This window comes from Methylobacterium sp. CM6244 (assembly GCF_054817885.1).
In genome coordinates this window covers 2073971-2128900 of sequence record NZ_CM139247.1, presented here as the reverse complement: position 1 = coordinate 2128900, position 54930 = coordinate 2073971, and the positions used below count along the sequence as shown (strand labels likewise).

Here is a 54930-nt window from a genome sequence, read left to right as displayed (position 1 = left end):
GACTGCCTTCGTCACGGAGAGACATGGTCTGATCCCGGGATCAACGAATTGACCGAACCGTTCGGTCATTATCGGCATCAGGTTGACCGACGCCGCGAGTTCCCCTTAGGTATGATGACTGAACGGTTCGGTCAATTGGGGTGAGCGGTGAGTGCAGTCCAGGCAGAGCGCCCGACGGTCGAGAAGGCGAGCACCCGCTCCGGGGCGGAGACGGATAAACGTCGGCAGATCCTCGACGGCGCACGCTCGGTCTTCATGGCCTCTGGTTTCGACGGTGCCAGCATGGGCGAGATCGCGAAGGCGGCCGGCGTCTCGAAAGGCACGCTCTACGTCTATTTCGACAGCAAGGAGGCGCTGTTCGAGGCCCTGACGCTGGAGGAAAAGCGCTGCCTCGCCGAGGCTCTGTTCCAGTTCGATGCCGACGATCCGGATGTACGCGGCGCGCTCACCCGCCTGGGGCAGAGCTACCTCGTCCACATGATACGCCCGGACCACGTGGCGATCATCCGCATGGTGATCGGCGCGACAGAGAAGTTTCCACGCTTCGGCCAGGCCTTCTACGAAGCGGGACCGGCGCAGGGCGTCGCGAGGCTCACCGCCTATCTCGAACGTCATGTCGCGGCGGGCCGCCTGCGCCACGCCGATACGGAACTCGCGGCCAAGCACTTCCTGCATCTGTGCCAGGCGGGCTTGCTCACGCGCCTGCTCTTCGCGGCGGGCGGTCCGGTGACCGAAGCCGAAATCGGGACCCGCGTGACCGAAGCCATCCGTGTGTTCTTCGCGGCCTATGGACCCGAGGATTGACGACCCGCCGCATGACGAGAGGTCACGCTTGATTCAGGCGATCTGGGCAAGGTCGGCCCGCGACGCGACCGGAACGGCAGGTCACCCCTTATGCGAATCCTGGTTCTCGGAGGCTACGGCCTCATCGGCTCGGCCGTGGTCTCCCGCTGCCTCGCCGCCGGGCATGCGGTAACGGGTCTCGGGCGAGACGTCCGGGCGGCGCGCCTGCACCGTCCCGAAGCAGATTGGATCGAGCACGACATCGCCCGGCTCGTCGCGCCGGAGGATTGGAGCGACACGCTGCGGGGCATCGATGCCGTGGTGAATTGCGCGGGCGCCCTGCAGGACGGCCCGCGCGACGATGTCCGCGCTCTTCAGGCGACCGCCATGTGCGCCCTGTTTGCCCGTTGCCATCAGTCTGGGTATCGTGCGCGTCGTCCAGGTCTCGGCGGCGGGAGCCGCTCTGAACGCCGCCACCGAATTCATGCGCAGCAAGGCGGAAGCCGATTCGAGCCTGGCCTCCCTCGATCTCGATTGGGTGATCCTGAGACCGGGACTGGTCCTGTCGCCGATCTCGTACGGGGCGACCGGCCTCATCCGTGCGTTGGCATCGCTCCCGGTCGCCTTCACCGGCATGTCCGATCTGCAGCCGATCCAGACCGTCCATGTGGACGATGTGGCGGAGGCGGTCCTGCTCGCGGTAGAGGGCCGGATCGGCCCGCGCGCGAGTTACGACCTCGTCGAAGAGCGGGGCCACTCCCTCGCGGAGATCGTCGCGGCCTTTCGCGCCCGGCTCGGACGCCCCACCGCCGCATTCGCATTGCCGATGCCCTCCCCGCTCCTTCGCCTCGGGTTCCGCATCGGTGACCTCGTCGGCCGTCTCGGCTGGCGGGCGCCCATCCGCACCACGGCGTTGATCCAGATCGAGGCCGGCGTGAGCGGGGACCCGACCGCCTGGATGCAGGTCACCGGAGCTCCGCTTTCCTCGCTGTCGGACAGCCTTCGCCGGATGCCATTCGGGGTGCAGGAACGTTGGTTCAGCCGGCTTTGGCTGCTGAAGCCGGCCATCCTCGCCACGCTTTCGCTGTTCTGGCTGCTCTCAGGCCTGATCGCCCTGACGCATCTCGACGCCGCCATGGCGGCGATGACCGCCCACGGCATCGATGCGGCGACCGCGCGTGTCACGGTGCTCGCCGGCATCATCGTCGATCTGGCGCTGGGGGGAGCGATCCTCGTCAAGCGCACCATGCCGCTCGCCGCCCTCGGCATGGTGGCGATGACGGGAATCTACCTCTTCTTCGGCTCGGCCATCGCCGCCGGCCTCTGGCTCGATCCCCTCGGCGCCTATCTCAAGACCCTGCCCGGGGCGATGCTGGCCCTCGTGGCCTATGCGCTGGCCGACGAGCGCTGACCCTGATGGAGTACGTCGATCTCCTGCGCTGGCTGCACGTCATCGGCGCGACGATCCTGCTCGGCACCGGGACCGGCATCGCTTTCTTCATGACGATGGCGCACCGCACGGGGCGGCCCGACCTGATCGCCCATGTGGCGGGGACGGTGGTCGTCGCCGACATGCTCTTCACGGCGACAGCCGCCGTGATCCAACCGGTGACGGGCTGGCTCCTGGCGCGCGCGGTGGGCTGGCCCCTCTCGGAGGGATGGATCGCCCTGTCGCTGATTCTCTACGTCGTCATCGGCTTGTTCTGGCTGCCGGTCGTCAGGATCCAGATGACCCTGCGCGATCTCGCCATGGCTGCGGCCCGATTAGGGATACCCCTCCCACCGCGCTACCATGCTCTCTACCGGATCTGGTTCACCTGCGGTTTTCCCGCCTTCGCCGCCATGCTCGGCATCGTCTGGCTGATGACGGCGAAACCGAGATTCGCCCTGTTCTGAGCGGACCTCAGGCGGCCGATGGCAGCGCCTTGGCGCTCCAGGCACGGACATGGGCGTCGATGGCCAGAGCCTCGTCCACGTCGGCGGGCGCGCTGCGATACTCCGGGGCGAAATGCTCGCAGGCCCGCTCCACCAGTTCGGCGATCCCGTAGAAGCCGATCTCGCCGCGGATGAAGGCGGCCACCGCGATCTCGTTGGCGGCGTTCATCACCGTCGGGGCGGCGCCGCCCTCCGCGAGCGCGGCGCGTGCGATGCGCAGGCAGGGGAAACGCACCTCGTCCGCCGCCTCGAAGGTGAGGCTGCCGACGGCGGCGAGATCGAGGGAGCGTCCCCGCTCGATGGTCAGACGGTCGCCAAGGCCGAGGCAATGGGCGATGGGGACGCGCATGTCCGGCATGGCGAGGCCGGCCGTCACGGCGCCGTCGCGCCAGGTGATGAGGCCATGCACGATCGATTGCGGATGCACGATCACGTCGAGGCGTTCGGCCTCGATGGCGAACAGGTGATGCGCCTCGATGAGTTCGAGGCCCTTGTTCATCAGCGAGGCCGAATCGATGTTGATCTTCATTCCCATCGACCAGGTCGGATGAGCCGCCGCCTCGGTGGGCGAAGCCGCGGCGATGCGTTCCTTCGTCCAAGTGCGGAACGGGCCGCCGGAAGCGGTGATGGTCATCTTGGTCACGTCCGAGACGCGACCGTCCCCGAGCGCCTGCGCCAGGGCGTTGTGCTCGGAATCGACCGGCAGCAGCGTCGCCTTGAACCGCGCGGCGTCGCGCATGAAGGCGTCGCCGGCGCAGACGAGGCTCTCCTTGTTGGCGAGCGCCACGGTGCGGCCGAGGCGCAAGGCCGCATGGGTGGGGCGCAGGCCCGCCGCACCGCTCACCGCAGCCACGACGATGTCGGCATCACGAGCCACGGCTTCGAGGACGGCGCTGTCGCCTGCCCCGTTGGCGATGCCGGTGCCGGACAGCGCCTCGCGCAGGGCGGATCCCTGGCTCTCGTCGGCGAGCGCGGCGAAATCCGCGCCGATCTCACGGGCGAGCTTTGCCAGAGCGGCGGCATCGCGGCCACCGACGAGGGCGCCGATCCGGAAGCGCTCGGGATGCTGGGCCAGCAGGTCGGTGGTGGAACGACCGATGGACCCGGTGGCGCCGAGGATGGTGACGGTATGGGTCAACGGATCGATTCCTTCAGACCACCGCCAAGCGGTGGGCAACGAGATAAAGGCCGGCGAGCACGGCCACGGCGAAGAAGCCGTCGAGCCGATCCATGACACCGCCATGGCCCGGGATCGAACGGCCCGAATCCTTCACGCCGTAATGCCGCTTGAGCCCCGATTCGGCGAGATCGCCGGCCTGGCTCAGGATGGACGCGAGGGCGCTGGTAATGGCGACCGCGACGAGGGGTGCGTTCGCCAGACTGCTCCACCCCTGCGAGCGCGCGGCCATCACCAGCAGGGTGCCGGCGGCGATGCCCGCCGCGAGACCGCCGAGTGAGCCGGACCACGTCTTCTTGGGGCTCACCGACGGCATCAGCTTCGGCCCGCCGAAGGTCCGACCGGTGATGTAGGCGACGATGTCGGTGGACCAGACCACGGCGAACATCCAGGCCGGCCCGAAGATGCCGATGGCCGGGTCGTCACGCAAAGCCGGGGGAACCAGGGCCAGCACCGCGGCACTGAGGAAGCCGATCACGACGCGGCCCCGTCCGCCCGAATCCCGGACGATCACGACGAGGGCAACGAGGGTCAGAACCGCGACCGCGAGCCAGACCAGTGCCGGAGCATCCAGGCGCAGGCAGAGGGCGAGGGCGAACAGCCCCAGGCCCGTAATCGCAACGGTAGGCCTGAGCGGCGCGATCCGGCTGATTGTGATCCATTCGCCCGCGAAGACGATGCCGGCGATGAGCCAGATGGCGGCGAAGGCCCAGCCGCCGAGGAACAGCGTGGTCAGCACGATGGTCGCCAGTACGATGGCGGACGCCGTGCGAAGCTGGAATTCGCGGCCGCCGAGGGGGCCGCGCCTCGGCGCGGATGCCGCGTCGCCGGGCGAGGCCATCACCCGGCCTTGCCGCTGAGGCCACCGAAGCGGCGATCACGGCGATGATACTCATCGATGGCCGCATGGAAGCAGGCGTGATCGAAATCCGGCCAGAATTCCGGCACGATCACGTATTCGGCGTAGGCCGTCTGCCATGTGAGGAAGTTCGACAAACGCTGCTCGCCCGAGGTCCGGATGACGAGGTCGGGATCGGGGATGCCGGTGGTGTCGAGGGCTTGGGCGATGGCCTCGAGGCCGATCTCGGCCGGGCTCATCCGCCCGTCGGCCACTGCCTGGGCCAGGGTCCGGACCGCCCGCAGGATCTCCTGGCGCCCGCCGTAATTGAAGGCGATCACCAAGGTGAGGCCGGTATTGCCGCGGGTCCGCGACTCGGCCTCGTCGAGCAGCGCGGCGATATCGGTGCTCAGGCCCTCGCGGGCGCCGATGATCTTGACGCGCACGTTGTTGCCGTGGAGCTCGGCGAGGTCGCGGCGCACGAACAGCTTCAACAGGCCCATGAGATCGGCGATTTCGGCCGGCGGCCGGCGCCAGTTCTCGGAGGAGAAGCTGTAGATCGTCAGATAGGAAACGCCGAGTTCGATCGCGGAGCGGACCGCGCGGCGCACCGCCTCGACGCCGCGGCGATGCCCCTCCACCCGCGGAAGACCACGGCGCGCAGCCCAGCGGCCGTTGCCATCCATGATGATGGCCACATGGGCCGGCGCCGCCGGACGGGTGACGGGAGACGGGCCTGACCCCGAAGTCTCGGTATCGCGCGAGGCGAGGCCGACCGCGACGCTGGCGGTGTCCCTATCCCCGGCCGCAGATACCTCGATCTGACGCGCGCCCTCTGAGCGACCCAACGCGCTTCTCCCCGTCCCTGATTCCGTCGATTCCATACCAGTCCACAACTTAGACCTGCATGATTTCCTTTTCCTTGGAGGCGAGAACGCCGTCGATGTCGGCGATGTGCTGGTCGGTCACCTTCTGCACTTCGGTGGCCTGACGCTTCTCGTCGTCCTCGCTGATGGCGCTTTCCTTCTCGAGCTTCTTGAGGTGATCGAGCGCATCGCGGCGGACGTGGCGGACCGCGACGCGGGCCTCCTCGGTATATTTGTGAGCGACCTTGACCATTTCCTTGCGGCGCTGCTCGTTCATCTCCGGAACGCGCAGGCGGATGGTCTGACCCTCGGTCTGAGGGTTCAGGCCGAGATCGGATTCACGGATCGCCTTCTCCACGGCGGCGACCATGCTGCGGTCCCAGACCGAGATCGACAGAAGGCGCGGCTCGGGCACGCTCACCGTGGCGACCTGAGCCATCGGCATGGACGACCCATAGGCATCGACATTGATCGGATCGAGAATGCTCGGGGTCGCGCGTCCGGTGCGCAGAGAGCCGAGATCCTTCGACAGCGCGCTGACGGCGCCCTGCATCCGGCGCTTGATATCGTTCAGGTCGAACTCTGGGGTCGCCATACTGTGTGTCCCGACGAGAATGAGAGAAAAGGCCTTGGGCCGCCGGGGCCCGTGCGTGCGGCCTCAATGAACCAAAATCCGACAGGTCGCAAATGGCGTTCGCGCGCGCGGCGGATCAAATCGACCATGCGAGGCGGCTTCGCGATCTGCCTATCGCGCGACCGGCTTCCTCTCCGCTAGTCCCGGCGGGCCGGAGCGCTGGACGAAATGGTTTGCATCGAGCTCCGTGAACGCCTGGAGCAGCGCGATGATGGCTCCCACCGACATCTCCGTAGGGTCGAACTTCGCAGTGGGACCGTATTGGAGATAGAGGGCGTTAAGGGCCTCCGAGCGGCCTGCATAACCGACCATCCATCCCCGCAACGCACGCTGCTGCAATGGAACAGCAGAGACGAGAACCATGCCGCTGTGACGGCTGTCCGCCGCCAGAGCCCAGAGCTGCTCCTAGATCGTCGACGTCTCGCCCTCCATGGCCTGGAGGAAGAAATCCTCGTTGAACACGAGGGCGCCCGTCATGCCCGACGCATGATCGTAGCGGTTGCAGGAGGCCAGGATGTCCCTGACCATGTCACGCATCGAACCACCCGTCAGCTTGACGAGATTCCGGCTATAGAAAACGAACTGCGACAACGGCATCGACTATGCTCGGCAGCCGCATCGGGCAGGCGGCAGGCGTTCCCTTTCACAGGAAGTGCGAAAATCCTCAAGAAACCCTGACGCCGAAATCGAGCGAGCAACTGGGAGGCCGCTGCGCATCAACTCGCAACGACGAACCCGATACTTAAGATACTATGCTGTCAGGGCACGACGTGCGTCGAAGGAGCGTTCCCCGTCAGGATCGCAGTGACCGAACTCGGGGCATGAACAGAGCCGACGACGATGGAGATGCGGCTCTCGCGGGCCAGCGCGAAGGCGGCGGTATCCATGATCTTGAGGTCGCGCGCGATGGCATCGTCATGGGTGAGGCGGTCGTAGCGCACCGCCGAAGGATCTTTCTTCGGATCGGCCGAATAGACGCCATCGACCTGGGTCGCCTTGAGCACGGCGCCGCAGCGCAGCTCGGCCGCGCGGAGCACGGCGGCGGTATCGGTGGTGAAATACGGGTTGCCGGTGCCTCCGGCCAGCACCACCACCTGGCCCTTGTCGAGATGGTGCAGAGCCGGCTGACGCGCATAAGTCTCGCAGATCGTCGGCATCGACACCGCGGACATCGTCCGGGCGGGCACGCCGGCGGCATTGAGGGCCGTCTCGAGGGCGAGGGAGTTCATCACCGTGGCGATCATGCCCAGCGAGTCGCCGGTGGCGCGATCGATCCACCCCGCCGACGAGATGCGCGCGCCCCGGATCATGTTACCGCCCCCGACCACGAGAGCGACCTGAAAGCCGGCCTCCAGGGTCTTGGCGATATCGTCCGCCAGGGCCGCCAGGAGCGGGGGATGCAGCCAGTACCCGTCCGGGGCGGCCAGGGCCTCGCCCGACAGCTTCACGAGGACGCGGCGAAACGGTTTGGTCTCCGGCATGGCGCCAGTCCCCTCAAGCACCGGCGCAAGGCCGAACGATTCAATCGGAAGCGCCCGCTGTCTATCGCAAGGCGGTCGCGAAGGTCGAGGGGTAGGACCGTCTTAGTGTGTCATCTCGGGGATCGGTCGCCGGACCTGTGGAGAGACGAGGCGGGATCGATGGTCGGAAAACGCGGAACGGGCGGCGGCATCGCTGCCACCGCCCGTCCCAGGAAACAGTTGTCGATCCAGAAGGTTGGCGGCGTCAGCCGCGAGCGGCAGCCGCGACTTCGGTAGCGAAATCGGGAGCCTCTTCCTTTTCGATGCCCTCACCGAGCGCGTAGCGCACGAAAGCAGTGAGCTTCACCGGCGCACCGGCCTTGCCCTCGGCTTCCTTCAGCACCTGCGTGATCGTCTTGGAGCCATCATGCACGAAGGGCTGCTCCAGGAGGGTGACCTCCTTGTAGTAGCTCTTCAGGCCGCTCTCGACGATCTTGGCGAGGACGTGGTCCGGCTTGCCGGCATTCTTCTCGCGCAGGATGTTGCTCTCGCGCTCGAGCACGGCCTGATCGACGCCAGCGGCATCCAGCGCCACCGGGTTCGTCGCGGCGACGTGCATGGCGATCTGACGGCCGAGGGTGGAGAGAACCTCCACGTCGCCTTCGGATTCGAGCGCGACCAGCACGCCGATCTTGCCGAGGCCGTCGGCGACCTGAGCGTGGACGTAGGACGCGATCACACCCTTGGTCACGTCGAGCTTGGCCACGCGGCGCAGGGTCATGTTCTCGCCGATCGTGGCGATGAGGCTGGAGAGCGACTCCTTGACCGTGGTCGAACCACCGGGGAAGTGCGCGGCCTCGAGGCCTTCGAGGGTGCCGTCGGTGTCGAGGGCGAGCTTGGCGGCTTCACGGGCGAAGGCCTGGAAGCTGTCGTTGCGCGCAACGAAGTCGGTCTCGGAATTCACTTCGACGATGGCGGCGTGATGGCCCGACGATTCGACGGCGACGAGGCCCTCGGCGGCGACGCGGCCGGCCTTCTTGGCGGCCTTGGCCAGGCCCTTCTTGCGCAGCCAGTCGACGGCGGCTTCGATGTCGCCATCCGTCTCGTTCAGCGCGCCCTTGCAGTCCATCATGCCCGCGCCGGTCTTTTCGCGGAGCTCTTTCACCAATGCGGCGGTGATGTTGGCCATGGCGAGTCCTCTCTTCGGGTCTGTCTCAAATGATAAAGGAGCCCGGCGCTATGAGCGCCGGGCTTCGTGGATTGGTTCGACGTCATCGGCGGCACCCCGTCACCGGGATGCCTGGGCGATCAAGCGGCGGCGGCAGCCTCGGCGAAGCCACGGGCTTGGTCGACCCAGCCATCGCGGCTGATGCGGCCGTTGAGCTTCAGATCGGCATCGACCTTGGCGACCTCGGCATCGGTCATCGCGGCGATCTGCCAGTAATGGTAGACGCCGGCATCGTTGAGCTTCTGGACGATCTGCGGTCCGGCGCCATGGAGCTTGGACAGGTCGTCCGGAGCGCCGCGGGGAGCCGAGAGCAGTTCGAAATGCTCGGTGGATTCCACCAGAGCGGCCACGTCGGCCGGATCGATAGCGCCGGACTCGACCGAGAGAGCAGCCTCTTCCTCGGGAAGCTCTTCGGCAGTGGGAGCCTCGGAGGCACCGAGGTCGATGCCGCTGGAGCCCTGGCCGCGGGAGATACCGTCGATCGCGGCGCGGGCGATGAGGTCGCAATAGAGCGAGATCGCGCGGCCGGCATCGTCGTTGGCGGGAACGACGTAGGTAATGCCGTCAGGGTTGCAGTTGGTATCGACGATGGCCGCCACCGGGATCCCGAGGCGCTGGGCCTCCTTGATCGCGAGCTGCTCCTTGTTGGTGTCGATCACGAACAGCAGATCGGGCACGCCGCCCATGTCCTTGATGCCGCCGAGAGCCTTCTCGAGCTTGTCCTTCTCACGGGACAGCATCAGGCGCTCTTTCTTGGTGAGGCCCTGGCCGCCGCCTTCGAGGGTCTCGTCGACCTTGCGCAGACGGGCGATCGAGCCCGAAATGGTCTTCCAGTTGGTCAGCATGCCGCCGAGCCAGCGGGAATTGACGTAGTACTGGGCCGAACGCTTGGCGGCTTCCGCGATCGTGTCGGCGGCCTGACGCTTGGTGCCGACGAACAGCACACGGCCGCCCTTGGCGACGGTGTCGCTCACGGCCTGCAGGGCCTGGTGAAGGGCCGGCACAGTCTGGGCGAGATCGATGATGTGGATGTTGTTGCGGGTACCGAAGATGTAGGTCTGCATCTTCGGGTTCCAGCGGTGGGACTGGTGTCCGAAATGGGCGCCTGCTTCGAGGAGCTGACGCATCGTGAAATCAACGGCCATGATCGTTTTCTCTTCCGGTTGATGCCGCCGCGGAGGAAGCGACCGACCCTCGAAAGGGACGATCACCGGAAACGCCTCATTCAGGCATGAGGCCGGCTCCGCGTGTGGAATGGGCGGGGCCTTAGCAGAGGATATCCGCCGAGGCAAGGCTAGGCGAAGGACATCGCAGGTATCGAATCAGGCAGCCGGCGCCTCACCGAACAAGGCCGCGACATCCGCCTCGCTGAGGATGCGGTACGCTCCGGCCTCCAGGTCGGCAGGCAGCGTCAAGCCGCCGATCCGGTCTCGATGCAGGGCGGTGACATGGTTGCCGAGCGCCGCGAACATGCGGCGGACCTGATGATAGCGGCCCTCGTGAAGGGTCACGACCACATGGGTCTCGTCCTCCACCTCCATCTCCACCGGCAGGAGGGGCTTGTCCTCTCCTTCGAGCAGCATCGATCCGCTCCCCAGCACCATGACCTCGTCGCCCTTGAGCGGACGGTCGAGGGCGACGCGGTAGCGCTTGGCGACCTTCGATTTCGGCGAGATCACCTTGTGCAGGAACGGCCCGTCATCGGTGAGCAACAGGAGACCCGAAGTCTCCTTGTCGAGGCGGCCGATGGTGGAGAGGGCCGGGTCACGCCGGCGCCAGCGCTCGGGAAGGAGCCCATAGACGAGGGGACCGGCCTCCTTGTGGGAGCAGGTCACGCCGAGCGGCTTGTTCATCATCAGGACGAGGCCCGGCGGCGGATCCAGGGGATCGCCATCCACGACCATGCGCTGTGACAGATCAGGCGTCGCGGTGATGCGCTGACTGGCATCGCGCAGCGGCGAACCGTCGAGCACGACGAGGCCGGCTTTGGCGAGAAGGCCGATCTCCCTGCGCGAGCCGTATCCGAGATTCGCCAGCAGGCGATCGAGCCTGAGGCTCGGGCTCTTGCTCAACGACCGGTGCTCGCTTCCAAGTTCCGTGGTTTCACTTGCGCGCTTCGTAGATCTTGTAGCCGCCGGCCGAGGCCTTGAGCGTGACGTTCCGGAAGGCGGCGTTCAGCGGCGCCTCGTAGGGCAGATGCGCGTTGGCGGTGAGCCAGAGCGTGCCGCCGGGCCTCAGGGTCTCGGCAGCGCGGCGGATGAAGACTTCGCCGAGGAAACGGTCCTCGATCCCGCCATCGTGGAAGGGCGGGTTCATGACGACGAAGTCGAGGCGCTCCAGCACCACGTCGGCCGAACGGATATCGGCCCAGCGAATATCCGCGCGCGGGTCACCGACATTGCGGCGGGCCATCTCCACGGCGCGCCGGTCGATGTCGATGAGGGTCAGCGCGGTCACGCCCTGGGAGGCCAGGACGGCGCGGGCAAGGACGCCGATCCCGCAGCCGAAATCCGCACCCCGGCCCGAAAGTGACGGCAGGTTGGCCAGGAGCAAAGCGGTGCCCGGATCGAGTCGGTCCCAGGAGAAGACGCCGGGCTGCGTGCAGAGGGCGAGGTTGTCGATGTGACGCGGCGCGCCTTCCTGGATCACCTCGTCGAGGTCGATGATCGCGGCGGGCCGGGCGACCTCGCAGATCCGGTGATGCCGCTTGGCCGTCTCCGCCGGCTCACAGCCGAATTCCTTCAGCTCGCGGCCGAGACGGGCCCCACCCTTATCCTTCGGCGCAAGCGCGCGCAGGCGCCCACCCGGACGCAAGGCGCGCAAAGATAGTGACAAGGCATAGCGACGCTCGATCGTCCCCGCCGGGGCCAGCATGGTCACGCTCTCGAGGCTACCCTCGGCGATGTCCTCGAGGCGGACAGAACCGGGGATCAGCGGCGAGAGTTGGGCCGCCCCTGCGGATACGTCGGCCAGTTCGGGAGGAGGAGACCCATAGACAGCATCCGGGACGGTGGGAGCAGGCATCATTCATGGATCCGGCGCGACAGGGCGCGCGCCTCGAGAGTTGGGCGTTAAGAGGAAGGATATTGAGCGCCACGACTCGGAATCGAGTCCGGCTTCGCGATTGGTAGCCGGCGATGGCCCCGAAGAAAAGGTTATCTTCGCCAGATCCGATAAATTTACAAAATCGAGCGAATCGGTTGGCAACACCGTGTCAAGTCATTGCCAAGCTCTTCCATGCATAAACATCCCAAACAGGCCTCGTTCTTTAACCTGCGTTTCAAAAACGGCGACGCTGTGCGGAACGTTACTGCAAGTTATGCGGCAATGCAGCACGAAGCGGCTCTGGATACCTCGAACCGTATCGTGACGCACCAGCCCATCACCTATCCGCGCGGGAATTCGAGCCCCATCTCCCGATAGCGTGCCGGATCATCGGCCCAGTTCTCGCGCACCTTCACATGCAGGAACAGGTGGACGGGTTGATCGGCCGCCTCGGCGATCTCGCGCCGGGCCGCCTGCCCGATCGCCTTGATGGTCTGGCCGCCCTTGCCGAGCACGATGGAGCGCTGGCTCTCGCGCTCCACGAAGATCGTTTGCTCGATCCGCACCGAACCATCGGTCTTCACCACCCATTGGTCGGTCTCGACGGTGGAGCGGTAGGGCAGCTCCTCGTGGAGCCGGTCATAGAGCTTCTCGCGCGTGATCTCGGCGGCGAGCATGCGGAGCGGTGCGTCCGACACCTGATCCTCCGGGTAGAGCCAAGGGCCGGGCTGCATCATCCCCGCCAGGGTCTTCCTCAGCGTATCGATTCCGTCGCCGTTGAGCGCGGAGATCATGAACGTATGCGCGAAGGCGATGCGCTCGTTGAGCGAGGCAGCCAGGGCCAGCAGCCGGTCGCGCGGGATCAGGTCGATCTTGTTGAGGATCAGAGCCTTGGGTTGGCGCACCTCGGGCAAGCGGGCGAGGATCGCCTCGACCTCCTCGGTAACGCCCTTGCGGGCATCGACCAGCAGGCAGACCGCGTCGGCATCGGCGGCACCGCTCCAGGCGGAATGCACCATCGCCCGGTCGAGGCGGCGCTTGGGCGCGAAGATGCCGGGCGTGTCCACCAGGATGATCTGGGCACTGCCCTCCATGACGATGCCGCGCACGAGTGCCCGGGTCGTCTGGACCTTGCGCGAGACGATGGAGACCTTGGTGCCCACGAGGCTGTTGAGCAGGGTCGACTTGCCGGCATTGGGTACGCCGATCAGGGCGACGAAGCCCGCGCTCGAATCGGCCGGGATGACCGGCAGCGGCTTGATCTCGGGCATCGGGGCCTGCCGGGGCAGGTCGTCTTCGTCGTCGAAATCGTTGTGGTCGTCAGGCATCGGAGTCGCTTTCTTCACCGACGTCCGCCGACGTCTCCATTCCGTTCCGTGGGGTGACGCCGGCCTGAGGGCCCGTGCCGTGAACCTCGCGCTCGAGCACGAGGCGGGCGGCCTCCTGCTCGGCGAGGCGTTTCGAGGGGCCGGTGCCGTATCCGGGCTCGAGGCCCTCGACACGCGCGGCGATCCTGAAGACGGGGGCGTGGTCCGGGCCGGACCGCTCCACGACGTCGTAGACCGGGATCGGCAGGGCGCGCCCCATCGCCCATTCCTGCAAGGCGGATTTCGCGTCACGTCCGCGCGGTGCCGCCGTGTCGGTGCCGGGCGCGAAAGCCGTGGCCACGATGGCCTTCGCCGTCTCGTATCCGGCGTCGAGGAAGACCGCGCCGAGGATCGATTCGCAGGCATCGGCCAGGATCGTCTGGTTGCGGCGGCCGCCGCTCTGGATCTCCCCCGGGCCGAGGGCGAGATGGGGTCCGACATCCCAGGCCGTGGCGACCGAGGCACAGGTCTCCCGGCGCACGAGCCCGGCGAGACGCCGCGACAGGTCGCCTTCATCGGCCTGCGGGAAGGCTTCGTAGAGGAGATCGGCGATGGCGAGGCCGAGCACCCGGTCGCCGAGAAATTCGAGGCGCTGGTAGCTTCCCACCCGTCCGCCACCGCCGGCCTTGCTGACATGGGTCAGGGCCAGCGACAGAAGGCTACGGTCGGCGAAGACGTGGCCGATCCGCTCTTCGAGCACGTTCAGGCCGGGCTTGGGTCGCGGTGCGCGACGCGCCCGGCTGGAAGGACGCGTCTCCTCACTCACGGTCGATCGTCCTAATGGATGCTGCTGAAGATGCGGCCCCACCGCACCTTCGCCGGCCATTGCCAAATCTGCCAGGCCGGGGTGCCCTCGTCGATGGAGAAGAAGATCATCTCGGCGCGGCCGACGAAATTCTCGAACGGGACGAAGCCGACATTGGCGAGGTCGCGCGAATCCGTGGAATTGTCGCGGTTGTCGCCCATCATGAAGTAACGGCCCGGCGGCACGAGATAGGGCTCGGTGTTGTCCCAGTAGCCGTTATCGCCCTCGCGCTCGATCACCTGATGCACCACGCCGTTCGGCAGGGTCTCGGTATATTGCTCGACCTTCGTTTCCTCGCCGTACGGACCGGTGGTCTCGTAGGGGGCGATGCGCTCACGCTTCACCGCCACATCGTTGATGTAGAGAATGCCGGCCTTCATCTGGATTTTATCGCCGGGCAGGCCGATGACGCGCTTGATGTAGTCGGTGGCATTGTCCTTCGGCAGTTTGAATACGGCGATGTCGCCGCGCTTGGGCTCGGCCGCCCAGATCCGGCCATCGGCCTTGAACGGCAGGTACTCGCTCAAGGGCAGCGAGTATTTGGAATATCCGTAGGAGTACTTGGACACGAACAGGTAGTCGCCCACGAGAAGCGTCGGAACCAGCGATCCGGACGGAATGTTGAATGGCTGGAAGAGCAGCGTGCGCACAACGAGGGCGATCAGCAGCGCCTGGACGCCGACCTTGACCGTTTCCTTGATGCTCGCCCAGGCGCCCGTATCGGCCGCCCTCAGGTCTCGCTTCGTCTGGTGATCCACGCGCGCTCGTTCCATCTGTCTGCAATCTCCGGCTCGACGCGCGAACCCGATCGACTGTCGGTGATGACCGGCGGTCTAGACCATGCCGTCGGGAGCCGCAACGCGAGCAGTGGCCGGCTCAGCATCCGCCATCGGCGACGGCAGCGAGGAGGGCAAGGCCTCGATGATCACGAATGCTTGCGCCATGGGCGGATCGTCGGTGAGCGTCACGTGGATCTTGGCCGTGTGCCCGGCGGGAATCAGTGCCCTCAGACGCTCCGCCGCCCCACCGGTGAGGCGCAGGGTCGGTGCCCCGCCCGGCAGGCTCACCACCTCCATGTCGCGCCAGAAAACGCCGTGGCTCATGCCGGTGCCGAGCGCCTTGGCACAGGCCTCCTTGGCGGCGAAGCGCCTCGCATAGGACGGTGCGCGGGCGGCGCGACGGTCCGACTTGGCACGCTCGCCATCGGTATAGACCCGATGGGTGAAGCGCTCGCCGTAGCGCTCGAGGGACCGTTCGATCCGGCGGATGTCGCAGAGGTCCGAGCCGATGCCGACGATCATGCCGCGATCCCCGTCCGGGCCCGACCCATGGCGGCGCGCATGTCGCGGATCGCCTGACCCAGCCCGTGAAAGATCGCCTCGCCGATGAGCGAGTGGCCGATATTGAGTTCGGCGAGTTGCGGCAGCGCCGCCACCGGACCGACGCTGTCGAGGGCGAGACCGTGCCCGGCATGGACTTCGAGGCCGATTCCGGAGCCATAGGCGGCGGCCCGCGCGATGCGGGCAAGCTCATGCGCGACCCGTGCGCCGTCGCCCTCGGCGACCGCTTCGCAATAGCTTCCCGTATGAAGCTCGACCACCGGCGCCTCCAGGCGGAGCGCCGCGTCCATCACCGCCTCGTCGGGCTCGACGAACAGCGAAACGCGGATCCCGGCACTCGACAGGGCGGCGATTCGGGGCGCGAGATGGGCCGCCTGCCCGACGATGTCGAGGCCGCCCTCGGTGGTGCGCTCTTCGCGCTTCTCTGGAACGAGGCAGGAGGCGTGCGGCCGCAGGCGAGTGGCGATCCCCACCATCTCGTCGGTGGCCGCCATCTCGAAATTGAGCGGCACCGAGAGCCGCGCCATCAGCGCCTCGATATCCCCGTCACGGATATGCCGGCGGTCCTCGCGCAGATGCGCGGTGATGCCGTCCGCCCCGGCTTCGACGGCCAGTAGGGCGGCAGCGACGGGATCGGGATGGATGCCGCCGCGGGCATTACGCACGGTGGCGACGTGGTCGATGTTCACGCCGAGGCGAAGGGGAACAGGTGCTTTGGCGGACATCAGGTAACTCCGGACGGCAGGCACGTCCCGCGACGAAGGACGACCGGCAGGCGATGCGCACGGCCGTTTCGTCCCTAGATAGGGGTAAGGCGGCATTTTCGGGATAGGCGGCGCAATGGGAATTCTCGACGGGCTCTTCGGCCATGGCAGCGACCTCTCCCCGCAGGAGGTGCACGAGGCGCTCGGCGGCGTTCTCACCCAGGGCGAGACGGTGCAGGTGGCGTTCCGGGTGATCCGCGACCTCATCGTCTTCACCGACCGGCGGCTGATCCTGGTGGACAAGCAGGGCATGACCGGGCGCAAAGTCACCTACATGACCGTGCCCTACCGGGCGATCACCTGTTTCTCGGTGGAGACGGCGGGCAGTTTCGACTTCGATTCGGAACTGGCGATCTGGGTCTCGGGACGGCCCGAGCCGATCCGGAAAACGCTCAAGCGCGGCGCCGACATCCTCGGCATCCAGCAGGCCATCGCCGCCTCCCTCAGGTGATTCCTCCCTCGGCTGATCTCTCCCGCAGGCGATTCTTCTCCGGAACCGGAAAACCCGTGTGGGTGTTTGCCCTTAGACGGCAAACAAAACCGCACAGAAGAAACCCCGGAGGAACCCATGAGAGCCCTGAAACCCGCACTCCTCGCACTTCTCCTGACCGCCGGGTCCACCGGCATCGCCCTTGCCGACAAGCCCGGCGCGGACTGGATGCCGGCCGAGCAGGTCAAGCAGAAGCTGATGGCGGCCGGCTATACCGACATCACCGAGTTCGAGGCGGATGACGGCCATTGGGAGGGCGAGGGCATGAAGAACGGTGTAAAGATGGAATTCCACGCCGATCCGAAAACCGGCGCCATCATCTCCGAGAAGCCCGACAAATAGGTCTTTCGACAAGTGAATAGGGACGGCGGCAGGATTGTCGCCGTCCCCGTCTCTGCTTAGGAGCGACCGACTGGCTCTGAGCGGATGGACAGCGCGTGATCGGCAATTTCGAGATCCTGGGCCGTCTCCTCCTTGCGGCGCTGCTCGGCAGCGCCGTGGGTTTCGAGCGTGAGCGCCACGTCTGGGCGGCGGGTATGCGGACGCATATGCTCGTCTGCGTCGGCTCCTGCCTGATCGTCATCGTCTCGGCCTTCGGCTTTTCCGACATCCTCGGCACCCCGAACGTCAACCTCGATCCCTCCCGCATGGCGGCGCAGGTCGTGTCCGGCATCGGCTTCCTCGGCGCCGGTACGATCATGCTGCGCGGGGAGATGGTGAAGGGTCTCACCACTGCGGCCGGGCTCTGGGCCGTGGCCGCCATCGGCCTCGCTGCGGGAACCGGCCTCTATGTGGCGGCGACCGCCACGACCGTCATCGTGTTGCTGATCCTCGCTGGGATGAAGCCCCTGGAGAAGCGCTACCGCGAGCGGGCGCAGACGCGGACCCTCACCATCACGGCCAAGCGCGGGCTGATCACCATCGAGTCCCTGCGAACGATGTCCAGCCCTTTCGCCTCCCGCCTCGTACAATTCGTGGCGCAGCCGACGGAGGAGGACGGGATCGATACGATCGAGGTGTCCTACGTGCATATCCCGGATAAGAGCTTCGACGAGATCGTGACCGCGCTCCGGGCACGCGAGGGCGTGACGAGCGTCTCGTGAGACGTCAGTCCCGCGATTCGGGCAGGGCGAAGACCGTGAGCTGGCCGCCCAGCGCCGTGTATCGCGACAGGCCGGCATAGCCGCCCACCGCGCCGGCTCCGTCCGCCGGATCGGTGAGGCCGGCAGCGAGTCCGATCCCCGCCCAGCCGCCGACGCCCGAGAGCACGGCGACGTATTGCCTGCCGCGATGGAGGTAGGTCGTCACGTTGCCGATGATGCCCGACGGCGTCTTGAACCGGTAGAGTTCGCGGCCCGTGCGCGCGTCGACGGCCTTCAGGTATCCCTCCAGCGTGCCATAGAACACCACGTCGCCGGCCGTGGCGAGGGCACCCGACCAGACCGAGAACGGCTCGGTGTTCGACCAGACGACCTTTCCCCCGGTGCCGTCCCAGGCGATGAAACGTCCGGTCTCCGGGCCGCTCTCATGCGGCTGGAGCGTGACGGTGGCGCCGACATAGGGAATGCCGGGGGTGTAGCTCACCTGGAACGGCTCGTAGCTCATGCAGATGTGGTTTGTGGGCACGTAGAACAGGTGCGTGTCGGGCGAATAGGCGGCGGGCTGCTCGTTCTTGGCGCCGATGGCACCGGGGCAGATCCCCACGGTGGTCTCGTCCTCACCCTTGGCTTCCGGTGAGTAGCGCGGATCGACCACCGGCCGACCGTAGGTCTTGGAGCCCTTGTCCATGTCGACCTTGGAAGCCCAGTTCACCACCGGATCGAACTTCTCGGCGACCAGGAGCTCGCCGGTGGCGCGATCGAGGGTGTAGCCGAAGCCGTTACGATCGAAGTGGGTGAGGAGCGGACGATCCTTACCGTCGATTGTCTGATCCGTGAGGATCATCTCGTTGATGCCGTCGTAGTCCCACTCGTCGTGCGGGGTCATCTGGTAGACCCACTTGGCCGCACCCGTGTCGGGGTTACGTGCCCAGATGGTCATCGACCACTTGTTGTCGCCCGGACGCTGCTTGGGGTTCCAGGTCGAGGGGTTGCCCGAGCCGTAGTACATCAGGTCGAGCTTGGGGTCGTAGGAGAACCAGCCCCAGGTGCAGCCGCCGCCCGTCTTCCACTGATCGCCTTCCCAGGTCTTCAGCGAGGAATCCTTGCCGACCGGCTTGCCGAGAGACGTCGTCTTCTCCGGGTCCATGATCATGTCGGCATCGGGGCCCTGCGAGTAGCCGCGCCACACCTTCTTGCCCGACTTCGAGTCGTAGGCGGTGACGTGGCAGTTCACGCCGAACTCGCCGCCGGAGATGCCGACAATGATCTTGTCCTTGACCGGCAGAACCGTCGCGGTGTTGGTCTCACCCTTCTTCGGGTCGCCGTTGACGACGGACCAGTTCACCTTGCCGGACTTGGCGTCGAGCGAGACGACGGTGGTGTCGGCCTGGTGCAGGATGATCGCGCCGTCGGCATAGGCCAGGCCACGGTTGACCGTGTCACAGCACATCACCGGGATGACGCTCGGGTCCTGCTTGGGCTCGTACTTCCAGACGATCACGCCGTCCTTGTCGAGGTCCAGGGCGTAGACGATGTTCGGGAAGGGGGTGTGCACGTACATCGTGTTGCCGATGACGAGCGGCGAGCCTTCGTGGCCGCGCAGGACGCCGGTCGAGAACGTCCAGGCCACCTGCAGCTGCTTAACGTTGCTGGCATTGATCTGGTCGAGCTTCGAATAGCGCGTATTCGCATAATCGACCGTCTGCAGCACGGGCTCGTCGGCGATGGCCGGGCCGGACGCTGAGATGCAGAACAGGAGGGCGGCGGCTCGGTAGCTGTCCCGCATGGGCGATCCTCCAACATGGCGTGCGCGTTCCGGCGGCTCCTCTATCATCGGATGCGGATCGATTCGCGGGCTTCCTTGCCGCTGGGATCGGGGCGATCCTGTGTACCGTCCTCCTTGCCATCCCGCCCGAACTCGTCTATGCGCCGCAACTCGCGTTCGCTCCGGCTGGGGGCTGAACGGACGGTGCCGGCTTGTCCGGCATGCGGAGTTCGCTCCATCGTCCCGTGTCTCCGCCTTCGATCAACCGCTCGGGCCTTCAAACGGCTCGAAGGGCTTGGCGCCGGGTGAAACGCGTTGAACCGGCCCGACGATCGACATCCGCACATCCGTGCCGTCGGGCCCCTTTTGCTATGAAGGGCCCGTTATGCCTCTCTACGAACACGTCTTCCTGGCGCGCCAGGACGTGACGGCCCAGCAGGTCGAGACCATGGTCGAGACCTACAAGGGCGTCATCGAAGCCAATGGCGGCAAGGTCGAGAAGATCGAGATGTGGGGCGTGAAGTCCCTCGCCTACCGCATCAAGAAGAACCGCAAGGCGCATTTCACGCTCCTCAACGTCGACGCCCCCCCGGCGGCTCTCGCCGAGATGGAGCGCCAGATGCAGATCTCCGAGGACGTCCTGCGCTTCATGACCGTCCGCGTCGAAGAGCTCGAGTCCGAGCCGTCGGCGATGATGCAGAAGCGTGACCGCGACGACCGCAAGGATCGCGAGCGCGGCCGTCGTCGTGACGACGAAGGCTTCGGTGGTGGTGGATTCGGTGGCGACCGGGATCGTGGCGACCGCGGTGATCGCGGCGACCGTCCCGAGCGCAGCTTCGGCGGGGAGAACTAAGCCATGGGTTTCGGTGCTGGACCTGGTGCGGCTCCTGCCGCTGGTGGTGGTGGTGCGGGCGGCGGACGTCGTCCCTTCTTCCGTCGTCGCAAGACCTGCCCGTTCTCGGGCGCGAACGCTCCCAAGATCGACTACAAGGACGTCAAGCTCCTGTCGCGCTACGTCTCCGAGCGCGGCAAGATCGTGCCGTCGCGCATCACGGCGGTGTCGGCCAAGAAGCAGCGTGAACTCGCCCAGGCGATCAAGCGCGCCCGCTTCCTCGGCTTCCTCCCCTACGTGATCAAGTAAGCCTAGACCTCTCCACGAGGTCCCCTCCTCCCCCTTGTGGGGAGGAGTTGGAGGTGGGGGTGGACTTCGGCCTGTGAAGGCTGGCGGCGCCACTCCCACCCTCGATCCCTCCCCGCAAGGCGGAGGAAGCACTCGTACCGGCCGCATGCGGGCTGCCGGACGTCGTTGGGGCGAAATGAAACGCCTCTAACCCTGCCCTTTTCGGGGACAGCGGGACAGCGGGATCGATGACACAGTTTCTCGGTATCGGCATCGGCGCGGGCCTCGTCTCCGCACTCCTCTTCGGCGTCCTGCTGAAGGGCACTTTGCTGTCGATCGTTCTCTATCTGCTCGCCCCGCTCCCGATCCTGATCGTGGGCCTCGGCTGGAGCCACAAGGCAGCCCTCGTCGCTGCGATCACGGGCGCCGTCGCGCTCTCCTTTCTGCAGCCCTTCCTCGGCCTCGGCTTCCTCGCCTATCTGGCGCTGCCGGCCTGGTGGCTGGCCTATCTCGCCCTGCTCGGCCGTTCGAATGCCGACGGCACCATGGAATGGTACCCGACCGGGCGGCTTCTCGCCTGGACCGCCGGCACGGCCGGGCTCGCCTTCGTTGCCATCGCGGTCATCGCGTCGCCGAACTTCGAGACCTTCCAGACCCAGTTGCGCGGGATGACGCGCACGCTGGTGACGATGCAGGGCAAGACCCGTGCGACGCCCCCCGCCGCTGCACCTGCAGGAACCCCTTCGACGACGGGGAATCCCTCGGCCTCCGAGAGTCCCACGCCCACAGAGTCACCCGCGACCCAGGCGGAATCGGATACGAAGACGGCGCCCTCCGCCGAACCCGGCAGCGACCAGCAGAACGCGGTGGCGGATGCCCTGGCGACGATCGCCCCCGGACTGGCGACGCAGGGTCTTGCCGTGCTGCTCACCTTCTATCTCTGGGCCGCGGGCCGGATCGTGCGCATTTCCGGCCGCTTGCCTCGGCCCTGGCCCGACATCCCCTCAACCGCGATGCCGCGCTCCGTCCTCGGCATCCTGGGAGCGGCCTTCGTGCTGGCCCTGGTGCCCGGCTATCCAGGCGTCCTCGGCATCTGCCTCATCGGTGCACTGACCGCCGCCTTCGCCATGCAGGGCCTCGCCGCCTTCCACGACCGCAGCCGCGGCCGGCCCGGACGCATGGCCCTCCTGTTCGGGCTCTATCTGATCCTGTTCTTCACGCAGGGCGTCGCCCTTTTCGCCCTGACGCTGTTCGGCCTCGCCGACACCGCCTTCAACCGGCGCCGTCCCAAGGAGGACGCCGGACGAACCTGAGGCCCGTCTCCCGCATCACGCGGCCGGATCTCTCTCGACACACCCCACCCCAGCAAGGACCAAGATCATGGAAGTCATCCTCCTCGAGCGCGTCGCCAAACTCGGCCAGATGGGCGAGACCGTGAACGTGAAGCCGGGCTACGCCCGCAACTTCCTTCTCGCCCGCGGCAAGGCCCTGCGCGCCACCGCCGGCAACAAGAAGCACTTCGAGACCCAGCGCGCGCAGCTCGAAGCCCGCAACCTGGAGCGCAAGACCGAGGCCCAGTCCGTCGCCGAGACCCTCGAGGGCAAGAGCTTCGTGCTGATCCGTCAGTCGGGCGAGACCGGCGTGCTCTACGGTTCGGTCTCCACCCGCGATCTCGCCGAAGTCGTCACCGCCGAGGGCTTCACCGTCGGCCGCGATCAGTTCGCCCTCAACCAGCCGATCAAGACGCTGGGCCTGCACAACGTGCCGGTGGTGCTGCACCCCGAGGTCGAGGTGACCGTCACCGTCAACGTCGCCCGTTCGCCCGAAGAGGCCGAGCGTCAGGCCCGCGGCGAATCGACCACCGAGCGTGAGGCGTTCAACCTCGACGACCTCGGCCTCGAAGTCGGCGCCGCTCTCGCCGAGGCCGGTGACGACCGCGAGTAAGCATCCCCGCGAGAGCGGTGGAGAACGGGGATCGTCGCCCGAAGGGGTTGACTGGTTCCCGATTTGTTCCAGCATAGCGCCTGTCATCCCGAAAGGGGTGGCAGGCGTTTTTCGTGTTCGGTCACACGCACTCCGTCCCGTCCGATCACCTCATCCTGAGGTGCCGGAGCGCAGCGGAGGCCTCGAAGGAGGCCTCCAGTTCGCGCGGTGGGTTCTGGAGCCCTCCTTCGAGGCCCGCTGAAGCGGGCACCTCAGGATGAGGTGAGAGGGGCGGCGCGAAAGGCGCGTCGCGCGATTCGGCTAAGGTTCGGCTAACCATGCCTGGGCCATGGTCGTGCGGTAGCGGAATGATGCGGCGACGGAATCGCCGCGCGGTGTCGAAGAAGTCGGAGCCTCGAGTCAGCCCATGGCCCTGCCCAACGCCCTGACGGCAAACCTACAGAGCGTCACGCAGGAGTTCCGCGTCGCGCCCCACAACATCGATGCGGAACAGGCGCTGCTCGGCGCGATCCTCGTCAACAACGACGCCTATTACCGGATCTCGGACTTCCTCCTGCCCGAGCATTTCATGGAGGATGTCCACCGCAAGATCTTCGAGGTCGCCGCCTCGCTGATCAAGGTCGGCAAGCTCGCGACCCCGATCACGCTCAAGACCTATCTCGGTGACGCCGATCTCGGCGGCCAGACGGTGATGCAGTATCTCGCCCGCCTCGCGGCTGAGGCGACCACTGTCATCAATGCGGGTGATTACGGCCGCACCATCTACGATCTCGCCATTCGCCGCCGGCTGATCACCATCGGCGAGGATCTGGTCAACGGTGCCTACGAAGCACCGGTGGAATCCTCGCCCCGCGACCAGATCGAGGGCACCGAGCGCCGGCTCTACGAGCTCGCCGAATCGGGCAAGTACGATGGCGGCTTCCAGAAATTTTCCGATGCGCTCACCGCCGCCGTGGACATGGCCGCCAAGGCCTACCAGCGCGACGGCAAGCTCTCGGGCATCGCCACCGGCCTGTCGGATCTCGACGCCAAGATGGGCGGTCTGCAATCCTCCGACTTGATCATCCTCGCCGGCCGCCCGGCCATGGGCAAGACCTCGCTGGTGACCAACATCGCCTTCAACGTCGCCAAGGCCTATCGGGGCGAGAAGCAGCCCGACGGGCGGATCGAGACCAAGAACGGCGGCATCGTCGGGTTCTTCTCCCTCGAAATGTCGGCCGAGCAGCTGGCGACCCGCATCATCGCCGAGCAATCGGGCGTGCCGTCCTACAAGATCCGCCGCGGCGACATCCGGCCGGAGGACTTCTACAAGATCACCGATGCCGCCCGGGACATGCAGACGATCCCGTTCTACATCGACCAGACCGGCGGCATCTCCATCGCGCAGCTCGCCGCCCGCGCCCGCCGCCTGAAGCGCCAGAAGGGTCTCGACCTCCTCATCATCGACTATCTGCAGCTGCTCTCCGGTTCGGGCAAGCGCAGCGACAACCGCGTGCAGGAGATGACCGAGATCACCACCGGTATGAAGGCGCTGGCCAAGGAACTCGCGGTGCCGATCATCGGCCTGTCGCAGCTGTCGCGTCAGGTAGAGAACCGCGACGACAAGCGCCCGCAGCTCTCCGACCTTCGCGAATCGGGCTCGATCGAGCAGGACGCCGACGTGGTGATGTTCGTGTTCCGCGAGGAATACTACGTCAACAACAAGAAGCCGCGCGAAGGCACCGAGGAATTCTTCGCCTGGGAGGCGGAGATGAACCGCGTCCACGGCAAGGCCGAAGTCATCCTCGGCAAGCAGCGCCACGGCCCCACCGGCACGGTGGAGCTGCAGTTCGACGCCAACATCACGCGCTTCTCGGATCTGGCCAGCGAAGACCGGATGCCGGAGCGCATGTAATCGGTTCCATACCGCCGAGTGAGGGTGACCCTCTTCCTTCTTGTGGGGAGGAGTTGGAGGCGGGGATCGGTCCCCTAGCCTCAGCCAATCGAGGGGCCCCCAATCACCCCCGCTCCTAACCTCTCGCCACAAGGCTGAGATGGACACGGCCCGCTTGAAAGAGCGGATGTAAATCCTTTAGCGCGGCCCTGAGGAGCGAAGGGCGCTACAGAGACCGTCGACTCTATGGTCCACCCTGCGAGAGACGGTAGACTCCGCTTCCTCACATGAGATTTGCAGGCAGCGGAGACTGCCCCATCACCGCGCTCGAACGAGATCCTGCAATGTCGATCGCTCATCCGGAGGCCGCCATTCACGGCGCCCGCCTCACCATCGACCTCGCGGCCATCGCCGAGAACTGGCGCCGGCTCGGCGCGCAGGCCCCGCATATCCCCTGCGCCGCCGTGGTGAAGGCCGACGCCTATGGCTGCGGTCTGGCCGTGGTCGCACCGGTCCTGTGGCAGGCCGGCTGCCGGACGTTCTTCGTCGCCCATGCGAGCGAGGCGGTCACCGCGCGGTCGCTCCTGCCGGAAGCCACGATCTATGTCCTCAACGGCCTGGCTCCCGGCAGCGGCCCCATCCTCGCCGCACATACCCTGCGCCCGGTCCTCGGGTCGCGCGAGGAACTCGAGGAATGGGTGGCGCTGGGTGCAGAGGCGGGGAGACCGCTCGCCGCGGCCCTTCACATCGATACGGGTATGAACCGCCTCGGCCTGACAGTCCCCGAAGCCCTGGCTCTCGCCGGAGACCCGATCATCCCAGCGGCGGGGATCGACCTGCTCATGAGCCATCTCGTCAGTGCCGAACGGCCCGACGAGGCGATCAACCGACGCCAGTGCGAGGACTTCGATGCGGTACGCCGCGCCTTTCCGGGCATTCCGGGTTCGCTCGCGAATTCTTCCGGCTGCTATCTCGGCGCAGGCATCGCGAACGACATGCTCCGGCCGGGCTACGCCCTGTTCGGCGGCAACCCGATGCCGTGGCGGTCGAACCCGATGCGGCCGGTCGTCCGCCTCGAAGCGCGGATCGCCCAGATCCGCGACGTGGAGACGGGGGACAGCGCCGGCTACAATTCCCGCTGGACCGCTCCCGGTCCGCGACGGCTCGCCACCCTCTCCATCGGCTATGCCGACGGGTATCCGCGCTCGGCGAGCGGGCGCGGCCATGCCCTCGTCGGCGGGGTGCCCTGCCCCATCGTCGGCCTGATCTCCATGGACCTCATCATCCTCGACGTCACCGATGCGCCCAGCGCCCGGCGCGGCGAACCGGCGGTTCTCATCGGTGATTCCCTCGATGTGGACAGTGTAGGCCACGCCGCCGGCACCATCGGCTACGAAATCCTGACCGGCCTTGGTTCACGATATGTTCGTCATTATGTAGAGTCTACCGACTGATCCGGCGATTCCAAATCCACCGCCTCATCCTGAGGTGCCGAAGCGAAGCGTAGGCCTCGAAGGAGAACTCCAGATGGCGCCGCCGGCCCTGGAGGTCTCCTTCGAGGCCCGCTGGCACGGTCACCTCAGGATGAGGGCGCGGGTTGGATGGCCGCAGACTGTCGTCCGTGCTTCCTCAAAAGGCGATCATGGCCAAGATCCACCAGACCTTCGTCTGCCAATCCTGCGGCGCCGTCTACAATCGCTGGCGCGGGCGCTGCGAAGCCTGCAACGGCTGGAACACGATCGTCGAGGAAACGGGCGCGAGCGGTCCGCAGGCCGGGCCGGTCAAGACGCGGCCGAGCCGGGCGCGGGGGCGGGTGTTTCCTCTGGAAGGGCTCACCGGCGAGGCCCGCGAGGCCCCGCGCATTCCCTCCGGCATCGGCGAACTCGACCGGGTCACCGGCGGCGGCTTCGTGCGCGGCTCGGTGATCCTGCTCGGCGGCGATCCCGGCATCGGCAAGTCGACCCTGCTGATGCAGGCCACCGCCGCCATGGCGCGGACGGGTGAGCGCGTGGTCTACATCTCCGGCGAGGAGGCGGTGGCGCAGGTGCGGCTGCGGGCCGAGCGCCTCGGCCTGTCGAGCGCGTCGGTGGATCTCGCCGCCGAGACCAATGTCGAGGATATCGTCGAGACCCTGAGCCAGGGGCGCCCACCGGCACTCGCCATCATCGATTCGATCCAGACCATGTGGACGGAGACGGTGGAATCCGCCCCCGGCACGGTGACCCAGGTCCGATCCTCGGCCCAATCGCTGATCCGCTTCGCCAAGACCACCGGGACGGCGGTGATCCTCGTCGGCCACGTGACGAAGGACGGACAGATCGCCGGTCCCCGCGTGGTGGAGCACATGGTCGATGCCGTCGCCTCGTTCGAGGGCGACCAAGGCCATCACTTCCGCATCCTGCGGGCGGTGAAGAACCGCTTCGGCCCCACCGACGAGATCGGCGTGTTCGAAATGACCGATCGGGGCCTCGCGGAGGTGCCAAACCCCTCGGCGCTCTTCCTCGCGGGGCGCGACCATGCGGCACCGGGCACCGCGGTCTTCGCCGGCATGGAGGGCACGCGGCCCCTGCTGGTGGAGATCCAGGCCCTGGTGGCGCCTTCCTCCCTCGGCACGCCGCGCCGCGCAGTGGTCGGATGGGATCCCAACCGCCTGTCCATGGTGCTCGCGGTGCTGGAGGCTCATGGCGGTATCCGGCTCGGCACCCACGACGTCTATCTCAATGTCGCAGGGGGCCTGCGCATCACGGAGCCGGCGGCCGACCTTGCCGTAGCGGCCGCCCTGGTCTCGTCGCTGTCGGGCGCGGCCCTGCCGGGCGAGACCGTCTATTTCGGCGAGATCGGTCTCTCTGGAGCGATCCGACCGGTGGCGCAGGCACCATCGCGTTTGAAGGAAGCGTTGAAGCTCGGCTTCGCCAAAGCCGTCACGCCACAGGGGCGCAACGAGGTCGGCGACAATTCCTTGCCTACGGAAGCCCTGCGCCACATTGCGGATCTCGTGGCCGGCATCGCCAGCGGCGCGCCCAAACGCGGCCGGCCCGAGCGCAACCCGGCGCGATACGAATACGAAGACGACGAGTGAGGCCCGCGAAGGGAGGGCGTACCGGAGGGTGACGGCCGAGTTTCCGCACGATATACAGGCGCGGCGGCGAGGGGGAGCCGCACGAGCAGGCCATCGTCAGCCCCTCTGCCCCGTGCGACCATACCAATCAATGCCGTTTTCCGTTCTCGATCTGGCCGTTCTCGGCATCGTCGTCATCTCGGCCCTTCTGGCCGCCGTCCGCGGCGCGACGCGCGAGGTTCTCGCCATCGTCGCCTGGGTCGCCGCCGCCGCAGTGGCCTGGAAGCTCTATCCCCTGCTGCTGCCCACGGTGAGCCAGCACGTCTCCAATGCCACCGTGGCGCTGGTGGCCTCCATCGCCACCATCTTCCTCCTCACTCTCGTCATCGTGTCGATCATCACGGTGAAGGTCTCCGACATGATCCTCGATTCGCGCATCGGCGCAATCGACCGGTCCCTCGGTTTCGTCTTCGGCGCGGGGCGCGGATTCCTCATCTGCGTGATCGGCTGGGTGTTCCTGGCCTGGCTGGTCCAGGGCAAGATGCCTGATTGGGCGGCGCAGGCTCGCAGCCGCCCGATGCTCGAGAAATCGGGCGACGCGCTGGTGGCCCAGTTGCCGGAGAACCCGGAAGGGTTCCTGAAGCAGTTCAAGAAAGCCAAGGGCGACGGCACGGCGGACCCGGTCGAGCCGGCCGGTGAGGGCGATACGGCGCCCGCGCAACGCCGGACTGAGTCGCCCGCACGACGCTGACCTTCTCACGCAGCGCGTCTGATCTGCGTGGCAAGCCGCTTGGTTGCGGAACCAAGGCCGACTAAATGACGGCTTCTTGCAGGAAGCAGCCGTCGTCATAAAACGGTCGCAGGATGCAAGCCGGTCCGTGGACGGTGCCGAAACCGGCAGCGGCGGGCCACCTTAGGATCGCAGAACCAGATGTCAGCACGCAGCGCGAGCGCCCGCCATTCGGTCGACGTGGTGGATGGGCTGGACCGGGACGGGGACACGCTGCGCGAAGAGTGCGGCGTCTTCGGCATTTTCGGCCATCCGGACGCCTCCGCCATCGTGGCGCTCGGCCTCCACGCCCTCCAGCACCGGGGCCAGGAGGCGGCAGGCATCGTCTCCTTCGACGGGCACATCTTCCATTCCGAACGCCGGCCCGGCCTCGTCGGCGATTCGTTCTCCGACCGTTCCACCATCGAGCATCTCGAAGGCTCGGCCGCCATCGGCCACGTGCGCTACTCGACGACCGGAGGCACGATCCTCCGCAACGTCCAGCCGCTCTTCGCCGAACTCGCCAGCGGCGGCCTCGCGGTGGCCCATAACGGCAACCTCACCAATGCCCTCTCCATCCGCCGCGACCTCGTCCGCGACGGCGCGATCACGCAGTCGACCTCCGACACGGAAGTGATCCTGCACCTCGCTGCCCGCAGCCGCGCGCCCCTCATCGTCGAGCGCTTCACCGAAGCCCTGCGGCAGGTCCAGGGCGCCTACGCCATCGTCGCGCTCACCAACAAGAAGCTCATCGGCGCCCGCGATCCCCTCGGCATCCGCCCGCTGGTCATCGGCGAACTCGACGGCCGTTACATCCTCGCCTCGGAAACCTGTGCGCTCGACATCATCGGTGCGAAGTTCATCCGCGACGTGGAGAACGGCGAGATCGTCGTCATCTCCGAGGAGGGCATCGAATCGATCCGGTTCGCGCCGGCGCAGCCCATGCGCCCCTGTATCTTCGAGTACATCTACTTCGCCCGGCCGGATTCCGTAGTGAACGGCAAGAGCGTCTATTCCGTCCGCAAGAATATCGGCCACGAACTGGCCCGCGAATCCGCCACCGCCGCCGATGTGGTTATCCCGGTGCCGGATTCCGGCGTGCCGGCAGCCCTCGGCTTCGCGCAGGAGACCGGCCTGCCCTTCGAGATGGGGATCATCCGCAACCATTATGTCGGGCGCACCTTCATCCAGCCGACCCAGTCGGTGCGTGAACTCGGCGTGCGGATGAAGCATTCGGCCAACCGCGCCGTGGTGGAAGGCAAGCGCATCGTCCTCGTGGACGACAGCCTCGTGCGCGGGACCACATCGGTGAAGATCGTGCGGATGATGCGCGAGGCCGGTGCCAAGGAAGTGCATTTCCGCATCGCCTCGCCGCCGATCACCTATCCGGATTTCTACGGGATCGACACGCCCGAGCGCGAGAAGCTGCTCGCCGCCACCCACGACCTCGAAGGCATGCGCCGCTACATCGGCGCTGATTCCCTGGCCTTCCTGTCGATCGAGGGGCTGTACAAGGCCATGGGCGAGGAGAGCCGGAATGAATCCTGCCCGCAATACACCGATCACTGCTTCACGGGCGACTACCCGACCGGCCTGACCGACCTCGCCATCGCCGGGCCGAAGCGTCTCGCGATGCTCGCCGAAGCGGATTGATCCGACCCATGACGAAGCCTCTCGACGGCCGCATCGCCCTCGTCACCGGCTGCTCGCGCGGCATCGGCCGGGCGGCGGCCCTGGCCTTGGCCGAGGCCGGGGCTCACATTGTCGCCGTTGCCAGGACGCAAGGGGCACTGGAAGAACTGGACGACGCGATCCGGCAGGCGGGATCGAGCGCGACACTCGTCCCCCTCGACCTGACCGATTTCGACGCGATCGACCGGCTCGGCCAGAGCATCTACGAGCGCTGGCAGAAGCTCGACGTGATCGTGGGCAATGCCGGTATCCTCGGCAATCTGACGCCCCTCGGCCACGTGACGCCCAAGACCTGGACGCAGGTGATGGACATCAACGTCACCGCCAACTGGCGCTTGCTCCGTTCCGTCGACCCGCTGTTGCGGAAGTCGGATGCGGGCCGCGCTATCTTTGTCACCTCCGGCGCCGCGCAGAAATGCAAGGCCTATTGGGGGCCGTACTCGGTTTCGAAGGCCGCTCTCGACGCCCTCGTGCGCACCTACGCGGCGGAGACCGAGACCACGCCGATCAAGGCCATGCTGCTTAATCCCGGCCCCCTCCGCACCTCCATGCGCAAGGCGGCGATGCCGGGCGAGGACGAGACGACACTGAAGACTCCAGACGACCTCGCACCGCATTTCGTGCGTCTCGCGAGCCCGGATTGGGATCAATCGGGCAAGATCTACGATTTCCCCAGCGACCGGGTGCTGACGCCGCAGATGGCGGCTTAGCTTTTCTGTCACCCATAACCTGCCCGCGACCTCATCCTGAGGTGCTGCGAAGGCCTCGAAGGAGGGCTCCAGGACTCGCAGTGCGGTCTGGAGCCCTCCTTCGAGGCCACTTCGCGGCACCTCAGGATGAGGTCGGTGGCGGGAGTGACCCGCCTTCATTGAGGTTTCCATCATGATCGACGTTCGCTGCATCTGCGCCATCGGCCTGCGCGGCCAGTTGGGCCTCAACGGGCACCTGCCCTGGGAGGGCAACACCGATCCGCTCTTCGTCGAGGACGTGACGCGCTTCTTCGCCCTGACCATGGGGCACGTGCTGATCGCCGGGCCGAAGACCGTGGCCTCCGTGCCGGACTTCGCCTTCAAGGACCGTACCATCGACGTCATCCGCAGCCACGAGGACCCGGAAGAGGTGCTCAAGCGCTATCCGGGCCGGCGCATCTTCGTCGGCGGCGGCATCACGGTCTGGAACGTCTACGCCAAGTACATCCAGAACTGGGACATCACCCGCCTGCCCTATGACGGCGAGGCCGACCGCTGGTTCGATCCGGCCTGGCTGGTGGGTGGCGCATTGCGAAGCTGAGGAGCAACGACCTTTCGCCCTACGAGTTGATGGAGGTCGCTCGCAGGATGATGGCATGACCGCGCATAGCTACCGTTTCGGCATCGAGGAGGAATACTTCCTGGCCGATGCCGAGACGCGAGGGACGCCGCGGCGGTCGGTGAAGCCGTTCCATACCGAAGCGAGCGAGCGCCTGCCCGAGATCGGGCGCGAGATGTTGCAGTGTCAGGTGGAGGTCTGCACCCCGCCCTCCACGGAGTTCAGCGAGGCGCGAGAGATCCTGGCCGGGCAGCGCGATGCCCTCGGCCGGCTGGCCAAGAAACACGAGCTTATGGTCTTCGCCGCCGGCACCCATCCGGTGGCGGATTGGGCGCGGCAATTACCGACGAAGGGCGAGCGCTATCGCGGCATCCTCAAGGATGTGGGTCTCGCCGGCCGCCGCAGCCTGATGTGCGGCATGCATGTCCATGTGGAAGTGCCCGATCCCGAGGCCCGGATCGACCTGATGAACCGGCTGCTGCCGTTCCAGCCCCTGCTCTTCGCGCTCTCGGCCTCGTCCCCGTTCTGGCAGGGCAAGCCGACGGGGCTCACCGCCTACCGCCTGAGTGCCTTCGGCGAATTGCCCCGAACGGGATTGCCGCAGCTCTTCTCCGATCCGGAGGCATATGAGCGCTACCTGCGGATCATGACCAAGGCCGGTTCGATCCAGGATGCCAGCTTCCTGTGGTGGTCGCTTCGTCCGTCGATCAAGTTTCCCACGCTAGAGCTTCGCGTGGCGGATTCCTGCACCCGGCTCGAGGATGCTCTCACGGTGGCGGCACTCTTCCGCTGCCTCGTGCGCTGCGTGGTGCGCCAGCCGGACCTCAACGCCGATCTCGACGGTGTCTCTCTCGCCCTGGCCGAGGAAAACCTCTGGCGCACCCAGCGCAGCGGCACCGAGGCCGAGATCATCGACGAAACCAGTGAGGATGCCCTCCCCTTCGCCGACGCCCTCGACAAGGTCCTGGCTCTCATCGATGCGGATGCCGATGCGCTCGGCTGCGGCGCGGAGGTCGAGCGCGCCCGCACCATCGTGGCGAAGGGCACCAGCGCCGACCGTCAGATCGCCGTGTTCGAAGCCGCGCGCGAGAAGGGCCGCACCAACCGTCAGGGACTGGACGACGTGGTGGATTGGCTGAGCGAAACGACCTGCGGGTCGTGAGGCTCAGCCCTTGTTGTCCTTGTCGAACGGGTTCTTCGAGGTGCGCAGAGACAGCCGGATCGGCACGCCGGGCAGGTCGAAGGCCTCGCGCAGGTTGTTGACGAGATAGCGCGTGTAGGATTTCGGCAGGCCGTCGAGCTGGTTGCCGAACAGGGCGAAGTGCGGCGGGCGGCTCTTCACCTGGGTGGCGTAGCGGATCTTGATGCGGCGGCCGGCCACCGCCGGCGGCGGGTTGCGCTGGGTCGCCGCGCTGAGCCAATCGTTGATCTTGGAGGTCGAGACGCGGCGGTTCCAGACCTCGAAGGTCTCGGTCACGGCCTTCATCAGCGCGTCGATGCCGTCACCGGCAAGCCCCGATAACGGAACCACGGAGACACCGCGCACCTGCGGTAGCAGCCGGGTGCAATCCTCCCGTAGCTTCTTCAGCAGGCCGGGCTGGTCCGCCACGAGATCCCACTTGTTGAGGCCGATGACCACGGCCCTGCCCTCGCTCTCGATGAGATCGATGATGGTCAGGTCCTGCTTCTCGAACGGGATCGTGGCATCGAGGAGCACCACCACCACCTCGGCGAAGCGCACGGCGCGCAGGCCGTCCGACACGGCGAGCTTTTCGAGCTTGTCGTCGATGCGGGCCTTGCGGCGCATGCCGGCGGTATCGTGGAGCTTGATGCGGCGGCCGCGCCATTCCCAGTCGAGGGAGATCGAATCCCGCGTGATGCCGGCCTCGGGCCCGACGAGCAGGCGCTCTTCGCCGAGCATCCGGTTGATGAGGGTGGACTTGCCGGCATTGGGGCGGCCGACGATGGCGACCTTCAGCGAGCGATTCGACGGGTCGTCGTCGTATCCCTCTTCCTCGTCGTCGAGCTTGGGCAGAGCCTCCGTGAGCGCGTCATGCAGCTCGCCGATACCCTCGCCATGTTCGGCCGAGAACGGGATTGGGTCGCCGAGGCCGAGCGAGAACGCCTCGTAAGCGCCGGACAGGCCGGTGCCGCCCTCGGCCTTGTTGGCGACGAGCACCACCGGGCAGCCGGCCCGGCGCACCAGTTCGGCGAAAGGCTGGTCGGCGGGGAGGATGCCGGCACGGGCATCGATGACGAACAGCACGACGTCGGCTTCGAGGATCGCGGCTTCGGTCTGCGCGCGCATGCGGCCGAGCAACGAATCGGCATCGGCCTGTTCGAGCCCCGCCGTGTCGATGATGCGAAACACCAATCCGCCGAAGTTGACGTCGCCCTCGCGCCGGTCGCGGGTCACGCCGGGGCGATCGTCCACGAGGGCGAGCTTCTTGCCCACCAGACGGTTGAAGAGGGTCGACTTGCCGACATTCGGCCGTCCGACGATAGCGACGGTCGGCATGTCCATGGTGGTCTCGATTCAGTCGTCGTACGGAGAAAATTCGTCGTGCAGGCGTCGTGCCGAAATTCGGCTCAGCGCGTCACGGGCGGGGGTGCGGCCGGCTCGGAAGCGGGAGCCGCGGTCACCGTGACCGGACCGCCGGCCACGAGGGCAGCATAGACCTCGATACGCTGGCGCAGGTTCGCCGGCGTCTGCGGATCGGCGACGATCTGGTCGAACCAGCGCCCGGCGGCATCGTATTCGCCGCGCTTCAGCGCCACGAGTCCGAGCATTTCGCGAGCGGTGTGGCGGAACGCGCGGGTCGGGGCGGCGAGCCCCTGGAGACTGGCGAGCGCGGTATCGGGATTCTGCTGGTCGAGGCGGATCAGGGCGGCGCGCAGGCGGGCGAGGTCGCGCAGGCCATCGCCGAGCTTGGTGTCGGCGGCCAGCGCATCGTACTCGGTCGCGCCGGCGGCGGCGTCGCGCTTGGCGGTCTCGGTGGCGGAGCGGAACCGGGCCAGCATCCGGTAGCCGCCCGGTGCATCGGCTTCCAGCGCCTCGAAGGCTTTGTCGGCCTCCGTACCCTTGCCATCCTTGGCGAGACGATTGGCGGCCTCGAACTTCTCCGACGCCGCTTCCGCACGAACGCGCTGATCGTGCTGCCAGTAGCGATAGCCCCCGACGCCGGCCACGACGAGAATCGCAACAGCGATGATCAGACCACTGTAGCGCTTCCAGATCCGGGCGACCTGATCACGGCGATAGTCTTCGTTGACCTCGCGGATGAACTCGTTGTTCTCGGCCATATCGTCTCACGCCGACCGCGATACGATCGACGGCCTTGAGGAAAATCCAAGCCCGGCGCGTAGCACAGCGCAGCCGGCTTGGCGACTGGATAGCTTGGAGAGCGGCGAGCGGTGAGTGCGACCGGTCTCAGGCCTGCCCCGGCCAGGCCGCCACGCCGATGAGCAACGGGTGGAGATATTTGGCGAAGGCGAACCAGACGACGAAGCCGACAACGACTGCGATCGCATCGTTGCGCCAGCCGGCCGGGGCTGCGACGGCGCCGTGCTGGGCGGCCACCGCGCCAGCCGACAGGGCGCGGCGCTTGGCGTTGATCCGGGCGATCACCGCCCAGGCGAGGAAGCTACCGAACAGCAGGATCGAGCCGAGATCGCCATTGGCGAGCAGATGGGCCGTCGCCCAGATCTTCACCGCCAGCAGCATCGGGTGCTTGGCCCGCGCCCGGATGTGGCCGGGCAGGTAGGCGGAGGCCAGGGCGATGAAGGCGAGGAGCGTCAGCAGCAGCGCGAGATGGCGCGTCCAGACCGGCGGGTTCCAGACCTGGATGTAGCCATCCGCGCGGTATTGTCCGAAACCATAGGCGATGAGCACGATGCCGACGATCGACAGCACGGTATAGCCGAGCTTGAACCGGCTCTCGCCGACCTCGTCGATGACGCCCGCGCGCTTGGCCCTCAGCATGGAGAAGGCGTGCGTGCCGAGGAACAGCACGAGGCCGAGGATGAGGATGAGCATGAAGGGCCTTCGAATCGAGCCTGTGGATCGCGGGAGCCGCGCCAGGCCGGGTGAAGCAGACTGTAACGGTTCAAAACCCAAACCGGCGCGGATGTCCAGGCTCATCCGATGACGCGGCTTCTCGCGCTCCTCCTGCTCGTCCTGCTTCCTCAAGAGGTCGCGGCGCGGTCCGAACCGCCGCTTTCCGCCCTCACCCTGGTCGGAGCGCCGACGACGATATTCAAGGCCGGTCGCGATGCCTGCGACGGGGCGGACGTGCCGGACGCCTCCGCCCGAGCCTTCCGCGACTCAGCGGGCGGCGTCGCCCTGTTCGGCATGCATTACCGCAACAGGGCCCTGCGCGGACCGAGCCTCGACCAGTTGAAGCTCGACTGCGCCGTGGTGCTCGAATCCGGCGAGAAGGCCGATCCGGCGGCCTATGACGACCGCTCCTGGATCACGGCCACATGGACGGAGGACGGCAAGGCCGTCTCGGCCCTCCTCCACCACGAGTACCAGGCCAACGAGCACGAGGGCCGCTGCCGCTCGAAGGTTTATATCGAGTGCTGGTACAACACGATCGTCGCCGCTTCTTCCGGCGATGGCGGGCGCAGCTTCACCCGCGCCAAGCCGCCCGTCATTGTGGCGGGGGCGCCGTTCCGTCAGGAGGTCGGCCAGGGCCGGCAGCGGGGCTTCTTCAATCCATCGAACATCGTGGCGGACGGGCGCTGGCGCTACGTGCTCATCGCCACCACCGGCTGGTCTTCCAGCGGCAGCGAGCAATCCGCCGGGGCCTGCCTGTTCCGCACCGACACGTCGTCCGATCCGACGCGCTGGCGGGCCTGGACCGGGCTCGGCTTCACCGCCGCCTTCCCCGATCCCTACACCAAGCCGACCCTGCTCACCGAACCGTGCAAGCCGTTGGAGCCGTTCGGCCTGCCCGTGGGCGCGGTGGTGCGCCACCGCGGCACGGGGGCCTGGATCGCCGTCTTCATGGCCGCGTCCGGCGCCAAGGTTCCGCAATCCGGTTTCTACTGGACGACGTCACGCGACCTCCTCACCTGGGATCAGCCGCGCCTGCTCCTCGCCGGCGCCACGCTCTACGACGATCCCTGCACGGCCAAGGGCGACCTCATCGCCTATCCGTCGATTCTCGATCCAGAGGCGACCGGCCGCAACTTCGACGATGTGGGCGACACCGCCCTCCTCACCTACGTGACGCTGCGCCGGGAGGGCTGCCAGGTGACCTCGGACCGCGACCTCGTCCGCAGACCATTGGCGCTCAAGGTCTGGCCGTAAGGCGGAAGCGGATCGTCATCACGGCCGGCCCCTATCCGGCATGGGGCGGACTTCGTTACCGAGACCGTGCCGTTGGAGACGAACCTGCCGGCCCGGCGGCATCGCACGTCTCCGTGTCAGAACTTCACCAGTTCCACGCGCCGGTTCTTTGCCCTGCCCTCCTCGCTGCCATTGGAGGCGACCGGGCTGGCGGCCCCGAAGCCCTTGGCTCTCAGCCTCTCCTTCGCGACGCCCGACGCGATGAGCCTGGCCATGACCGCCCTGGCGCGGCCATTGGAGAGCGACTGGTTGTGCCCGGCGGACCCGGTCTCGTCGGTGTAGCCGTTGATCGCCAGCTTGAGACCGGGATTCGTCTTCAGCAGCCTCGTCACCGCTTCGATCTGAGCCACGGAATCCGGTAGGATCTCGCTCTTGTCGGTGGCGAAGTTGACATGGATCACCGCCCGCCCGGTCTTGTCTATGTCCTGCTTCAGCTGCTCGGCGGGCAGCAGGGAGGCGGTCTGGGCGAACGGCTTCGTCTCGAGGATGGTCCAGCTCGCGTTGTTGCTGCCGGGCACGAAATGCACCCAGATCTGCCGGTCCGGACGGCGGATCACCCATGTCTGCGTCCGTTCGGAGTAGACGTTGCCGAGGCCTTCATACATGCCCATCTTGACCTCCTCCGGCAGGGTATCGGTCACTGAGGTGGGCATCTGGCTGTCGGTGAGCTTTCGTCCGCCGGCCTGGGTCAGCACGGCCTCGATGTTCTTCTTCAACTCATAGGACGAGTAGGTCTTACCGTCCTTGGCACCGATGAGGGACAGGAAAACCTTGCCGTCGACGTCGTGGAGCGCGGTGCCCGTCCAGAACGGAAAATGCCCGAATTCGCGGGACTCTGGCGGGTTCACCGGCTGGTAGCCCGCGGGCAGCGCGAAATAAGGAAAGCCGCCGAGGGGCACGGTCGAGACGGGAATGTCGTCGAGCGCCACGGCGCCCGGTATGGTCCCGCCCCCGGGAGACGATGGACCCGCGACCGGCTCGGCCCTGCTCTCGCTCGCGGCATAGGTGAACGCCAACAGAATCCAGACCAGCTTCAATGCTCTCATCATCCACTCCGGCACGATGACGGCGCCGACAGACCGGGCCATCTTAGACGGACTCACGGGAAAGCGGGCCTTCACGGGGCGGCAAGAGATGCCACCCCGGCGCACGGTGTCGAGTCGGACGGATGTCCGATGGACCCCGACCGCCCCCTCTGCCGACCACGCAACCTTGCTGCCCTCGGCCGCACTGGCTATATTACTGGATACATCTGGAGCCGATCATGGGAAGTTCGCAGAATCGCGCAATCCGGAATTATCGCTCTCGCCTTGGCGAGCGTGGCCTCGCGCGTTTCGAAGTGCTCGGCCGAGATACCGATCGCGACCTCATCCGGTCGCTCGCCAGACGCCTGTCCGAAGACACGCCCGAAGCCTCGGAGCTTCGTGCGACCGTCAGCCAGTCGATCGCTGGCGCTCCGCCCAAACCGGGCGGCATCCTCGCTGCGTTGCGGCGTTCGCCGCTGGTGACTGCGGAACTCGATCTTTCCCGCCCCCGTGAAGAGGGACGCAAGGTCGACTTGTGACGCGCTATCTCTTGGACACCAACATCATCAGCAACGTCGTCAAGCCGCAGCCGTCGGACTCACTTCTGGTGTGGATGTCGACTCAGCGCGATGAGGACCTGTTCATTGCGTCATTGACCGTCGCTGAAATCCGCCGCGGGATTTTGGAGAAGCCACGGGGGAAAAAGCGCGAGGCGCTCGAGAGATGGTTCTCCGGACCGGAAGGACCCCAAGCGCTGTTTATGGGCCGTGTCCTCTCGTTCGACGACAGAGCAGGCCTGATCTGGGCACAGCTGATGGCGGCGGGGAAAACGGCCGGCAACCCGCGCAGCGGGCTCGACATGATCATCGCCGCAATCGCCGGTGCGAATGACTGCGTGGTCGTCACCGACAACGAAAAGGATTTCGCCGGAGTCGAAATCCTCAATCCTATGCGCGGATCGATCTGATGCAGCGCCGGGGTCCCGAACGGCTCGGAACGGCGAATTCTATCCCACTCTATCAGCGTGTCGTGGGGTGATTCGGCGCAATGTCAGCGACGCCCGAAATCACTCCCACTCGATCGTGCCGGGCGGCTTCGAGGTGATGTCGTAGGTCACCCGGTTGATGCCCTTCACCTCGTTGATGATGCGGGTGGCGACGCGGCCGAGGAAGGCCATGTCGAAGGGGTAGAAATCCGCCGTCATGCCGTCGACCGAGGTGACGGCGCGGAGAGCACAGACATGGTCGTAGGTGCGGCCGTCGCCCATCACGCCCACGGTCTTCACCGGCAGGATCACCGCGAAGGCCTGCCAGATCGTGTCGTAGAGGCCGGCCTTGCGGATCTCGTCGAGATAGATCGCATCGGCTTTCCGCAAAGCCTCCAGCTTCTCGGCCGTGATGGTGCCGGGGCAGCGGATGGCGAGGCCGGGGCCGGGGAACGGGTGGCGGCCGACGAAAGCCTCGGGCAGGCCGAGCTCCTTGCCGAGCACCCGGACCTCGTCCTTGAACAGTTCGCGCAGGGGCTCCACGAGTTGCATGTTCATGCGCTCGGGCAGGCCGCCGACATTGTGGTGGCTCTTGATCGTCACCGAGGGGCCGCCGGTGAAGGACACGCTCTCGATCACGTCCGGGTAGAGCGTCCCCTGGGCCAGGAAGGCGGCGCCGCCGATCTTCTTCGCCTCCTCGTCGAACACGTCGATGAACAGGCGGCCGATGGTCTTGCGCTTGATCTCCGGGTCGCTGACGCCTTCGAGCTCGCCGAGGAACAGCTCCTGCGCCTGAACATGGACCAGGGGGATGTTGTAATGGTCGCGGAACAGCCGCACGACCTCATCGGCCTCGCCCATGCGGAGCAGGCCGTGATCGACGAAGACGCAGGTGAGCTGGTCGCCGATCGCCTCGTGGATCAGCACCGCCGCCACTGAGGAATCGACGCCGCCCGACAGGCCGCAGATCACCCGCTCCTTGCCGACCTGCTCGCGGATCTTGGCGATGGCCTCCTCGCGGTAGGCGCCCATGGTCCAGTCACCGGTGCAGCCGGCGATGTCGCGCACGAAGTTGCGGATCAGCAGGGCGCCGTGCGGGGTATGGGCCACCTCCGGGTGGAACTGGACCGCGTAGTAGTTGCGCGACTCGTCGGCCACCGCCGCGAAGGGCGCGTTCTTCGACAGGGCGACGGTGGTGAAACCGTCGGGGAGCTTGGTCACCCGGTCGCCGTGGCTCATCCAGACCGGATAATGCTCGCCCACATGCCAGACGCCCTTGAACAGGGGACAGTCCGAAATGATCTCGATCTCGGCGCGGCCGAACTCGGCATGGTGCCCGCCCTCGACCTCGCCGCCGAGCTGGGCCGCCATGGTCTGCTGGCCGTAGCAAATGCCGAAGACCGGCACGCCCGAATCGAACACCACCTGGGGCGTGCGGGGCGAGGCCTCGGTCGTCACCGATTCGGGGCCGCCGGAGAGGATCACACCCTTCGGCTTCGATTCGGCGAAGGCCTCAGCCGCCTTGGTGAAGGGGACGATCTCGCAATAGACCCCCTCCTCACGCACGCGCCGTGCGATGAGCTGGGTCACCTGGCTGCCGAAATCGACGATGAGGATCTTATCGTGGTTGGTATTCATGGATCGGAGTTAGACGAGGCCCCGCCATGGTGCAACGCGCAGCGTCCGCAGGGCACACGTCGCCCACATGCATCGGGCGTGGCCCTGCCTAGCGACGGACAGAAGGCGGGATAATCAACAAAGGATTCACACAATCTGCGCGATTCATCCCGCCCTTCCAACAGACAGGAGCTTACGCAATGAGAGCAACCCTCTTCGGATTGGCAGCCATCACCCTCGCCGGCATCGGCTCGGCATCGGCTCTGCCGCTCGCCGGCATGACCCTTTCCGCCCCCGCCACCGCGATCGAGCAGGCGCGGGTCGTCACGCGCACCGTCGTCAGGGGCCCCCGTTGCCGGACGGTCGTGACGAAGCGTCGGGGTCCGTATGGCCGGGTGACGATGGTGCGTACGCGCCGCTGCTTCTGAGCACCGACCTTCGCGCCATCGGCTCGGTGGCGCGAAGGCGCCGCTAAAATGGCTCGCTCTCAGAGCCATTCCAGCGGCTTTCACGCCCGGAGGAAGCCACGATGGCGACGGTGTCGTCGGCCGCCCGGCGAGGAAGGCCAGCGGTCGAGGCGCATCAGCCGCGCCGTTCCAGGGTGGCGACGTAGAAGCCGTCCGTGCCCGTGAGGGCCGGACTCATCTGCAGGCCGTGCTCGGTGAATCGCACCACCCCGGCGAGGCCCGGCGCATGCTCGGCAGCCACCCGCTCGGCCGGCAGGATCGTCAGCCCGCCATTCGCCCGTGCGAGGATGCCATCGATGGCGGCGTCGTTCTCCTCCCGCAGCAGGGAGCAGGTGATGTAGGTGATCCGCCCGCCCGGCCGCACCAGGCGCGACGCCCGGTCGAGCACCTCGGCTTGGTCCGTGACACGCGCACTGAGGGAGCCGGGGCGCAGCCGCCACTTGGCGTCGGGGTTGCGCCTCCATGTCCCCGAACCGGTGCAGGGCGCGTCGACCACCACCCGGTCCACGGTACCGTCGAGGTCGCCGAGCACATCGGCCCGCGCGCGCCCGGCGCGCGGAGTGCGGATCTCGGCCTCGGCACCCGACCGGCGCAGCCGGTCATGAATCGGCGCGAGCCGGCGTGGATCGTCGTCGGTGGCGATGAGCCGTCCCTCGTTCCGCATCATCGCCGCGAGGGCGAGGGTCTTGCCGCCGCCGCCCGCGCAGAGATCGACCACGGTCTCGCCGGCTCGCGCGCCGCTCAGGCCGCCGGCGATCTGGGAGCCCTCGTCCTGGATCTCGTACCAGCCGTCGAGGAATTCCGGCTCCACATGCAGGGCGGGACCGCGACCATCCTCACCGATGGGAATGCGCAGGCCATTCGGGGCATGCGGCGTCACCGCCGGTGACAGATGCGCGAGCCCGGCCAGTGCGGTCTCGCGATCGCGCTTGAGGGTGTTGATCCGGATGTCGAGGGGCGCGCGGCGGGCCAGCGCGCGCAACTCATCAAGGAGGACATCGCCGAACAGGTGGCTGAGTGAAGGCAGGATCCAGTCCGGGACGTCGCCGGCCACGTGGGGCGGTGCATCGGCGAGCGAGCCCTCGGCGATGGCCGTGCGCTCGGCATCGGTCAGGGGATCGGGCGCGAAGCGCTCGCCGGAGAACAGCTCGGCGATGGTGGGCGCCGCGAGTCCGTGCTGCAGCCGCAGCATGCCGATGAGGATGGCGCGCGGGGCCTCGTCCCCCATGATCCAGGCGGATGAAGCCCGGCGGCGCAGGGCGTCGTAGACAAGGCTCGCGATGGCCGCGCGGTCGCCGGAACCGGCGAAGCGATGGGCGAGGCCCCAATCCTTGAGGGCATCCGCGGCCGGACGGCGTCGCCCGGCAATGTCGGCGAGCACTTCTATAGCGGCGGAGAGACGGGCGGGAGGGGTCAGGACGAAATCCTCAAGGTTAGGGAAGGGTGACCGCGGTCGATCGTCGCCGCGATACGGTCACGCTTTGAGCCGGGGTTGGACACATTACAGCCGAGCTTCCGGCGAGATCAGCCCTCAGACAGGCAGGGTGGCGGATCTGTCTCGTGGCCTTGCTGCGCCAGAGCCCACTGCGTCAACGTACGGAGCTTCGCAATCGTCATGTCGCCCATCATTCCCCTGACCCTCGCGGGCATCGTCCTCATGAGCGTCGCCGCCTGCTCCACCGCTCCCGCCGTCGATCTGACGCCTCCGCCCCAGCGCCCCTACGATGCTAAAACTCAGCTGGAATACGGCAACCCACCCCCGCCCCCGCCGGCCCCGCGCTACTGAGCGACCGACTTTCGGGGCCGCCGCTCAGGACGCCTCACGGGCGCGGCGGTTTTCGTAGGCCTTCAGATGCGTGTAGACCCGGTCGAGCATCGGGTACGCGCCCTCTCGCCCGCGGGAGATGAGATCGCCGATGATGTGATCGGCCTCGATCCGCGCCTGGTTTTCGATGTCACGCAGCATCGAGGCGGTGAAGGCCGACCCCTGCGCGGTCAGCGTCGCCTGCGTGTTCCGCATCACCTTGTCCCGTGGCGCATATCCGGCATCCTCGGCGATCCCACGGCATTCCTCCATCAGCGCCTCGATGAAGGCGAGACCGCCCGGCGCGGCGACGATGTCGCCGACCGGCGCCCGCATCAGGCAGGTCGCCCCGGCGAGCGTCGCCAGGAACGTCCACTTCTCCCACATTTCGAGAACCATCGCCTCGCTCAGACGGGCCTGGAACGCGACGCCCTGCATCAAGGCTTCAATCCGCTCCACCCGCTCGGAACGGCCGCCGGCCCGCTCGCCATAGGTGAGGCTATGGAGCGGGCTCATCATGCGGATCTCGCCATCCGCCGTCACCGTCGCCGCGATGGCGCAGGAGCCGCCGAGAACCCGCTCCGGCCCGAAAGCGGCGTCGAGGATGTCGAGATGGCGCAAGCCGTTGAGGACGGGCAGCACAAGCGTCGTGGGACCGACGGCCGGTGCCACGTCGGCGATGGCGGCGTCGAGGTCGTAGGCCTTGCAGCTGAGGAGGACGAGATCGAAGCCACCGCCCTTCCCCGCCGCGAGATCGGCGGCCGTGAGCGTCGCCGGTTCGGCGATGTGGACGTCGCCCACCGGGCTTTTCACCCGGAGCCCCGACGCAGCCAGAGCCTCGGCCCGAGCCGGCCGCACGAGGAAAGTGACGTCCTTGCCCGCCTCGACGAGGCGCGCTCCGAAATATCCGCCGGTTGCACCGGCGCCGACGACGAGCACGCGCATGGAACGATCCTCAACCTCGATAAGTCTCCCTCTTTACCGGACGAGGGTGGCGACTTTCCAGGCGTGAACGGAAATTCCGAACCTCAGACCCCGATCGGAGCGAGGAAGACGCGCACCGCGAAGACGATCCACATCACCAAAAGCACCAGCGCCCCAAGCGTATAGGCCTGGAAACGGTAGGGAACGTGGTTCGAGGTGACGTAGACCCCCGCATGAATGGCGCGGGACGCGACGAAGATCCAGGCCAGGACCACGAAGAGAAGATCGGCCTTCTTCGTGTAGAGGGCCAGCGGCACCAGGGCGAAGAACAGCACCGGCAGTTCGAACTGGTTCGAGAACGCATTGGCTGCCTGCTGCGCGCGGGGCGGCCAGTTGCGCTGGCCCATCGAGACCTCGCCGGACTTTACCGACCCGGCCCTGACTTCCGCCAGGCGCACGCGGCCGAGCCAAAACATCAGCACGATGATCAGCAGAACCTGCGCGAAGACGGGGGCGAGGATGGCCTGGACGGTCATGATGAAGCCTGTTGGTCCGCATCACCGGCCGAGGGCGGCAAGCGGACCGGCGCAGGGGAGGACGATGGCGGGAGGTTCGAACGGGTTGGACGATCGGTGGATGAGGCCCGTGACACTCGGCCATGCGTCTGACCCGATCAGCACGCCATCGAGGCCGAGTGCCAGTCCGATCCGCGCCGGCACCGGCCAAAGCCGGGTGACGGGACGGATCGGACTGCGTATCGCGGTCAGGCGCGGCTGGGGTAGTTCGGGCTTTCGCGGGTGATGGTCACGTCGTGGACGTGGCTCTCGCGCAGGCCCGCATTGGTGATGCGGACGAACTGCGCCTTGTCCTGGAACTCGGGGATGGTCGGCGCGCCGACATAGCCCATGGCGGCACGCAGGCCACCGGCGAGCTGATGCAGCACCGCCGCCACCGGTCCCTTGTAGGGCACCTGCCCTTCGATCCCCTCGGGGACGAGCTTGTGGGTGTCGCTGACCTCGGCCTGGAAGTAGCGGTCGGCCGAGCCGCGAGCCATGGCGCCCACCGAGCCCATGCCCCGGTAGCTCTTGTAGGAGCGGCCCTGGTGCAGGAACACCTCCCCCGGCGCCTCGTCGGTTCCGGCGAGCAGCGAGCCCAGCATCGCCACGGAGGCGCCGGCCGCGATGGCCTTGGCGAGATCGCCCGAGAACTTGATGCCGCCATCGGCGATGACCGGCACATCGGCGCGGTCGGCCGCCTCAACCGCTTCCATCAGGGCGGTGAGCTGGGGCACGCCGACGCCGGCCACGATGCGGGTGGTGCAGATCGAACCCGGGCCGATACCGACCTTGATCGCATCCGCACCGGCATCGATGAGCGCCTGGGCGCCGTCGCGGGTGGCGACGTTGCCGGCCACGATCTGCACGGTGTTGGAGAGCTGCTTCACCCGGCGCACGGCGTCGAGCACCTTGATCGAATGCCCGTGGGCGGTGTCGACCACGATCACGTCGCAGCCGGCATCGATGAGACGCTCGGCCCGCTCGAAACCGTTATCGCCGGTGGTGGTGGCGGCGGCGACCCGGAGGCGGCCCTGCTCGTCCTTCACCGCGCCCGGATAGGCCACCTGCTTCTCGATGTCCTTCACCGTGATCAGGCCGATGCAGCGGTAATGGTCGTCGACCACGAGAAGCTTCTCGATGCGGAACTGGTGAAGCAGGCGCTTGGCCTCCTCCTGGTTCACGCCCTCGCGCACGGTGATAAGCCGGTCGCGGGTCATCAGCTCGGCGACGGTCTCGGAGGGGTTCGTCGCGAAGCGCACGTCGCGGTTGGTGAGGATGCCGACGAGCTTGCCGCGCGAGCCGTTGGGGCCGCGCTCCACCACCGGAATGCCGGAGATGCGGTTCTGCTTCATCAGCGAGAACGCGTCCGCCAGGGTCTCGTCGGGATGGATGGTGATCGGGTTGAGCACCATGCCCGATTCGTACTTCTTGACGAGGCGGACCTGCTCGGCCTGCTCGGCCGGCTCGAGATTGCGGTGGATCACGCCCATGCCGCCGTTCTGGGCCATGGCGATGGCCATGGGCGCCTCGGTGACGGTGTCCATGGCCGAGGCCAGGATCGGCATGTTGAGGTGGATCGAGCGGGTCAGCCGCGACGCGATGCTGACCTCGGTGGGCATCACCGAGGATGCGGCGGGGCGGAGAAGCACGTCGTCGAAGGTCAGGCCCTCGATGATGGAATCCGCGGTGATACGAGCCATGTGCCAACTCCCGAAACGGTGAGAGGCGCCGGGCTGGAAACAGCTGTCGGCGCCGAATGCGTTGGCACGGCGCAGTATCATGGGGCCGGACCCTGCGCAAAGGCAGGATCGCGGCATCGCAATGGAAAACTCAGTTGATCGGGTCGCGGGGGCCCTTGTCGGTCCATTCCGGCGGCAGGCCGATATAGTCGCCGACCATACCGTCGATACCGGGCGCGCGGCCGAACTGCTCGCAATCCGGATCGAGCGGAGCCTCGCCGAGGGTGGTGATGCGGATGCGATTCCAGCTCGGGATCGACAGCGGCTCCTTGAACGGGTCGCGTCCGGTCACGAGGAGCGTGCCGAAATCCTGGCCGAATTCACCCGCCAGATCGTAGGCGTCCCCGGCCGCCGAGAAGCGGGCCTGGTTGGTGAAGGCGTTGGCGCCACCGCCCCAGATCATCGCCGCCCGCTGCTGATGACGGCTATCGAGGGCTTCGGCCTCGATGGTGATGCTGCCGAGGCCGATGGGAATACGCGGGATCGGCACGCGGCCGACAGCAGTGGCGAAGCCGACGCCGAGCTGGGACGCGACGGTGATTCCCGCCGAGGTGGCGATGGTCGCGCCGGCGGCCGGGACGTTGGTGAGTTCCACACGGGTGACGGCGGACCGGATCGTGAGATCGGCCTTCTTGGTGGAGACCACGTCGTAGCGCAGCGACAACTCGTAACAGAGCGCACGGTCGGCCGCGTTGGCGATCAGGCGGCGCTCGACGCTGTTGAGACCGGGCCCGGAGATCGATTCCGGAAATGCCGCCGGGATGATGCGGACCGTCCGCGTCGCCGCGAGGGTCGGCTGATCGGCGTAGAGTTTCGCCCCGGTCGCCACTTCGGTGCTTCCATTGAGGCGGTCGTAGCGGGTGAGCGACCCGCTTTCATTGAGAATGACGGTGCCGCAACCGGCGACCATGAGCAGCAGGCCCAGAGCCCCACCGATGAGGGGCGAGCGTCGACAGGTTTCGAACCGCGAGGGCATTCAATATCTTTCGCGCAAAATGGCGGCGGTGGCTCGCTCGACCGACGTGATACGAGACAGCCGAATTGTTGCTGAGCTTAAGGCCGTATCGACGCCCCCGAAAGCCGGCCATGCCGGCCTGACGACTTGAAGCCCGCACCTGTGGCTCGTGGGTCACGGTCGTCCACCACGTGCGACACCGCACGCCTCATCCACAGAGACCATCATTTGTGTGCATGTTCGTTCGAGAGCCGAGTTGCGCCCCCCTCGACGCCGTGACGGAACCGGGCAGCCTTAGCCGCGCTACCTACGCGATCCCCATGCGCCCATCCCAAATCGTCCCCCTCGTCGTCGCAACGGCCCTGTTCATGGAGAACACCGATTCCACGGTGATCGCCACGGCCCTGCCGGCCATCGCCCGCAGCCTCGGCGAGGATCCGATCGCGCTCAAGCTCGCGCTCACGGCGTATCTCGTCAGCCTCGCGATCTTCATCCCGATCAGCGGCTGGATGGCGGACCGTTATGGCGCGCGCACGATCTTCCGCGCCGCCCTCGTGGTGTTCATGGCGGGGTCGCTGGCCTGCGCCGCGTCCGATTCGCTCGGCGCCTTCGTCGCCGCGCGCGCGTTCCAGGGCATTGGCGGGGCGATGATGGTGCCGGTCGGCCGTCTCGTCATCCTCCGGGCGGTGCCGAAGAGCGAACTCGTCAGCGCCCTCGCCTACCTGACGATCCCGGCCCTGATCGGCCCGATCATGGGGCCGCCGCTGGGTGGGCTGATTACCACCTATCTCGACTGGCGCTGGATCTTCTTCATCAACATCCCGATCGGCTTGACCGGAATCGTCCTGTCCACGATCTATTTCGAGAACATCCGCGAGCCGTCCCGGCCACCCCTCGACGTCCTCGGCTTCCTGCTCTCGGGAGCCGGCCTCGCCACGCTGATGCTCGGCCTCGCCTCCCTCGGGCGCCATCTCCTGCCGGATTACGTGTCCTGGGGCTGCCTCGGCGGCGGCGCGATCCTGCTCGCGCTCTACCTCGCCCATTCCCGCCGGGTCGAGCATCCGGTGATCCGCCTCGATCTGCTGAGATACCCGACCTTCCGCGCGGCGGTGACGGGCGGCAGCCTGTTCCGCATCGGCACTGGGGCGATCCCGTTCCTGCTGCCGCTGATGCTGCAGATCGGCTTCGGCCTCGATCCGCTGCAATCGGGCCTTCTCACTTTCGCCGCGGCGGCAGGCGCGCTCCTCATCAAGATCATCGGGCCGCGCATCCTGCGAGCCTACGGCTTCCGCCGGGTGATGCTGTTCAACGCCGTCGTCGCCTCTTGCTTCCTCGCGGTGAACGGCCTGTTCACGGCGCAGACGCCGCATTGGCTCATCATCGGCATCCTGCTGGTCGGCGGCTGCGTCAGGTCGCTGCAATTCACCTGCGTCAACGCCATCGCGTATGCCGATCTCGACAAGCGGGAGATGAGTTCGGCGACGAGCCTGGCAAGCGTGGCGCAGCAATTGTCCCTCAGCCTCGGCGTCTCCATCGGAGCCCTGGCCCTGGAGACGGCCGCCGCGCAGCATGGCCGCACCGCCATCGAGGCCGGCGATTTCTCACCCGCCTTCCTCACCGTCGCGCTGATCTCGTCCGCTTCCCTCTTCGCCTTCCTGCGGCTGAAGCCGGATGCGGGCGCGGAGGTGTCGGGTCAGCGTCTCGCGTCGAAGGGCGTTTAGGCCGCCGCGCGGCTCGACGGCCGGGCGGGGCTGCGCTTCGGCCCCTTCGCGGATTTCGCGTTGGCATTGGCGGATTGCGGCCGGGCGGGCAGGCGCACGGGCGCCTCGCGGCTGGATTGGCGCCAACCCTGCCAGCTCCAAGCCCCCGGACCGGTGAGGGCGTAGATGAGGAAGCCACCGGCGAGGCCGAGATCGGCCAGGAACAGGGTGCGCTCGGTCATCGCCGCCGCGCCGGAATAGGCCCAGAACCCGTGCAGCAGCACCGCCATCGCCACCGCGAACCCCGCCAGGGCGAAACCGGTGATGCGGGGCAGGACACCGAGGATCAGCGCCAACGGCCCGAAGACCTGAACCACCACGGCCGCTGTAGCGACGGCATTGGGAGACGGCATCCCGGCCCCGGCCAGCGCCAGCGCGAAGCCCGAGACGTTGAGCGCACGCGCGATGCCGGTGGGCAGCAGCGCCGCCGCCAGCAACAGGCGCGACGCAAGGAGGATTCCGTCCTGGCTCCGACCGAACACGCGCGAACTCCATCCCTGACCCATCGAGATCGGGAGAATGCGTGAGACCGGCTGAAGACGGCGTTAAGGGGTGTCAACCGGGCTCATTCACCTGGGGAAACAGGCGAATCGGACATGGCTATGGAGAGGGGAACAAGATCGGCCCGTAATCCTGGGCGCCATGCAGGATGTGGACGATGTCGGTCGTCGCAGCACCGACACGATAGAAGATGAGATAGTTTCCATACGTCCGGACCCGGATGCCCCTGCGCTCGTATCGCCGCACAAGAGGGAAACCGAGAGGCGCATCGGCCAGACGTTCGCAACAGGCGATCAACGCCTGGACGAAAGCGGCGGCGCGAGCCGGATTGTCGCTGGAAATGTAATCGCCGATCCGTTCCAGATCCGCTTCGGCGGTTTCGGCGAAGACGACGATCATGCCTCGGCGACGGTCGACCGGTTGCCGTACCGTGTCGCCAGACGCGCGGCGACTTCGCTTGCCGGGTTGAGCCGGCCTTCATCGGCATCGGCAAGTCCGCGCTCGATGGCAGCGTCGAGCGCCGCCAGTCGATTCTCCCGCTCCTCCAAGAGGCGCACGCCCTCGCGCAACACGTCGCTACGGGATTGGAAGCGCCCGTTCTCCACGAGTGTTGAAACGTAGCTCTCGATCCTGGGGCCGAGGTCGGCACTTGTCGGCATCGCCGCCGCTCCCTGTCTACCGGAGGTCATGGTCTAGGACCGGTCATCGCCCGATCATCGCTATCAGGTATCCCCTATGCGGCGAAGGACATTTCGCCGACGCGCCGCTCCCCCCGACGAAACCGGCTGAAGACGGCGTTAAAGCTTGGAGCCGGCGCTCACTCGCCCGGGGAGCGACGCTCCGCCTTCGCCAGCGAGCGCTCATGCAGCAGAACTGCGAGCCAGCCGAGGCCGACGGCGAGTAACGGCGTGAAGACGAAGGCGATCGCGTAGGAGGTGCTCATTGATCGAGCCCTTTCAGGACACGGCGTGCAGCCAGATGTAGGCCTCCGGCGCCGAGAATCCAAACGAGGACGCCGCCGATCATCTCGAACGGCCCAGACAGGGCTCGAAAATTTCCTACATTGTACAGGAAGCCCGCGACCGGCGTGGCGATCCCGACCGTGAAGCACGCCGTCGAGGCCCGGTCCAACGCGTTGGCGAGCAGCTTCGTCTGCTCGATCAGAGATGGCTTCATCGGATCGCCCGCTTTTCCATCAACGATAAGCGTGGCAGACTCGAAGTTCAACTTATGGTCGCCGTCGAACCGGTGCGTTCCTCACCCCGACACCCCACCCCGGAACAACCGCCCGCGCTCAGTCCAGGCGACGACGAGAAGCGCCGAGCCACCGAGTCCGGCATAGCCGATGCCGAGGGGAAGCACGGTGCCGTCGAAGGCCTGGCCGATGACGAAGCCGCAGAAAGCGCCGAGGATCGTCGTGTAGAAACCGAGGAAGGACGAGGCCGTGCCGGCGATCTCGCCGAGGGGCTGCAGGGCCAGCGCGTTGAAGTTCGGCATGGCGAAGCTGATCATGAACTGGTTGCAGGCGAGCACCGTCAGGAACAGCCACAGCGGCGGATGCCCGGCATAGGCGAGCCCGATTGCGACCTGGGCCAGCGCCACCGCCACGAACAGGGTGAGGCCCACATGCGAGAGCGGCCGCATCCCGAGCCGCCGCACCAGGCGGGCATTGACGAGGGTCGCCGCCCCCATGGCCCCGGCCACGAGGGCGAAGGCGAGCGGAAACAGCGCGCCGAGCTGGTAGAGCCCGGTATCGAAGACCTGCTGGGCCGAGCCGACATAGCCCATGATACAGCCGGTCAGCAGCCCGAGGGCGGTGGCGTAGCCGACCGCCACGCGGGTGCGGAAGGTCAGGGAGACCGCCTGACCGATGGAGCGCAGCGAGAGCGGACGCCGGTATTCCGGGTGCAGCGTCTCCGGCATGCGCCAGGAGAACCAGAGGGTGAGGATGCCGGCCAGGGCCAGCATGGACACGAAGACATAGTGCCAGGAGCCGAGCAGCAGCATCGCCCCGCCGATGGCGGGCGCGATCATCGGCACGATGAGAAACACCATCATGATCAGCGACATGACGCTGGCCATTTCGCGCCCCGAATAACGGTCGCGAACGATGGCGGTGGAGAGGACGCGCCCACCCGCCGCCCCGATCCCCTGGATGACGCGGGCGGCCAGCAGCCATTCGAAGGACGGCGCGACCATGGCGAGGCCCGTACCCGCCCCGTAGACCGCAAGGCTACCGAGCAGCACCCGCCGGCGCCCCAGCGCATCCGAGACCGGCCCGTAGACGATCTGGGCCACGCCGAACCCGATCATGTAGACATAGACGAGAAGCTGCAGCGCATTCGGATCGGCGACCGAGAACCGCGCCTGGATCGCCGGAAAGGCCGGCAGCAGGTTGTCGATGGAGATGGCGGTCACCGCCATCATCAGGGCGACGATGCCGACGAATTCGCCGAAGCCCGGACCGTTCCAGACCGGTCCGACGGGCGGAAGAGCCCGTGCCGATCCCGGCTGATCGCCCGGCGGAACCGGCCTCGAGGGTACAGTCACTCGTCTTGGGCCTCTTTGCGATCGCCGGCTCCCAGGCCGGCGATGTCATGGTGAAAAGTGCGCGGCCGGACCATCGGTTGCGCGTCCCTTCGCTGGGATGCGCGTTCGAGACGAGGCTCCGTACCGGCGGCGACGATGGTCACCCGATCGCATCCCGGTTGCCCGGCATCGTCGCCCGCCATGCCCAGTGGCGTTACTGGCTGCCGCCCGCCACCTGACCGAGCTTGTCGATGTTCTGGGTGACGAGGGCGATGTTGCCGTCGGACGGCTTCTTCGGCTCACCGGCGGCGATCGCCTCGTTGATGTCCTTCAGCGCGGCGGCCTTGTCCTTCGGCTTCATCTTCTTGTCGGCTTCGACGGCGGTAAGCTGCTTCTTCAGCAGGGGCACGACGCCGACATAGGTCTTCGTCTCGGGGTCGATGCCTTCCAGCACCGCCTCGACGCTGTCGGCCGCGTCCTGCAGGTCATCGACGCTGGCAAAGCCGTTCTTCTTCGCGATCGACACGGCCTGGGCCTGAACCTTCGGATCGGGCTTGTCCGCGTTGCCGCCAGGGAGTTTCGCCAGTTCGGGCTGCGCGGCCACGAGGCCGTCGATCAGCGCCTGGGTCAGGGCGACCTCCTTCTGCTCTTCGGCCTCGGGGGCCTGAGCGGGAGCGGCGGGGGCTGGGGTGGCTTTGGCGGGTGCCGGCGCCTTCTGCGGCGCCTGGGCGAAGCTGACCTGCGAGACCAGGGCGGAGGTACCGAAGGCGAGGGACGCTGCCAGCAGGGCGCGAGTGGTGCGGCTCATGGATGTCTCTTCCTGTTGCGTGGTTGGGGAAGGGCCGTCATCGGCGGAGCGGGTCCGACCGTGACGGATGGCTTCGTCCGTCGGCACGAAGGCGGGCCATGTTGCCGAGCTTCGGGGCGAAACAGTGATCTCGGCGCCCAGGCCGATCACGGTTTCGCGGGAATGCCGGTGATGTCGACCGGGGGGTGGCGCTCCCGCGCAACCACGCCACATTCCCGCGCAACCTTGGCAGGATCGCAGCCGACGGATCACCGCGCCCTATGCTCTCACGCTTCCTCGCCGGCGCTTGCACCCTGTTGCTGCTGCTCGGCGCGGCGACCGGGCAGGAACGTGCTCCCGGCGCGGCCATCGACGGCGAAACGGAGGCGTTCTCACGCAAGGCCGCCGCTTTGATGGAATCCCATGCGGAGGGCGGCGTCTTCTCGGGTGCCGTGACCGTGGCGCGGGACGGCATCCCTCTGTTCCGCCACGCCTACGGCATGGCCGACCGCGAATGGGCGATTCCCAACACGCCGGACACGGTGTTCCGCATCGGCTCCATCACGAAGCAGTTCACCGCGGCAGCGATCCTGAAACTCGCCGAGGCCGGTTCCCTCTCCCTCGACGATCCCGCCATCCGCTACCTGCCGGAACTGCCGCCGGCCTGGGCTGCGATGACGATCCGGATGCTGCTCAACCACAGTTCCGGCCTGCCCAACGTCACCGCCCTGCCGGGCTATGCGACGCAACTCGGGCGGATCGAGCGCTCGCCGATGGAGACGGTGGGCCTCCTCTACCGCGAGGACCTGCTGTTCCCGCCCGGGAGCGGCCACGAATACAGCAATACCGGCTACATCCTCCTCGCCGGCCTGATCGAGCGGATCACCGGGCAGAGTTTCGCGCGCTATCTCAACGACGCTGTCCTGGGGCCGGCCGGATTGGCCTCGACGCGGGACGCCGATCCCGGCGCCATCCTCCCCCGGCGTGCCGCCGGCTACCGCCGCGTCTCGGGCGAATGGCGCCACGCCCTGCCGCTGGCCGCCAACGCCCCGTCGGGTGCCGGCATGCTGGCCTCGACCCTCGACGACCTCGTCGCCTGGGACAGGGCGTTGTTCTCCGGCCGTGTGCTGTCGGAGGCGTCGCGCCGGGCCATGGTGACGGATTACGGCCACGGCTACGGCCTCGGTTTGTATATCGGCACGGCCTACGGGCAGCGCCTGTGGTCGCATGGCGGGTTCATCAGCGGGTTCAGCGCGATCAAGGATTCCTACCCCGATCTCGGCCTCACCATCGTGGTGCTCGGCAATTCCGAGATCGTGCCGGCCCAGGCTCTCTCGCGACAGCTCGCGGCCCTCTATCTGGGCGAGCCGGCGCAGACCGAAATCAGCGTCGGACCGACCGTTCTCGACCGCTATGTCGGCTTCTACCGGACCGGACCGCGCTCGGTCCTGGGCATCACCCGCGACGGCGACCGCCTGACGGCACTGGCGGTCAGTCAGGGATCGGCCGAGTCCCGCATCACCCTCGTCGCCGAGAGCGACAGGGCCTTCGCGGCGGAGAACGGCGCGATCCGCGTGGCTTTCGACATCGAACCTGACGGACGTGCCACGGGCGTGATGATCCACCGCGACGGCATCGAACGGGCAGGCCCCAGGATCGATCGGGCCATCGCCCGGCGGATCACCGCACGCCGCTTCACCCGGCTGCCGTCGGGACGGTGAGTGTCTTCCCTGACCCCAAACTCGGGTTGATACCGTCCGGTTTGTGGGGACTTTCACGCCGGTTCCGACACCCTGACCGTCATTCCGGATCGCCGAAGGCGAGCCCGGAATCCAGAACCGCTACGGATGCCAGCATCGTCGCTGGGTCGGTCGCACGATCGAGCCGTCCTCGAGACTCGTGGCGGATCTGGATCCCGGGCTCCGCTACGCGGCCCCGGGATGACGGCACGTCCCGCTCATTGTCATGCCGAACCCTATCGACCCGAGTTCGAAGGTCTCCGCGCCCGCCCACGGCATCGCCAGACCGCCGGATCGGCGCTAGACTGACCGGGCGCGTCGGTCACCTGCCATAGAATCAGGACCACGTACCGAACCGGGCGAGGACGCTGCTCCAGCCGGTTAGGCCAAAAGTCTATCTTGATTTGGCAATCCGCCCGGCTTCTGCTGGCGCACACAAGAACAGCACGGAGGAAACGCACATGAACAAGCCAGAATTCCTGTCGTCAGGTACCAAGGCGCCGTTCTCGGCCCGTTACGAGAACTTCATCGGAGGCCAGTGGGTCGCCCCCGTCGCCGGCCGGTATTTCGAGAACACCTCACCGGTCACCGGCCGCGTCATCTGCGAAGTCGCCCGTTCGGACGCGCAGGACGTGGAGAAGGCCCTCGATGCGGCCCATGCCGCCAAGGAGGCCTGGGGCCGCACCTCGCCGGGCGAGCGCGCCCTCATCCTCAACCGCATCGCCGACCGGATGGAGGAGAATCTCGACCTGATCGCCCTCGCCGAGACCTGGGACAACGGCAAGCCGATCCGCGAGACGACCAACGCCGACATCCCGCTGGCCATC

Annotated in this window: 61 protein-coding genes and 1 pseudogene (2 of these 62 only partly in view); 27 read left to right on the top strand and 35 right to left on the bottom strand. The window is 67.0% G+C overall.

Going from position 1 to position 54930, the window contains the following annotated elements:
- Positions 1 to 25, bottom strand: the start of a protein-coding gene (locus tag ACYQML_RS09910; RefSeq protein WP_461235439.1) for an HlyD family secretion protein. The gene continues 1178 nt to the left of window position 1, outside the view; 25 of the gene's 1203 nt are visible here — the first part of the coding sequence; its start codon is at positions 23 to 25; its stop codon lies off the left edge, out of view.
- A 122-nt stretch (positions 26 to 147) separates the two neighbouring features.
- Between ACYQML_RS09910 and ACYQML_RS09905 the strand changes: the two genes are divergently transcribed.
- The 4 genes and pseudogenes from ACYQML_RS09905 (at position 148) to ACYQML_RS09890 (ending at position 2679) form a co-directional block, all read left to right on the top strand.
- Positions 148 to 804: a TetR/AcrR family transcriptional regulator gene (locus tag ACYQML_RS09905; protein WP_461235438.1), complete on the top strand. Its 657-nt coding sequence runs from the start codon at positions 148 to 150 to the stop codon at positions 802 to 804.
- A 90-nt stretch (positions 805 to 894) separates the two neighbouring features.
- Positions 895 to 1083 (top strand): annotated as a pseudogene (locus tag ACYQML_RS09900) (NAD-dependent epimerase/dehydratase family protein); the annotation flags it as partial.
- 127 nt (positions 1084 to 1210) lie between these two features.
- Positions 1211 to 2194 (top strand): SDR family oxidoreductase, encoded by a 984-nt coding sequence (locus tag ACYQML_RS09895; RefSeq protein WP_461235437.1) that lies wholly within the window; start codon positions 1211 to 1213, stop codon positions 2192 to 2194.
- A gap of 5 nt (positions 2195 to 2199) precedes the next feature.
- Positions 2200 to 2679: a DUF2269 family protein gene (locus ACYQML_RS09890; protein WP_461235436.1), complete on the top strand. Its 480-nt coding sequence runs from the start codon at positions 2200 to 2202 to the stop codon at positions 2677 to 2679.
- 7 nt (positions 2680 to 2686) lie between these two features.
- Here ACYQML_RS09890 and dxr read toward each other — a convergent pair whose 3' ends face one another.
- The 16 genes from dxr to ACYQML_RS09810 form a co-directional block, all read right to left on the bottom strand.
- Entirely contained in the window at positions 2687 to 3856 is a 1170-nt protein-coding gene (gene dxr, locus ACYQML_RS09885) for a 1-deoxy-D-xylulose-5-phosphate reductoisomerase (protein ID WP_461235435.1), read from the bottom strand.
- A 13-nt stretch (positions 3857 to 3869) separates the two neighbouring features.
- The gene (locus ACYQML_RS09880) at positions 3870 to 4736 is read right to left on the bottom strand and encodes a phosphatidate cytidylyltransferase (RefSeq protein ID WP_311274996.1); all 867 of its coding nucleotides are present in this window, start codon (positions 4734 to 4736) and stop codon (positions 3870 to 3872) included.
- Positions 4736 to 5581, bottom strand: coding sequence for an isoprenyl transferase (locus tag ACYQML_RS09875; RefSeq protein ID WP_056431515.1), 846 nt, complete (start codon positions 5579 to 5581; stop codon positions 4736 to 4738). The genes ACYQML_RS09880 and ACYQML_RS09875 overlap by 1 nt, the downstream gene beginning before the upstream one ends.
- A 49-nt stretch (positions 5582 to 5630) precedes the next feature.
- On the bottom strand, positions 5631 to 6194 hold the full coding sequence (gene frr, locus ACYQML_RS09870) for a ribosome recycling factor (protein ID WP_056431517.1): 564 nt from the start codon (positions 6192 to 6194) through the stop codon (positions 5631 to 5633).
- Between the two features lie 150 nt (positions 6195 to 6344).
- On the bottom strand, positions 6345 to 6596 hold the full coding sequence (locus tag ACYQML_RS09865; RefSeq protein WP_461235434.1) for a hypothetical protein: 252 nt from the start codon (positions 6594 to 6596) through the stop codon (positions 6345 to 6347).
- 42 nt (positions 6597 to 6638) lie between these two features.
- Entirely contained in the window at positions 6639 to 6824 is a 186-nt protein-coding gene (locus ACYQML_RS09860; protein ID WP_461235433.1) for a BLUF domain-containing protein, read from the bottom strand.
- 167 nt (positions 6825 to 6991) lie between these two features.
- A complete protein-coding gene (pyrH, locus tag ACYQML_RS09855) occupies positions 6992 to 7714 on the bottom strand; it encodes a UMP kinase (protein WP_056431523.1) in 723 nt (240 codons plus the stop codon).
- A gap of 244 nt (positions 7715 to 7958) precedes the next feature.
- Entirely contained in the window at positions 7959 to 8882 is a 924-nt protein-coding gene (tsf, locus tag ACYQML_RS09850) for a translation elongation factor Ts (protein ID WP_461235432.1), read from the bottom strand.
- Between the two features lie 119 nt (positions 8883 to 9001).
- Positions 9002 to 10066 carry a 30S ribosomal protein S2 gene (locus ACYQML_RS09845; protein ID WP_461235431.1) on the bottom strand — a complete coding sequence of 355 codons (1065 nt, stop codon included), beginning with the start codon at positions 10064 to 10066 and terminating at the stop codon, positions 9002 to 9004.
- A 177-nt stretch (positions 10067 to 10243) separates the two neighbouring features.
- On the bottom strand, positions 10244 to 10993 hold the full coding sequence (locus tag ACYQML_RS09840) for a pseudouridine synthase (protein ID WP_419951889.1): 750 nt from the start codon (positions 10991 to 10993) through the stop codon (positions 10244 to 10246).
- 31 nt (positions 10994 to 11024) lie between these two features.
- Positions 11025 to 11948: a class I SAM-dependent methyltransferase gene (locus tag ACYQML_RS09835; protein ID WP_156467874.1), complete on the bottom strand. Its 924-nt coding sequence runs from the start codon at positions 11946 to 11948 to the stop codon at positions 11025 to 11027.
- A 359-nt stretch (positions 11949 to 12307) separates the two neighbouring features.
- Positions 12308 to 13237, bottom strand: a complete 930-nt coding sequence (era, locus tag ACYQML_RS09830; RefSeq protein WP_156467881.1) for a GTPase Era — start codon at positions 13235 to 13237, stop codon at positions 12308 to 12310.
- Between the two features lie 49 nt (positions 13238 to 13286).
- Positions 13287 to 14099 carry a ribonuclease III gene (rnc, locus tag ACYQML_RS09825; protein WP_056431536.1) on the bottom strand — a complete coding sequence of 271 codons (813 nt, stop codon included), beginning with the start codon at positions 14097 to 14099 and terminating at the stop codon, positions 13287 to 13289.
- 11 nt (positions 14100 to 14110) lie between these two features.
- Positions 14111 to 14911, bottom strand: a complete 801-nt coding sequence (lepB, locus tag ACYQML_RS09820; protein ID WP_056431539.1) for a signal peptidase I — start codon at positions 14909 to 14911, stop codon at positions 14111 to 14113.
- Between the two features lie 60 nt (positions 14912 to 14971).
- Complete coding sequence (gene acpS / locus ACYQML_RS09815) at positions 14972 to 15439, bottom strand: holo-ACP synthase (RefSeq protein WP_056431542.1); 468 nt, start codon at positions 15437 to 15439, stop codon at positions 14972 to 14974.
- Positions 15436 to 16203, bottom strand: coding sequence for a pyridoxine 5'-phosphate synthase (locus ACYQML_RS09810; protein WP_461235430.1), 768 nt, complete (start codon positions 16201 to 16203; stop codon positions 15436 to 15438). The genes acpS and ACYQML_RS09810 overlap by 4 nt, the downstream gene beginning before the upstream one ends.
- A 115-nt stretch (positions 16204 to 16318) precedes the next feature.
- On the opposite strand from ACYQML_RS09810, the gene ACYQML_RS09805 reads away from it, so the two are divergent.
- The 3 genes from ACYQML_RS09805 to ACYQML_RS09795 all read left to right on the top strand — a co-directional run bounded on the left by ACYQML_RS09805 (position 16319) and on the right by ACYQML_RS09795 (position 17835).
- Positions 16319 to 16693, top strand: coding sequence for a PH domain-containing protein (locus ACYQML_RS09805; protein WP_056431548.1), 375 nt, complete (start codon positions 16319 to 16321; stop codon positions 16691 to 16693).
- A 117-nt stretch (positions 16694 to 16810) separates the two neighbouring features.
- Positions 16811 to 17074 (top strand): PepSY domain-containing protein, encoded by a 264-nt coding sequence (locus tag ACYQML_RS09800; protein ID WP_156467875.1) that lies wholly within the window; start codon positions 16811 to 16813, stop codon positions 17072 to 17074.
- Positions 17075 to 17169: 95 nt separating this feature from the next.
- Positions 17170 to 17835, top strand: a complete 666-nt coding sequence (locus ACYQML_RS09795; protein ID WP_461235429.1) for an MgtC/SapB family protein — start codon at positions 17170 to 17172, stop codon at positions 17833 to 17835.
- Positions 17836 to 17839: 4 nt separating this feature from the next.
- Here the strand turns inward: ACYQML_RS09795 and xoxF5 are convergent, their stop codons facing one another.
- Complete coding sequence (gene xoxF5 / locus ACYQML_RS09790) at positions 17840 to 19618, bottom strand: lanthanide-dependent methanol dehydrogenase XoxF5 (RefSeq protein ID WP_461235428.1); 1779 nt, start codon at positions 19616 to 19618, stop codon at positions 17840 to 17842.
- A 364-nt stretch (positions 19619 to 19982) separates the two neighbouring features.
- On the opposite strand from xoxF5, the gene rpsF reads away from it, so the two are divergent.
- The 12 genes from rpsF to ACYQML_RS09730 all read left to right on the top strand — a co-directional run bounded on the left by rpsF (position 19983) and on the right by ACYQML_RS09730 (position 32523).
- Positions 19983 to 20450, top strand: coding sequence for a 30S ribosomal protein S6 (rpsF, locus tag ACYQML_RS09785; RefSeq protein WP_018045048.1), 468 nt, complete (start codon positions 19983 to 19985; stop codon positions 20448 to 20450).
- A 3-nt stretch (positions 20451 to 20453) separates the two neighbouring features.
- Positions 20454 to 20738, top strand: a complete 285-nt coding sequence (gene rpsR, locus ACYQML_RS09780) for a 30S ribosomal protein S18 (protein ID WP_056253899.1) — start codon at positions 20454 to 20456, stop codon at positions 20736 to 20738.
- Positions 20739 to 20965: 227 nt separating this feature from the next.
- Positions 20966 to 22030, top strand: coding sequence for a hypothetical protein (locus ACYQML_RS09775; RefSeq protein WP_461235427.1), 1065 nt, complete (start codon positions 20966 to 20968; stop codon positions 22028 to 22030).
- A gap of 67 nt (positions 22031 to 22097) precedes the next feature.
- The gene (gene rplI, locus ACYQML_RS09770) at positions 22098 to 22661 is read left to right on the top strand and encodes a 50S ribosomal protein L9 (protein WP_056140488.1); all 564 of its coding nucleotides are present in this window, start codon (positions 22098 to 22100) and stop codon (positions 22659 to 22661) included.
- Between the two features lie 406 nt (positions 22662 to 23067).
- On the top strand, positions 23068 to 24555 hold the full coding sequence (locus ACYQML_RS09765; protein WP_056254796.1) for a replicative DNA helicase: 1488 nt from the start codon (positions 23068 to 23070) through the stop codon (positions 24553 to 24555).
- Positions 24556 to 24878: 323 nt separating this feature from the next.
- Positions 24879 to 25988, top strand: a complete 1110-nt coding sequence (gene alr, locus ACYQML_RS09760; protein WP_461235426.1) for an alanine racemase — start codon at positions 24879 to 24881, stop codon at positions 25986 to 25988.
- Between the two features lie 188 nt (positions 25989 to 26176).
- Positions 26177 to 27613, top strand: coding sequence for a DNA repair protein RadA (gene radA, locus ACYQML_RS09755; RefSeq protein WP_207413177.1), 1437 nt, complete (start codon positions 26177 to 26179; stop codon positions 27611 to 27613).
- A gap of 130 nt (positions 27614 to 27743) precedes the next feature.
- The gene (locus tag ACYQML_RS09750) at positions 27744 to 28343 is read left to right on the top strand and encodes a CvpA family protein (RefSeq protein WP_419951895.1); all 600 of its coding nucleotides are present in this window, start codon (positions 27744 to 27746) and stop codon (positions 28341 to 28343) included.
- A 180-nt stretch (positions 28344 to 28523) separates the two neighbouring features.
- Positions 28524 to 30014 carry an amidophosphoribosyltransferase gene (gene purF / locus ACYQML_RS09745; protein ID WP_018045057.1) on the top strand — a complete coding sequence of 497 codons (1491 nt, stop codon included), beginning with the start codon at positions 28524 to 28526 and terminating at the stop codon, positions 30012 to 30014.
- An 8-nt stretch (positions 30015 to 30022) separates the two neighbouring features.
- Positions 30023 to 30763 (top strand): SDR family NAD(P)-dependent oxidoreductase, encoded by a 741-nt coding sequence (locus ACYQML_RS09740; RefSeq protein ID WP_461235425.1) that lies wholly within the window; start codon positions 30023 to 30025, stop codon positions 30761 to 30763.
- Positions 30764 to 30935: 172 nt separating this feature from the next.
- A complete protein-coding gene (locus tag ACYQML_RS09735; protein ID WP_056432367.1) occupies positions 30936 to 31343 on the top strand; it encodes a dihydrofolate reductase in 408 nt (135 codons plus the stop codon).
- Between the two features lie 55 nt (positions 31344 to 31398).
- Positions 31399 to 32523, top strand: a complete 1125-nt coding sequence (locus tag ACYQML_RS09730; RefSeq protein WP_461235424.1) for a carboxylate-amine ligase — start codon at positions 31399 to 31401, stop codon at positions 32521 to 32523.
- 3 nt (positions 32524 to 32526) lie between these two features.
- Here ACYQML_RS09730 and der read toward each other — a convergent pair whose 3' ends face one another.
- The 3 genes from der to ACYQML_RS09715 form a co-directional block, all read right to left on the bottom strand.
- Positions 32527 to 33885: a ribosome biogenesis GTPase Der gene (gene der, locus ACYQML_RS09725; RefSeq protein ID WP_056432361.1), complete on the bottom strand. Its 1359-nt coding sequence runs from the start codon at positions 33883 to 33885 to the stop codon at positions 32527 to 32529.
- Between the two features lie 65 nt (positions 33886 to 33950).
- A complete protein-coding gene (locus ACYQML_RS09720) occupies positions 33951 to 34664 on the bottom strand; it encodes a tetratricopeptide repeat protein (protein WP_461235423.1) in 714 nt (237 codons plus the stop codon).
- 127 nt (positions 34665 to 34791) lie between these two features.
- Positions 34792 to 35397 (bottom strand): NnrU family protein, encoded by a 606-nt coding sequence (locus ACYQML_RS09715; protein ID WP_056432356.1) that lies wholly within the window; start codon positions 35395 to 35397, stop codon positions 34792 to 34794.
- Between the two features lie 108 nt (positions 35398 to 35505).
- On the opposite strand from ACYQML_RS09715, the gene ACYQML_RS09710 reads away from it, so the two are divergent.
- Positions 35506 to 36675: a hypothetical protein gene (locus ACYQML_RS09710; RefSeq protein ID WP_461235422.1), complete on the top strand. Its 1170-nt coding sequence runs from the start codon at positions 35506 to 35508 to the stop codon at positions 36673 to 36675.
- 116 nt (positions 36676 to 36791) lie between these two features.
- Here ACYQML_RS09710 and ACYQML_RS09705 read toward each other — a convergent pair whose 3' ends face one another.
- Complete coding sequence (locus ACYQML_RS09705; protein ID WP_311274116.1) at positions 36792 to 37802, bottom strand: OmpA family protein; 1011 nt, start codon at positions 37800 to 37802, stop codon at positions 36792 to 36794.
- A 176-nt stretch (positions 37803 to 37978) separates the two neighbouring features.
- Between ACYQML_RS09705 and ACYQML_RS09700 the strand changes: the two genes are divergently transcribed.
- Both ACYQML_RS09700 and ACYQML_RS09695 read left to right on the top strand, forming a co-directional pair.
- The gene (locus tag ACYQML_RS09700) at positions 37979 to 38278 is read left to right on the top strand and encodes a hypothetical protein (RefSeq protein ID WP_207413190.1); all 300 of its coding nucleotides are present in this window, start codon (positions 37979 to 37981) and stop codon (positions 38276 to 38278) included.
- The gene (locus tag ACYQML_RS09695) at positions 38275 to 38706 is read left to right on the top strand and encodes a PIN domain-containing protein (protein ID WP_461235421.1); all 432 of its coding nucleotides are present in this window, start codon (positions 38275 to 38277) and stop codon (positions 38704 to 38706) included. Before ACYQML_RS09700 ends, ACYQML_RS09695 begins: the two co-directional genes overlap by 4 nt.
- 99 nt (positions 38707 to 38805) lie before the next feature.
- Here ACYQML_RS09695 and guaA read toward each other — a convergent pair whose 3' ends face one another.
- On the bottom strand, positions 38806 to 40362 hold the full coding sequence (gene guaA / locus ACYQML_RS09690; RefSeq protein WP_461235420.1) for a glutamine-hydrolyzing GMP synthase: 1557 nt from the start codon (positions 40360 to 40362) through the stop codon (positions 38806 to 38808).
- 179 nt (positions 40363 to 40541) lie between these two features.
- Here guaA and ACYQML_RS09685 point away from each other — a divergent pair, with 179 nt between their 5' ends.
- Entirely contained in the window at positions 40542 to 40769 is a 228-nt protein-coding gene (locus ACYQML_RS09685; protein WP_461235419.1) for a hypothetical protein, read from the top strand.
- Between the two features lie 154 nt (positions 40770 to 40923).
- Here ACYQML_RS09685 and ACYQML_RS09680 read toward each other — a convergent pair whose 3' ends face one another.
- Entirely contained in the window at positions 40924 to 42225 is a 1302-nt protein-coding gene (locus ACYQML_RS09680) for an RsmB/NOP family class I SAM-dependent RNA methyltransferase (protein WP_461235702.1), read from the bottom strand.
- A 198-nt stretch (positions 42226 to 42423) separates the two neighbouring features.
- Between ACYQML_RS09680 and ACYQML_RS09675 the strand changes: the two genes are divergently transcribed.
- Complete coding sequence (locus ACYQML_RS09675; RefSeq protein ID WP_461235418.1) at positions 42424 to 42594, top strand: hypothetical protein; 171 nt, start codon at positions 42424 to 42426, stop codon at positions 42592 to 42594.
- 24 nt (positions 42595 to 42618) lie between these two features.
- On the opposite strand, the gene panE is transcribed toward ACYQML_RS09675, so the two are convergent.
- From panE to ACYQML_RS09655, 4 genes are all read right to left on the bottom strand, one after another.
- Positions 42619 to 43557: a 2-dehydropantoate 2-reductase gene (panE, locus tag ACYQML_RS09670; protein WP_461235417.1), complete on the bottom strand. Its 939-nt coding sequence runs from the start codon at positions 43555 to 43557 to the stop codon at positions 42619 to 42621.
- Positions 43558 to 43640: 83 nt separating this feature from the next.
- Positions 43641 to 44072 carry an MAPEG family protein gene (locus ACYQML_RS09665; RefSeq protein WP_461235416.1) on the bottom strand — a complete coding sequence of 144 codons (432 nt, stop codon included), beginning with the start codon at positions 44070 to 44072 and terminating at the stop codon, positions 43641 to 43643.
- Positions 44073 to 44299: 227 nt separating this feature from the next.
- Positions 44300 to 45793, bottom strand: a complete 1494-nt coding sequence (gene guaB / locus ACYQML_RS09660; protein ID WP_056432325.1) for an IMP dehydrogenase — start codon at positions 45791 to 45793, stop codon at positions 44300 to 44302.
- A 130-nt stretch (positions 45794 to 45923) separates the two neighbouring features.
- Positions 45924 to 46808, bottom strand: coding sequence for a DUF3313 domain-containing protein (locus ACYQML_RS09655; protein ID WP_207413198.1), 885 nt, complete (start codon positions 46806 to 46808; stop codon positions 45924 to 45926).
- 299 nt (positions 46809 to 47107) lie between these two features.
- Here ACYQML_RS09655 and ACYQML_RS09650 point away from each other — a divergent pair, with 299 nt between their 5' ends.
- Positions 47108 to 48508: a DHA2 family efflux MFS transporter permease subunit gene (locus ACYQML_RS09650; RefSeq protein ID WP_461235415.1), complete on the top strand. Its 1401-nt coding sequence runs from the start codon at positions 47108 to 47110 to the stop codon at positions 48506 to 48508.
- On the opposite strand, the gene ACYQML_RS09645 is transcribed toward ACYQML_RS09650, so the two are convergent.
- The 7 genes from ACYQML_RS09645 to ACYQML_RS09615 all read right to left on the bottom strand — a co-directional run bounded on the left by ACYQML_RS09645 (position 48505) and on the right by ACYQML_RS09615 (position 52385).
- Entirely contained in the window at positions 48505 to 49029 is a 525-nt protein-coding gene (locus tag ACYQML_RS09645; protein WP_461235414.1) for a DoxX family protein, read from the bottom strand. The two genes, ACYQML_RS09650 and ACYQML_RS09645, sit on opposite strands and share 4 nt — an antisense overlap.
- A 118-nt stretch (positions 49030 to 49147) precedes the next feature.
- Complete coding sequence (locus ACYQML_RS09640) at positions 49148 to 49447, bottom strand: type II toxin-antitoxin system RelE/ParE family toxin (protein ID WP_461235413.1); 300 nt, start codon at positions 49445 to 49447, stop codon at positions 49148 to 49150.
- Complete coding sequence (locus ACYQML_RS09635; protein WP_056432312.1) at positions 49444 to 49707, bottom strand: type II toxin-antitoxin system ParD family antitoxin; 264 nt, start codon at positions 49705 to 49707, stop codon at positions 49444 to 49446. Before ACYQML_RS09635 ends, ACYQML_RS09640 begins: the two co-directional genes overlap by 4 nt.
- 158 nt (positions 49708 to 49865) lie before the next feature.
- Positions 49866 to 49991, bottom strand: coding sequence for a hypothetical protein (locus tag ACYQML_RS09630; protein WP_461229375.1), 126 nt, complete (start codon positions 49989 to 49991; stop codon positions 49866 to 49868).
- Complete coding sequence (locus ACYQML_RS09625) at positions 49988 to 50275, bottom strand: hypothetical protein (RefSeq protein WP_461235412.1); 288 nt, start codon at positions 50273 to 50275, stop codon at positions 49988 to 49990. Before ACYQML_RS09625 ends, ACYQML_RS09630 begins: the two co-directional genes overlap by 4 nt.
- Positions 50276 to 50305: 30 nt before the next feature.
- Positions 50306 to 51472 (bottom strand): multidrug effflux MFS transporter, encoded by a 1167-nt coding sequence (locus ACYQML_RS09620; protein ID WP_056432506.1) that lies wholly within the window; start codon positions 51470 to 51472, stop codon positions 50306 to 50308.
- A 319-nt stretch (positions 51473 to 51791) separates the two neighbouring features.
- Complete coding sequence (locus tag ACYQML_RS09615) at positions 51792 to 52385, bottom strand: hypothetical protein (RefSeq protein ID WP_461235411.1); 594 nt, start codon at positions 52383 to 52385, stop codon at positions 51792 to 51794.
- Between the two features lie 260 nt (positions 52386 to 52645).
- Between ACYQML_RS09615 and ACYQML_RS09610 the strand changes: the two genes are divergently transcribed.
- Entirely contained in the window at positions 52646 to 54085 is a 1440-nt protein-coding gene (locus ACYQML_RS09610; protein ID WP_461235410.1) for a serine hydrolase, read from the top strand.
- A gap of 479 nt (positions 54086 to 54564) precedes the next feature.
- Positions 54565 to 54930, top strand: partial view of an aldehyde dehydrogenase gene (adh, locus tag ACYQML_RS09605; protein ID WP_461235409.1) — the 5' portion only. 1155 nt of this gene lie beyond the right edge of the window; only the first 366 of its 1521 coding nucleotides appear in the window; it begins with the start codon at positions 54565 to 54567; the stop codon falls past the right edge of the window.

Excerpts from the sequence above, each read along its gene's own strand:
- acpS (WP_056431542.1), bottom strand. The coding sequence starts at position 15,439 with ATGATCGTCGGCATCGGCTCGGACCTCTGCGACATCCGCCGGATCGAA.
- rpsR (WP_056253899.1), top strand. The coding sequence starts at position 20,454 with ATGGGTTTCGGTGCTGGACCTGGTGCGGCTCCTGCCGCTGGTGGTGGT.
- ACYQML_RS09880 (WP_311274996.1), bottom strand. The coding sequence starts at position 4,736 with ATGGCCTCGCCCGGCGACGCGGCATCCGCGCCGAGGCGCGGCCCCCTC.
- ACYQML_RS09715 (WP_056432356.1), bottom strand. The coding sequence starts at position 35,397 with ATGCTCATCCTCATCCTCGGCCTCGTGCTGTTCCTCGGCACGCACGCC.
- guaB (WP_056432325.1), bottom strand. The coding sequence starts at position 45,793 with ATGGCTCGTATCACCGCGGATTCCATCATCGAGGGCCTGACCTTCGAC.
- ACYQML_RS09685 (WP_461235419.1), top strand. The coding sequence starts at position 40,542 with ATGAGAGCAACCCTCTTCGGATTGGCAGCCATCACCCTCGCCGGCATC.
- ACYQML_RS09705 (WP_311274116.1), bottom strand. The coding sequence starts at position 37,802 with ATGGCCCGGTCTGTCGGCGCCGTCATCGTGCCGGAGTGGATGATGAGA.
- tsf (WP_461235432.1), bottom strand. The coding sequence starts at position 8,882 with ATGGCCAACATCACCGCCGCATTGGTGAAAGAGCTCCGCGAAAAGACC.
- ACYQML_RS09835 (WP_156467874.1), bottom strand. The coding sequence starts at position 11,948 with ATGATGCCTGCTCCCACCGTCCCGGATGCTGTCTATGGGTCTCCTCCT.
- ACYQML_RS09710 (WP_461235422.1), top strand. The coding sequence starts at position 35,506 with ATGACGCGGCTTCTCGCGCTCCTCCTGCTCGTCCTGCTTCCTCAAGAG.
- ACYQML_RS09635 (WP_056432312.1), bottom strand. The coding sequence starts at position 49,707 with ATGCCGACAAGTGCCGACCTCGGCCCCAGGATCGAGAGCTACGTTTCA.
- ACYQML_RS09765 (WP_056254796.1), top strand. The coding sequence starts at position 23,068 with ATGGCCCTGCCCAACGCCCTGACGGCAAACCTACAGAGCGTCACGCAG.
- purF (WP_018045057.1), top strand. The coding sequence starts at position 28,524 with ATGTCAGCACGCAGCGCGAGCGCCCGCCATTCGGTCGACGTGGTGGAT.
- ACYQML_RS09630 (WP_461229375.1), bottom strand. The coding sequence starts at position 49,991 with ATGAGCACCTCCTACGCGATCGCCTTCGTCTTCACGCCGTTACTCGCC.
- frr (WP_056431517.1), bottom strand. The coding sequence starts at position 6,194 with ATGGCGACCCCAGAGTTCGACCTGAACGATATCAAGCGCCGGATGCAG.
- ACYQML_RS09640 (WP_461235413.1), bottom strand. The coding sequence starts at position 49,447 with ATGATCGTCGTCTTCGCCGAAACCGCCGAAGCGGATCTGGAACGGATC.
- lepB (WP_056431539.1), bottom strand. The coding sequence starts at position 14,911 with ATGGAACGAGCGCGCGTGGATCACCAGACGAAGCGAGACCTGAGGGCG.
- ACYQML_RS09650 (WP_461235415.1), top strand. The coding sequence starts at position 47,108 with ATGCGCCCATCCCAAATCGTCCCCCTCGTCGTCGCAACGGCCCTGTTC.
- ACYQML_RS09610 (WP_461235410.1), top strand. The coding sequence starts at position 52,646 with ATGCTCTCACGCTTCCTCGCCGGCGCTTGCACCCTGTTGCTGCTGCTC.
- rpsF (WP_018045048.1), top strand. The coding sequence starts at position 19,983 with ATGCCTCTCTACGAACACGTCTTCCTGGCGCGCCAGGACGTGACGGCC.
- ACYQML_RS09845 (WP_461235431.1), bottom strand. The coding sequence starts at position 10,066 with ATGGCCGTTGATTTCACGATGCGTCAGCTCCTCGAAGCAGGCGCCCAT.
- ACYQML_RS09700 (WP_207413190.1), top strand. The coding sequence starts at position 37,979 with ATGGGAAGTTCGCAGAATCGCGCAATCCGGAATTATCGCTCTCGCCTT.
- ACYQML_RS09890 (WP_461235436.1), top strand. The coding sequence starts at position 2,200 with ATGGAGTACGTCGATCTCCTGCGCTGGCTGCACGTCATCGGCGCGACG.
- era (WP_156467881.1), bottom strand. The coding sequence starts at position 13,237 with ATGCCCGAGATCAAGCCGCTGCCGGTCATCCCGGCCGATTCGAGCGCG.
- ACYQML_RS09665 (WP_461235416.1), bottom strand. The coding sequence starts at position 44,072 with ATGACCGTCCAGGCCATCCTCGCCCCCGTCTTCGCGCAGGTTCTGCTG.
- ACYQML_RS09720 (WP_461235423.1), bottom strand. The coding sequence starts at position 34,664 with ATGGCCGAGAACAACGAGTTCATCCGCGAGGTCAACGAAGACTATCGC.
- panE (WP_461235417.1), bottom strand. The coding sequence starts at position 43,557 with ATGCGCGTGCTCGTCGTCGGCGCCGGTGCAACCGGCGGATATTTCGGA.
- xoxF5 (WP_461235428.1), bottom strand. The coding sequence starts at position 19,618 with ATGCGGGACAGCTACCGAGCCGCCGCCCTCCTGTTCTGCATCTCAGCG.
- ACYQML_RS09735 (WP_056432367.1), top strand. The coding sequence starts at position 30,936 with ATGATCGACGTTCGCTGCATCTGCGCCATCGGCCTGCGCGGCCAGTTG.
- ACYQML_RS09730 (WP_461235424.1), top strand. The coding sequence starts at position 31,399 with ATGACCGCGCATAGCTACCGTTTCGGCATCGAGGAGGAATACTTCCTG.
- guaA (WP_461235420.1), bottom strand. The coding sequence starts at position 40,362 with ATGAATACCAACCACGATAAGATCCTCATCGTCGATTTCGGCAGCCAG.
- ACYQML_RS09750 (WP_419951895.1), top strand. The coding sequence starts at position 27,744 with ATGCCGTTTTCCGTTCTCGATCTGGCCGTTCTCGGCATCGTCGTCATC.
- ACYQML_RS09620 (WP_056432506.1), bottom strand. The coding sequence starts at position 51,472 with ATGGCGGTGACCGCCATCTCCATCGACAACCTGCTGCCGGCCTTTCCG.
- ACYQML_RS09810 (WP_461235430.1), bottom strand. The coding sequence starts at position 16,203 with ATGTCCGCCAAAGCACCTGTTCCCCTTCGCCTCGGCGTGAACATCGAC.
- ACYQML_RS09740 (WP_461235425.1), top strand. The coding sequence starts at position 30,023 with ATGACGAAGCCTCTCGACGGCCGCATCGCCCTCGTCACCGGCTGCTCG.
- ACYQML_RS09805 (WP_056431548.1), top strand. The coding sequence starts at position 16,319 with ATGGGAATTCTCGACGGGCTCTTCGGCCATGGCAGCGACCTCTCCCCG.
- der (WP_056432361.1), bottom strand. The coding sequence starts at position 33,885 with ATGGACATGCCGACCGTCGCTATCGTCGGACGGCCGAATGTCGGCAAG.
- radA (WP_207413177.1), top strand. The coding sequence starts at position 26,177 with ATGGCCAAGATCCACCAGACCTTCGTCTGCCAATCCTGCGGCGCCGTC.
- ACYQML_RS09655 (WP_207413198.1), bottom strand. The coding sequence starts at position 46,808 with ATGCCCTCGCGGTTCGAAACCTGTCGACGCTCGCCCCTCATCGGTGGG.
- pyrH (WP_056431523.1), bottom strand. The coding sequence starts at position 7,714 with ATGCCGGAGACCAAACCGTTTCGCCGCGTCCTCGTGAAGCTGTCGGGC.
- ACYQML_RS09615 (WP_461235411.1), bottom strand. The coding sequence starts at position 52,385 with ATGAGCCGCACCACTCGCGCCCTGCTGGCAGCGTCCCTCGCCTTCGGT.
- ACYQML_RS09675 (WP_461235418.1), top strand. The coding sequence starts at position 42,424 with ATGTCGCCCATCATTCCCCTGACCCTCGCGGGCATCGTCCTCATGAGC.
- rplI (WP_056140488.1), top strand. The coding sequence starts at position 22,098 with ATGGAAGTCATCCTCCTCGAGCGCGTCGCCAAACTCGGCCAGATGGGC.
- ACYQML_RS09775 (WP_461235427.1), top strand. The coding sequence starts at position 20,966 with ATGACACAGTTTCTCGGTATCGGCATCGGCGCGGGCCTCGTCTCCGCA.
- ACYQML_RS09800 (WP_156467875.1), top strand. The coding sequence starts at position 16,811 with ATGAGAGCCCTGAAACCCGCACTCCTCGCACTTCTCCTGACCGCCGGG.
- alr (WP_461235426.1), top strand. The coding sequence starts at position 24,879 with ATGTCGATCGCTCATCCGGAGGCCGCCATTCACGGCGCCCGCCTCACC.
- ACYQML_RS09865 (WP_461235434.1), bottom strand. The coding sequence starts at position 6,596 with ATGGTTCTCGTCTCTGCTGTTCCATTGCAGCAGCGTGCGTTGCGGGGA.